Genomic DNA, 57,671 nt, shown 5'->3' on the forward strand with positions numbered 1-57,671 from the left:
CCCTGTGGGAGCGAGCCTGCTCGCGAAGGGGCCAGACCTGGCAGCGCTAATGCCGGATCAATTTGTTGTGCAGTTCGGCAGTCGATTGCTGATCCAGCTCCAACCAGAAATGCTGCTTGCCCGCAATTTCGGCAGCGGCCGGCAACCCATCGCGATACACCAATCGATTACTCGCCAATGCCGGTACTTTTGCACCCGGTAAAAGCGTCCCGGCGAGGTTCAGCGGATCAACTCCGCACACGGCAATCAAACTCCCGTCATGCGGCCGTCGCCGCACCTCGCGCAGCAAGGGTATGGCCTCGGGCAGCGCAAACTGTTCACCGGCCAAGCCACTGACAAACCTTCCGCCGCGAATCTCGCCCCGAGCTTCCAGCCGATGGAACGTGCGCAGCAATTCCCGCCAGCTCGGCAACCAATCCGCTTCACGTTCCAGCAAGCGCCAGAACACCACGCCGTAGCGTCGGAGCAAGGTCATGGCGATATGTTCAAGGGTGTCGGTCGGCGTCGGTGCCGGACGTTTGTCATCCACAACCGGAGCTTGCGCGCCGCGTCGCAGCAAGGCCCAGCGCCCGGCATCGTCCATCCCGCCGACAAACGCTCCGCGCCCGCGTCGGCTGCTGCGATTCTGGCGCTTGCTGGCCGGGGTGATCAGCGCTCGCAGACCGGCAAAGCTGTCGGCATTCACCAACCCGGCGCCGACCAATTCCTGCAAGGCGATTTCCAGTTCCGAGCGCAGCAGATGAGCCTCGTGAGTCAGCTCATCGAAAAACAGCGCGCCGTGTTGGCTCAAAGCTTCATAAACTTTTTGCGTCTTGGGTGACAGTTCGCTGACCGGCGTCTGCTCGGTCAATCCGCTCCACAATCCGACCTGACTGCGCGGCAGCAGCAGAATCGGTGTGCTGCGCAGCGCCGTGCTGGCGCTTTTGTTGCGTGCGGTCAGCCGCGTCCAGACCAGTTTGCCGCTGCGACACAGGTCATCCAGCCAACTCGCTGAATAGTCTTTTATTCGCGCCGGCAGAATATCGCTGTCCCAGGCTGAAGCGGCGGCGGGGTAGCCTTCGAACTGACCGACTATCGCGGGCAATACTGCGTTGCCCTGACCCTGAGTTGCAGCGGACAGATGCTGCCAGTCGAACAGGAAACGCATGAAATCCTGCAACGCCACGGGCTCGATTTCCCGCCGCAGACGCTTGACGGTGTAGCGGTGAATCCGCGCCAGCAGGTGGCGCTCGCACCATTCTTCCTCAGCCGTGCCAGGGGTGAATTGACCGCGCAACACATAGCCTTCGCGTTCCAGTTGCGCCAACGCCTGGGTGACTTGAGTTGCCGGTAGTCCGAGCGGTTCGGCAATCGCGTTCAGCGGTAGCGGACCGAATGCGCTGAGTCGCGCACGGATCACTTCGAGCACCGCTTCGTCCGTCGTCCAGACTTCATCGAACCCGGGCAACGCCTGCAACGGTGGCTGCAAAATCGCGTGTGGATACATCGCGTTCAGGCAAGTCAGCCGCTCCAGTGCCAACCACAGAACTTGCCCGGTATTGACTTGCAAGCGGCTGGCGCGACCGCTGTCGGCCAGGGCGTTCAGCCAATCGAGCCAGTCTGGATTAGCCTGGGCCTCGGCGGCGGCGATGCATGCGAGGCTCATCAACGCCTCATGCATTTCATCGACGCCAGTGGGCGTTGGCCAGGCTTCCTCGCGCACCGCTTCAATCGCCTCAGCATCCAGCGCCCCGAGGTCGTCGGTGGACTGTGGATCGCTCCAGCGGCGGTTGAGCACTGCCTGAGTGCGGCGCTCTTCCAGCGGCGCATCGTCGAGAAAGGTGTAGGGCCGGGCGCTGAGAATTTCCGCTGCCAGCGGTGAAGGCGCTGGCAGGTCGCGGCTGATCAGGCGGATGTCACCGCGTTCCATGCGCCGCAACAACGCCAGCCAGCCTTCGCTGTCCATGGCTTCGTGCAGGCAATCGTCGAGGGTTTGTTCCACCAGTGGATGGTCGGGAATTTCCCGTTCGCCGGCGAGGTTTTCCACGCAGGCCATCTGATCGGGAAATACGCTGGCGATCAGGTCTTCGCTTTTCATCCGCTGGATCTGCGGCGGGACTTTGCGCCCGCCACTGTAGCGTGGCAGCGCCAGCGCGACCCCGGCATTCCAACGCCAGCGCACACCGAACAGTGGGGCCTCGATCACGGCTTGGATCAGGGTGTGCTCGGCGCTGTTGCTGTGCAGATAGCGCCAGACATCGTCGAGTTCAAAACTGTGGCCGGTGGACAGCGACAGCACGATGGCGTCTTCGCTGGCGGCGGCCTGCAATTCGAAGTTGAAGGTGCGGCAAAAACGCTTGCGCAAGGCCAGGCCCCAGGCGCGGTTGATGCGGCTGCCGAACGGCGTGTGAATGATCAATTGCGTGCCGCCGGACTCGTCGAAAAACCGCTCCATCAGCAACGTGTCTTGTGACGGCAGGGCGCCCAATGTCAGGCGCGCACGGGCCAGGTAATCGACCAATTGTTCGGCACTGGCCAAGTTCAGACCGAGGGTGTCGGTCAGCCAGTCGGTCGCGGGCTGCAAGTGACCGGGTGTGGCGCCGAGCAGCGCATCGAGTTGCGCTTGCAGGCGGGCCACGGCGAACGACAGTTCCGCGCTGCGTCCTGGGGCTTCGCCGAGCCAGAATGGAATGGTCGGCGGTTGGCCTTGAGCGTCTTCGACCCGGACCTTGCCGGTTTCAACGCGCAGAATCCGGTAGGAGGTGTTGCCCAATTGGAAGATATCGCCGGCAATGCTTTCCACCGCAAAGTCTTCGTTGACGCTGCCGATGTTCAACCCTTGGGGTTCGAGTAAAACGCTGTAATCGGCGTTGTCCGGGATCGTCCCGCCGCTGGTCACGGCCGTCAGCTTGGCGCCCCGGCGACCGCGCAGGGTCCGGGTTACAGCGTCGCGATGCAGGTAAGCGCTGCGGATGCCCAGGCGACCGTTGTAGCCTTCGGCGAGCATCTGCAGCAGCGCTTGATAATGTTTTTCGTCGAGTTCGCTGTAGGGCGAGGCGTTGCGAAACATCTCCAGCAGCGCCTGCTCCTGCCATTCCTGGCAACTGACCTCGGCGATGATTTGTTGCGCGAGTACATCCAGCGGCGCCTTGGGGATCAGCAAGGTGTCGAGTTCGCCACGCCGCACGCAGTCGAGCAGGGCGGCGCACTCGATCAGGTCGTCGCGGGTGGTGGCGAACAAACGGCCCTTGGGCGTGCCGCCGACCTGGTGCCCGGAGCGGCCGACCCGTTGCAGAAACCCGGCAATCGAACGCGGCGAGGCAATCTGGCAGACCAAGTCGACATCGCCGATATCGATCCCCAGTTCCAGGGACGCCGTGGCGATCAACACTTGCAGCTCGCCGCGCTTGAGGCGCTGTTCGGCGTCGAGACGAAACTCCTTGGCCAGACTGCCGTGGTGGGCGGCCACCGCGTCCTTGCCGAGGCGTTCGCTCAAGTGACGGCTCAGGCGTTCGGCGAGGCGTCGGGTGTTGACGAAAATCAGCGTGGTGCGGTGTTCGCGGGCGAGGGCGGCGAGGCGGTCGTAGACCAGTTCCCAGATGTCATTGGCCATCACCGCCGACAACGGCACGGGCGGCACCTCGATGTCCAGATCCCGCGGGCGGGCGTGGCCGATGTCGATGATTTCGCACTCACGATCACGGCCAACCAGAAATTGCGAGACGGCTTCAATGGGTTTTTGCGTGGCAGACAGGCCGATCCGCATCAGCGGTTGCGCGCACAACGCTTGCAGTCGTTCGAGGCTCAGGGCCAGGTGGCTGCCGCGCTTGCTGGCGGCGATCGCGTGAATTTCGTCGACGATCACCGTGCGCGTGGTGCTGAGCATTTGTCGACCGGAGTCGGAGCCGAGCAATACGTAAAGGGATTCCGGGGTGGTCACCAGAATGTGCGGCGCGGTCTTGCGCATCGCCGAGCGGTCTTTTTGCGGTGTATCGCCAGTGCGCACGGCAGTGTTGATCTGCAATTGCGGCAGGCCCATCTCGCGTAACTGCTCGGTGATGCCGGCCAGCGGGTTTTGCAGGTTGATCTGAATGTCGTTGGACAAGGCCTTTAGCGGTGAAACGTAGACCACCAGGGTTTCATCCGGCAATCCGCCTTCAGTTTCCAGGCCGCGGTGGACCAGATCGTCGATGACGGCGAGGAACGCGGTGAGGGTCTTGCCGGAGCCCGTGGGTGCGGCGACCAGGGTCGAACGGTGCTGGCGGATCAACGGCCACGCCCGGGCCTGGGCGGCGGTGACCGTCGGGAAGGTGCTGCTGAACCAGGCGCTGACGGCGGGGTGGAAGCCTGCCAGGGCGCTGTCCGTCGGGATTGGCAGATTCATGTCCTGATTTATGCGGGTGAGGCGGGGAAGTTGCAAGTACCACTCGGGATCTGCGTCGATCCTTATGGCCTCATCGCGAGCAGGCTCGCTCCCACATTGGATTTGTATGCGCCACACATCCCTTGTGGGAGCGGGCTTGCTCGCGAAAGGGCCTGAACAGGCGGCGCATATCTCAGGGATCTACACTTTACGGATGACGGTTGCGCACTAAACCCGCAAAATGCAACGATTCCGGCAACTATCGACGGCATCGCCCCCGAGCGGTGTCGATAAAGCCATTGTTTCAATCAGACTGGGCCTGCTGACTCTATGCGAATGCGCCTTATGTTACTGGGCGGCGGAAATGCCCTTGGGCAGGCGCTGATTCGCCTCGGTGCGGAGGAAGATATCGGCTTCCTCGCCCCCCGCCCACCGCAAGACGGCTGGGACGCCGCGAGCCTGACGCAACTGCTCGACGACACTCGTCCAGACGCGTTGATCAACCTCGCCTATTACTTCGACTGGTTTCAGGCGGAGACGGTCAGCGAACAGCGTCTGGCCGGGCAGGAACGGGCGATCGAGCGTCTGGCCGAACTGTGCCAGCATCACAACATCGTGCTGCTGCAACCGTCGAGCTATCGGGTGTTCGATGGTTCCCGGGCGACGGCCTACAGCGAAAAAGACGAGCCGGTACCCTTGGGCCTGCGCGGTCAGGCCTTGTGGCGGATCGAACAAAGCGTTCGCGCCACCTGCCCGCAACACGTGTTGCTGCGATTCGGCTGGTTGCTGGATGACAGCCCCGACGGCACCCTCGGGCGTTTCCTCGGTCGCGCCGAACTACCGGAAGAATTGCTGATGGCCGATGACCGCCGGGGCAATCCGACGCCGGTGGATGACGCCGCCCGAGTGATCATCTCGGTCCTCAAGCAACTCGATTGCTCGGCGCCGCTGTGGGGCACCTATCATTACGCCGGGCATGAGGCGACCACGCCGCTGGCGCTTGGGCAGGCGATCCTCACCGAAGCACGCGCCCTGCATCCGCTGGCCATCGAAGCGCCGACCGCCCAGGCTCACGCCGCCCGGCCCGACGCCGCCGAAGAACCGCAACACGCGGTGCTGGCCTGCAAGAAAATTCTGCACACTTTCGGGATCAAGCCCCGCGCCTGGCGTGCGGCACTCCCGGGCTTACTGGATAGGTTTTATCGCCATGGCTGACGGCCCTGTTTTAATCACCGGCGGCGCCGGTTTCATCGGCTCGCACCTCACCGATGCGTTACTCGCCAAGGGCCATTCGGTGCGCATCCTCGATGACCTCTCCACAGGCAAACGCAGCAACTTGCCACTGGACAATCCCGACGTCGAACTGATCGTGGGGGATGTCGCCGATGCCGCGCTGGTCGCGCGGGCGATGGTCGGTTGCAGCGCGGTGGCGCACCTTGCTGCCGTGGCGTCGGTGCAGGCGTCGGTGGATGATCCGGTGAAGACTCACCAGAGCAATTTCATTGGTTCGCTGAATGTCTGCGAAGCCATGCGCCAGGCCGGCGTCAAGCGGGTGCTGTATGCGTCCAGTGCAGCGGTCTACGGCAACAATGGCGAAGGCGAGTCGATCGACGAAGACACGCCCAAGGCACCGTTGACGCCCTACGCGTCGGACAAGTTGGCGAGCGAGCATTACTTCGATTTTTACCGTCGTCAGCATGGTCTGGAGCCGGTGATTTTCCGCTTCTTCAACATCTTCGGCCCGCGCCAGGATCCGTCCTCGCCGTACTCCGGGGTGATCAGCATTTTCAGCGAACGTGCACAGAAGGGCCTGCCGATCACTGTGTTCGGTGACGGTGAGCAGACTCGCGATTTCGTCTATGTCGAAGACCTTGTCGACTTGCTGGTGCAAGCGATCGAGAAGCCGCAGGTCGAAGTCGGTGCGGTCAATGTCGGCTGGAACCAGGCCACGACCCTCAAGCAAATGCTTGAAGCCCTTGAAGCGGTGGTCGGTCCATTGCCGCCGGTGAGTTATAGCCCGGCGCGCTCCGGTGACATCCGCCACTCGCGAGCGAACAATCAGCGTTTGCTGGAGCGCTTTACCTACCCCGAGCAGACACCGATGCGTGTCGGCCTGGCGCGGTTGTTGGGACGCTGAGGTTGATAGATCGTTCCCACGCTCTGCGTGGGAATGCCTCAATGGACGCTCTGCGTCCGCTTCGGCATAGGACGCGGAGCGTCCCGGGCTGCATTCCCACGCGGAGCGTGGGAACGATCAAGGCGCCTTTCGAGGCGCCTTTTTTTGTGTGGCGGGTTTAGAACTTGTAACCCAGGCCAACCATGTAGATGAACGGGTCTACGTCCACATCGACCTTGGCGCGAGTGCCTTGTGCCACTGCGTTGTTTTCTACGGTCGCGGTGGTGTCGATGTCGATGTAGCGCACCTGGGCGTTGATCATGATGGTGTCGGTCAGCATGTAATCGGCGCCGACCTGGAACGCCATGCCCCAGGAGTTATCCGCCTTGAAATTGCTGAAGCCGTTGGCGCTGGCTTCGCTGCCAACGTGCTCGTCGTAGATCCAGGTGTAGTTGATACCGGCACCGACATACGGCTGGAACGCCGACTTCGAGTCCAGTGGGTAGTACACAACGCTCAGCGTCGGTGGCAGGTGTTTCAGCGAACCGAGTTTGCCGTTGGCTGCGCCCAGGGCGGTGCCTTTGAGCTTCACGTCATGCTCGAACGGCGAGGCCGCCAGCAGCTCGATCCCCCAGTGGCTGTCGAGCATGTAAGCGAAGTTCAGACCCAGCTGCGTGTCGCTGCTCATGGTGGCCTTGCCACCCAGGTTCGTACCGGCCAGCGGACCTTGATCAACCTTGACGCTGGAGCTGTCGGCTTTCGGGTTGACGGTGATTGCACCGGCACGAACGATGATATCGCCGGCTTCGTGGGCGTAGGCTAACGGTGCTGCGAGCGCGAGGGCAAACAGCGAAGCGCTGAGCAAGGACTTGTGCATGGAGGGCTCCAAAGGACGTTAAAAATGTTTGATGTCCAATGGTACGGAGGCGTCTGATACGGTCTTTTGACTCAGCTCAATGAAACAGTGATGGCCCTGGTTTTTGTGGAACCTTTGAGGGCCTCATCGCGAGCAGGCTCGCTCCCACAGGGGATTTGTGTTGATGCACAGATCAAATGTGGGAGCGAGCCTGCTCGCGATGGCTATCTAACAAACACCCCATAACTACCGGTTTCACTCCTGCAATTCATACACATAAATCTTGTCGGCCTCCATCTGATACCCGGCATCCGCCAATTCGCTGGTGGACGCTTTAACCTGCAATGCCCCCTCGATCCAGTACGGCTGATACAACTCGTCGAGCTTCACACCCACCTCGCTTTTGACATGCACGATCTGATTCGAAGGCGGTGGCGGCACGTGGATGCAGGCGCCGAAGTAAGGCACCAGCAGAAACTCGGTAGTGCGACCTTCTTCACTCACTTCCAGCGGCACGATGTAGCCCGGCAGCCGAATGTTCTGACCGTCGAGACTCTTCACCACCGGCGCATTGGGCATGTCTTGCTTGGCCGCGGGCGCCGACTCGGCGGCCAACGCGTTGCCCATCTGTGACAGGTCGTGCAGCGGCGTCATGTTCGGCACTTCCGGCGCGGCGTCCGGTGGGATCATTTCTGACCAGGTCAGGTCTTTCGGCTCGGCCGCCCACAGGGGCAAGGCGACCAGCATCAACAGCGCAAGCACAACGCGGGGCATGTTCAACGTCCTCATAAACGGATCGACAGGCCATCGGCCAGGGATTGGCGATACGCACGCCAGGCCGGCACGCTGCCCATCAGCAACGCGGCGATCAGGATGCCACCGAGCAGCGTCCATTCATATTCGCTCGGCCAGGCCAGCGGCAGGTACAAGCCGTAATTGGCTTGCACATAACCTTGGGCCAAGGCGATGCCCACATACAACAGCGCCACACCGGCAATCACGCCCGACAGCGCCAAGGCAAACGCTTCCAGCACCAGCAACGTCGCAATGTGCCACGGTCGAGCGCCCACCGAACGCAGAATCGCCATCTCCCGACGGCGTTCGTTGAGGCTGGTGAGGATCGCCGTGAGCATGCCAATCAGTCCGGTCAGCACCACGAACAGCGACACCACAAACAAGGCTTTTTCCGCCGTGCTCATCAAACTCCACAGTTCTTGCAGCGCCACGCCCGGCAGGATCGCCAGCATCGGTTCACCCCGGAATTCGTTGATCTCACGCTGTAGTGCGAAGGTCGAAATCTTGCTGTTGAGGCCGAGCATGAACGCGGTGATCGCTTGCGGCGTCAGGTCCATGTTGCGTGTCTGATCGGCACTGATCCGACCATTGCCGCGCGCCGGCACACCGTTATGCCAGTCGATGTGAATCGCTTCCATACCGCCGAGGCTGATGTGCAACGTGCGGTCCACCGGGGTGCCGGTGCGTTTGAGGATACCGACCACGGTGAACGGCTTGTCGTCGTGCTTGACCAGGCTGATCACCGCCACACCGTGGGCCAGCACCAGTTTGTCGCCGAGTTTGTAATGCAGCGCATCGGCCACTTCGGCACCGAGTACCACTTCGAACGGGTCGGCGGCGAAGGCGCGGCCGTCGGCCAGTTCCAGGTGTTGCTGATGACCGTATTGGTAATGCTCGAAATACGCCTCGGTGGTGCCCATCACGCGGTAACCGCGATGGGAGTCGCCGAGGGACATCGGGATCGCCCACTTCACTTTCGGGTTGTTGGCAAAGTGTTCGAAGCTGTCCCAGCGGATGTTGTTGGTGGCGTTACCGATGCGGAACACCGAGTACAGCAACAGGTTCACCGAGCCGGAACGGGCGCCGACGATCAGGTCGGTGCCACTGATGGTGCTGGCGAAACTGGCCTTGGCCTCGGTGCGCACCCGCTCCACCGCGAGCAGCAGGCAGACCGACAGGGCGATGGCGAACGCGGTGAGGATCGCGGTGAAGCGGCGGTTAGCCAGGCTGGCCATGGCTAGACGAAACAAATACATCTCAGACCTCGGACGGGGTGACGGCGCGATTGAGATCGGCCAGCGACAGGTGGCGATCGAACAGCGGTGCCAGGCTTTGGTCATGGCTGACGAACAGCAGGCTCGACCCGGCTTCGCGGCATTCGGCGAACAGCAAGCGAATGAAATTCTCGCGAGCGTCGTAGTCCAGGGCCGAAGTCGGTTCGTCGGCGATCACCAATTCAGGCTGACCGATCAACGCGCGTGCAGCGGCCACCCGTTGCTGCTGGCCGATGGACAGCGAATCGGCGCGACGGCTTAGGATGCTCTCGTCCTTCAGACCCAAGTGGGCGAGGAGGGTGGCCGCCGCCTGATCGACGCTGCCGTGACGCTGGATCGCCCGTTCGGCGCGCAGTTTGGAAAAGTGGCAGGGCAACTCAACGTTCTCGCGCACAGAAAGAAACGGCAGCAAGTTGAACTGCTGGAAGATGTAGCCAGTGTGATTGACCCGGAAGCGGTCACGAGCGCCGGCTGAGAGTTCGCTCAGCTTCTGGCCCAGCAATCGGATGCTGCCGCGATTGGGCTTCTGCACACCGCCGAGCAGGCCGAGCAGGGTGGTCTTGCCGCTGCCGCTGGGGCCTTTGAGGAACAGGGTTTCGCCGGGTTCCAGGCGAAACGCCGGGATATCCAGCAGCGGCGGATGACCGGGCCAACTGAAGCCCAGGTCGGACAGTTCGATGAGTGCTTGGGTCATAGCGCCGATTTCATGGGTTTTGGGGTACTTGTCTCAATATCACATCCAACACCAACCCCTGTGGGAGTGAGCTTTGTGGCGAGGGGATTTAGCGAAACGTCGCACCGCCCCGTTGGGTCGCGAAGCGGCCCTAAAAAATGGGACTGCTGCGCAGTCCAACGGGGATAAATCCCCTCGCCACAAAGCTCGCTCCCACATTGGTTCTGCGGTGAATTTAGAATTTCAGGGCGGCAGCCTTGGCCGTCACTTCTACGCCTTGTTGGCCGCTCGGGCTGATCAGTTGTACCTGAATCTTCTGGGTCGCCGGGAAGGTGTTGAAGATGTTCGCCAGGTCCAGGGTTTTCAGCGCACCCGGTGCCGAGCAGCTGAATTGATAATGAGCGTGGATTTCGCTGTGGTCGTGGTGATGTTCGCCCTTGGCCTCTTCGTCGGCATCTGGCTTGTCGCCGAACAGCGGACTTTCCAGTTCCTGAGTCGCAACCACGCAACCAGCGGCTTTCGGCAGGTTGAACAGAACCTGCGGTTTCTCCAGTTGCGCACGAACCGCGGCGACTTTGGCTTTGTCGGCGTCGGTGGTGGCGGCGTGTTCGAAACCCACCAGGTTCATCGCCGGGCTTTCCAGCTCCAGCTCCAGGGTCTGTCCGTCCAGCGCTGCGTTCAGGCGACCGACACCATGTTCGTGGGCGCCAAGGCTGCCGTGTTCATGATCATGTTCATCGCCAGCGTGGGCGATGGCCAGCGGCAACAGGGCAAACGGCAGAGCGAGAAGCAGACGGCGCATGGCGGGTCTCCGAAAAGTAAAATGAAGAATTTGTTATGTAATCTTATAACGTAAGCGCAGAGAGTTTGACCGCCTGCTTGGCGTTGCACAAGTCCCATGGGAGCATGCAAACCAGAAATGTGCAGGAGCAGACTTATGTTGCGTATACGCGGAAGCATCGGCGACTGGCCGGTGGATTTGACGCTGGAGATGGATGACGGCGACTGGGCACGGCTCGGTGCGCAGTTGCAGGTGGTGAAACCGGAGGCCGGTGCAGCGCCGGCAAAACCGGTCAATCAGGATGATGCGCTGTGGCAGATCGCCAAGGATTTGCTGCGCAAGGCCGGGCAATTGAGCGGGCCGGATTTGCTGGATCAGTTGGAAGGTTTGACCGGTAGCGCGGCGTCGGGCAAACGCTTGCTGGTGCGTTTGCGTCATTGCGCTGATGTGAAAGTGACGAGCGGCGGCGATACGCCGCTCTACAGCTGGCAAGAGCCAGCGTAGGAGCACAGCTTGCTGCCGGCGGCGATCCGACGATGGCGTACCTGAGATCGCCATCGCCGGCAAGCCGTGCTCCTACGGAACGGGTTAATACAGCGCGGCAAACAACTTGCGACGGTACGTGGTCACCAGCGGGTGATCGTTGCCCAGCAGTTCGAACACCTGCAGCAAGGTCTTGTGCGGCAGGCCTTCGCTGTAGCTGCGATTGCGCACGAACAGCTTGAGCAACCCATCCAGCGCCGCGTCGTACTGCTGACGGGCCAGTTGCTGGATCGCCAGCTGATAAACCGCTTCATCGTCCTGTGGGTTTTTTGCCAGACGCGCTTTCAGGTCTGCCGCATCCGGCAAATCCTTGGCCTGGCCGAGAAACTGGATCTGCGCCTTGGCGCCGGCCAGCGCGGCCTTGTGTTCATCGGTCTTGACCGCGTCGAGCACGATTTGCGCTTCGCCCAGCTCACCACGTTCGGTGAGGCAGCGAGCGTAGAGAATCAGCGCCTTGGCATTGGTGTTGTCTTCGCCCAACAGCACTTTGAGGATGGCTTCGGCATCGGCAAAGCGGTTGTCATCGAACAGCGCCTGAGCTTGCTCAAACGGATCGGCAGCCGTCGGCGGTGGCATTTGCACGTGAGGTTCGAGCATTGTGCGCACGGCGGATTCCGGCTGTGCACCGGCAAAACCATCCACCGGCTGACCGTCCTTGAACAGCACCACCGTCGGCAAGCTACGAATACCGAAGCGCGAAACGATGTCCGGCTCGACGTCGCAGTTGACCTTGGCCAGCAGCAACTCGCCCTGATAGCTCTCGGCGATGGTTTGCAGCATCGGCATCAACGCCTTGCACGGCGCACACCATTCGGCCCAGAAGTCCACCAGCACCGGTTTGTGGAAAGAGTTCTCGATCACCGACTGCTCGAAATCGGCAGTCGTGGCGTCGAAGATGTACGGCGTTTCCTGACTCATGGGGGATCTCTTGAAAGCGTGAATGGGGCAACTATACGACTTGGCGGGGGTGGCCGGAAGCCAGAGTACCGATCGTTCCCACGCTCTGCGTGGGAATGCCTCAATGGACGCCCTGCGTCCGCTTTGTGACGCGGAGCGTCCCGGGCTGCATTCCCACGCGGAGCGTGGGAATGGTCAGGCTCGGGTGGCGTGGTAGAGGCTCACATGCCGAAACTCTTCGGGCTCGGCCAGATCGGGCAGGGTCATCGCTTCCAGCATCTCGATGCGTTCATACAACGGGTGGCGAAAATCCCTCACCCGTGAATCCGCCACCAGGGCTTGCTGCCCGCGACTGAGGAATTCATCGAGCAACGGCAGATTTGCCCGGTCGTACAGCACATCGGCCACCAGAATCAGATCAAACCGATCCGCTTCGGTGAAAAAATCCGTCGAGTAATCAAGGTGTACGTCATTGAGTTCGGCATTCGCCCGACACGCGGCAATCGCCAGCGGGTCCAGGTCACAAGCCACCACTTCCAGCGCTCCGGCTTTTACCGCCGCAATCCCCGCCACCCCGGAACCGGCGCCGAAATCCAGCACCCGTTTGCCCTCGACCCAGTGCGGGTTCTGGGCGAGATAACGGGCGACCGCCAGCCCACTGGCCCAGCAAAAACTCCAATAAGGCGGCTCATGGAGAATTCGCCGGGTTTCTTCCGGGCTGAACGCGCGGTCCATGTTGTCGCCGTCGATCAGCCAAAGCTTCAGATCGGTGTCCGGCAATTCACAGGCAACCAGCTGTGCGTCACCGAGCAGTTCACCTAGCGCCTGTTGCAGGTTGAGCGGTGCAATCATGGGGCTTTGACGAATTGCAGCTGACCCAGTACTTGCGTCGTTGGCTGCGTGATGATCTGCGGCGGCAGGTGCAAAATTAGCTGGCCGGACTGGCTGGCGCGGCCGCGCAGTTCAACGCGGGCACCGACCGGAAAGGATTCCGGATTGAATCGCAGATGAAACGGCAGAACCTGATTGGTGCCGATCAGGCTGGAGCTGGCCAACAATTGTTGCGGGCGGCCCTTGTCATCGATCACCAGCAACGCCAGTTCGACTTCGGCGTCGGCCGGCACGCCTTGCAGGGTGCCGCTCAATTCACGCTGATACGCGGGCAATGGGCCGAGGTTGGCCGATTCCCTGGCTTTCTTCTGCGCGGCCTGTGGCGCGGGGCCTGGCGTCGGCGGCTGGGGCTTGGGCGCATCGCTGCTGCAGGCCACCAGCAGGCTGAAAAGACTGAGCAAAACGAGCGGTCTTAGGGACATTTTCGGCTCCAGCAAGGTGAAATCCATGGATCTAGCTCTATAGCCCGTCTGTATACCGCAAACCCTATGGCTTGTCTTGCCACGGGGATGCGCTACCATGGCCCTCCCTTTTTTTGTTGCCTGCCACCATGCACTGTCCCTTCTGCGGTGCCAACGACACCAAGGTCATCGACTCGCGTCTGGTCGCCGAGGGCGAACAGGTACGCCGCCGGCGTGAATGCCTGGCCTGCGGCGAGCGTTTCACGACGTTCGAGACGGCCGAACTGGTGTTGCCGCGCCTGATCAAAACCGACGGCAGCCGCCAGCCGTTCGACGAAGAAAAACTCCGCGCCGGCATGCAGCGTGCGCTGGAGAAGCGCCCGGTGAGTGTCGAGCGCCTGGAATCGTCGTTGGTGCACATCAAACACAAACTGCGCGCCACCGGTGAGCGAGAGGTTAAATCCCTTGTCGTCGGTGAACTGGTGATGGCCGAGCTGCAAAAGCTCGACGAAGTCGCCTACATTCGTTTCGCCTCCGTGTATCGGCGCTTCCAGGACCTCAACGAGTTCCGCGAAGAGATCGATCGCCTGGCCAGAGAGCCGGTGAAAGAATGACCCCCACTTCCGAACAAGCCATCCTCGACGCCCATTACATGGCCCGCGCGCTGGAACTGGCGCGCAAAGGTCATTACACGACACACCCCAACCCTCGGGTGGGCTGCGTGATCGTGCGTGACGGGCAAATTGTCGGCGAAGGCTGGCACGTGCGCACCGGCGAACCCCACGCCGAAGTCCACGCCCTGCGTGCCGCCGGTGATAAGGCTCGAGGCGCCACCGCTTACGTGACCCTCGAACCTTGCAGCCACCATGGACGGACGCCGCCTTGTGCCGATGCGCTGGTACATGCCGGTGTGGCTCGGGTCGTCGCGGCGATGCAAGATCCGAACCCGTCGGTTGCCGGTCGTGGCATGCAGCGCCTGGCCCAGGCTGGCATCGCTACCGAAAGCGGCGTGCTGGAAGGCGACGCGCGCAAGCTCAATGAAGGTTTCCTCAAGCGCATGGAACACGGCTTGCCGTTCGTGCGGGTCAAGTTGGCCATGAGCCTCGACGGTCGCACGGCGATGGAAAGCGGCGAAAGCCAATGGATCACCGGCCCTGCGGCGCGTTCGGCGGTACAACGCCTGCGCGCTCAGGCCAGCGTGGTGCTGACCGGCGCCGACACGGTGCTGGCGGACAATGCCCGTCTCACCGTGCGTGCCGATGAACTAGGCCTGGATCCTGAGCAAACGGCCCTGGCCATGAGCCGTCCGCCGCTGCGTGTGTTGATCGACGGCCGTCTGCGAGTGCCGTTGGATGCCCCGTTCTTCAAGGCTGGCCCGGCGCTGGTCGCCACGTGCATGGCGATCGAGGAGCAATACGCCCATGGTCCTGAGTGCTTGATTGTGGCGGGCGAGGATGGCTTGGTCGACCTGCGCAAATTGTTGGTCGAACTGGCCAATCGCGGAGTCAACGAAGTGTTGGTCGAAGCGGGGCCGCGTCTGGCCGGGGCTTTCGCTCAGCAAGGGCTGGTGGACGAGTTTCAGATTTTCATCGCTGGCAAGTTTTTAGGTTCGTCTGCGCGCCCGTTGCTGGATTGGCCGCTCGCGCAAATGAAGGATGCGCCTGAACTCAAAATCATCGAAATCCGCGCGGTTGGCGATGACTGGCGAGTCATCGCCATTCCTTCGCCAGCAGCGAGCGTATAATTCCGGGCCTGCGCCACGCGACGGCCCTGTTCTCGAGGAGGACTCCATGTTTACCGGCATCATCGAATCCATCGGCAGTATTCGTGCATTGACCCCAAAAGGCGGAGATGTGCGGGTACACGTAGAAACCGGCAAGCTCGACCTGAGCGACGTCAAACTGGGCGATAGCATTGCGGTCAACGGCGTGTGCCTGACAGCAGTTGAGTTGCCAGGCAACGGCTTTGCGGCGGACGTCAGTCGCGAAACCCTCGACTGCACCGCCATGAATGATCTGAAAAGCGGCAGCCCGGTGAACCTGGAAAAAGCCCTGACCCCGACCACCCGCCTCGGCGGGCATCTGGTCAGCGGCCATGTCGATGGCGTGGGCGAAGTGGTTGCTCGTACCGAAAATGCTCGCGCTGTGGAGTTCCGCATCCGCGCGCCCAAAGAGCTGGCCAAGTACATCGCCCATAAAGGCTCGATCACCGTCGACGGCACCAGCCTGACCGTGAACGCGGTCGATGGCGCCGAGTTCATGCTGACCATCATTCCGCACACCCTGAGCGAAACCATCATGGCGTCTTACCAGCCAGGTCGCCGGGTGAATCTTGAAGTTGACTTGCTTGCCCGTTATCTGGAACGCCTGTTGTTGGGCGACAAGGCCGCAGAGCCAGCAAAGTCCGGGAACATTACTGAAAGCTTTCTGGCCGAGAACGGCTACCTCAATTCCTGAAACTCAATTTTGAAAGAAGGGGGGTGCCTTGTGGCGCTCAATAGCATCGAAGAACTGGTTGAAGACATCCGCCAAGGCAAGATGGTCATCCTCATGGATGACGAAGACCGCGAGAATGAAGGCGACCTGATCATGGCCGCCGAGTGCTGCCAGCCTGAACACATCAACTTCATGGCCAAGCACGCCCGTGGCTTGATCTGCATGCCGATGAGCCGCGAGCGCTGCGAACTGCTGAAGCTGCCTTTGATGGCGCCGCGCAACGGTTCCGGCTTCGGCACCAAGTTCACTGTGTCCATCGAAGCAGCCACCGGCGTGACCACCGGCATCTCTGCTGCTGACCGTGCGCGCACCGTGCAAGCGGCCGCCGCGAAAGAAGCCAAGGCTGAAGACATCGTCAGCCCCGGCCACATCTTCCCGCTGATGGCCCAGGCCGGCGGCACCCTCGCTCGCGCCGGCCACACCGAAGCGGCGTGCGACCTGGCGCGCATGGCCGGTTTCGAGCCGAGCGGCGTGATCTGCGAAGTGATGAACGACGACGGCACCATGTCCCGCCGCGCGGAACTGGAAGCGTTTGCTGCCGAACACAACATCAAGATCGGCACCATCGCCGACCTGATTCACTACCGGATGATCCACGAACGTACCGTTCAGCGGATTGCCGAGCAGCCGCTGGACAGCGAACTGGGCCAATTCAACCTGGTGACCTATCGTGATTCCGTGGAAGGCGACGTGCACATGGCCCTGACTTTGGGCACCGTGTGCGCCGAAGAGCCGACCCTGGTTCGGGTGCACAACATGGACCCGCTGCGCGATCTGTTGATGGTCAAGCAACCTGGCCGCTGGAGCCTGCGCGCCGCGATGGCCGCGGTTGCCGAGGCTGGCAGTGGCGTGGTGCTGTTGCTCGGTCACCCGCTCGATGGCGATGTGTTGCTGGCGCATATCCGCGAAACCGTGGAGCACGTTCCGGCGAAAAAACCGACCACCTACAGCATCGTGGGTGCCGGTTCGCAGATCCTTCGGGATCTGGGCGTACGCAAAATGCGCCTGATGAGTGCGCCGATGAAATTTAATGCGATATCCGGTTTCGATCTGGAAGTTGTAGAATACGTGCCCTCCGAATAATGACCCGGAGATTCGTATTGCTGGTGTTCACCCATTGTGGGGAGGGGATTTATCCTCCGTTGGACTGTGTAGCAGTCCAAAAATAGGGGCCGCTACGCAGCCCAACGGGGATAAATCCCCTCGCCACTGGGGTGTAGTCGAGCAGCAATGCGGTTTTTTCCGGCCGTGTATTCGTGGCTAATATCACTGAGGGACGCGTACGAGACGCGTCCCGGCTCTTTAAGAGATCTAACGAATGACCCTGAAGACCATCGAAGGTACCTTCATCGCCCCTAAAGGCCGCTACGCTTTGGTAGTAGGCCGTTTCAACAGCTTCGTCGTTGAAAGTCTGGTCAGCGGTGCAGTTGATGCCCTGGTTCGCCACGGCGTGAGCGAAAGCGACATCACCATCATCCGCGCACCTGGCGCCTTCGAAATTCCGCTGGTTGCGCAGAAAGTCGCTCAGAAGGGCGAATACGCGGCAATCATCGCCCTGGGCGCGGTCATTCGTGGCGGTACTCCGCACTTCGAATACGTGGCTGGCGAATGCACCAAGGGCCTGTCCCAGGTGTCCATGGAGTTCGGCGTTCCAGTCGCATTCGGCGTGCTGACCGTTGATTCCATCGAGCAAGCCATCGAACGTTCCGGCACCAAGGCCGGTAACAAAGGTGCTGAAGCTGCCCTGTCCGCTCTGGAAATGGTCAGCCTGCTGGCGCAGTTGGAGGCCAAGTGATTAGCGACGAAAGCGATCGTTTCAACCCGCGCGATCCAAAGCCTGCGGATGCCGGCAAGCCATCGAAAAGCGTCAAGCGTCGCGAAGCCCGTCAGCTTGCGACTCAGGCGCTGTACCAATGGCACATGGCCAAGCAATCTTTGAACGAGATCGAAGCGCAGTTTCGGGTCGATAACGATTTCAGCGATGTCGATGCCGCTTACTTTCACGACATCCTGCATGGCGTTCCGGCCCACAAGCCTGAGATCGACGCTGCACTGACGCCGTGCCTGGACATCACCATCGAAGAGCTGGACCCGGTTGAACTGGCCGTCCTGCGCCTGTCGACCTGGGAACTGCTCAAGCGCGTCGACGTGCCGTACCGCGTTGTGATCAACGAAGGTATCGAGCTGGCGAAAGTCTTCGGTTCCACCGACGGCCACAAGTTCGTCAACGGTGTACTCGACAAGCTGGCCCCGCGTCTGCGTGAAGCTGAAGTGAAGGCGTTCAAGCGCTAACCTGCGCTTGGAGATGCCATGGGCGAGTTTGAGCTGATCCGCAATTTCTTCGCCGCCGCGCCCTGTGCGCAGGGCGGCGAAGGCGTTGCCCTCGGGATCGGCGATGACTGCGCCTTGCTGGCTGTTCCCCCCGGGGAGCAGTTGGCCATTTCTACCGACACACTGGTTGCCGGTGTGCATTTCGCAGATCCTTGCGACCCGTTTCTGCTCGGTCAGCGCTCGCTGGCTGTGGCCGTCAGCGATCTGGCTGCCATGGGCGCCACTCCCGTTGCCTTTACCCTTGCCCTGACCTTGCCGACGGTGACCGCCGATTGGCTGGACGCCTACGCCCGTGGTTTGAACATCATGGCGCAGCGCTGCGGTGTGGCGCTGGTGGGCGGTGATACCACCCGAGGGCCGTTGAGCCTGACCATGACCGTGTTCGGTCGTGTGCCGGCGGGTCTGGCGTTGACCCGCAGTGGTGCGCAGCCAGGCGACTTGCTGTGCGTTGGCGGTGAGCTTGGTAACGCGGCGGGGGCATTGCCGCTGGTGCTCGGTCAGCGTACGGCTGAAGCCACCATCGCCGATCCGCTGCTGGCACATTACTGGTCGCCGCAGCCGCAACTCGCGTTGGGTCAGGCGCTACGCGGCAAAGCCACCTCGGCGCTGGACATCTCCGACGGGCTGCTCGCGGACTGCGGACATATTGCCCTGGCATCGAAGGTCGGCATTCAGATTGAACGGCACACGCTGCCATTGTCGAACGCTTTGGTCGCCTTCCTCGGTCAATCAGGTGCAGAAGTCGCGGCCCTGAGCGGTGGTGATGATTACGTGCTGGCCTTTACCTTGCCCCCTGTCGAGTTACCGAAACTGGTGGCCGATGGCTGGCCGATCCATGTGGTCGGCCGTGTTGTGACGGGGCAGGGCGTAGTGCTGCTTGACGCCGACGGACAAGACATCACCCCGCAGAACCGGGGCTATCAACATTTTCGGGAGACACCGTGACAGATCATCCCAAACAGGTCCCGGCGGAATTCGTACCGCCGTCGGTCTGGCGCAATCCGTGGCACTTCCTGGCGTTCGGCTTCGGCTCGGGCACCTTGCCAAAAGCACCGGGCACCTGGGGGTCGTTAGTTGCGCTACCCTTTATTCCGTTGTGGCAGATGCTGCCCGATTGGGGTTACTGGCTGATGCTCGGCATCACCATGCTGTTTGGCTTCTGGCTGTGCGGCAAGGTCGCCGACGATTTGCGGGTGCACGACCACGAAGGCATCGTCTGGGACGAAATGGTCGGGATGTGGATCACCCTGTGGCTGGTGCCGGAAGGTTGGTACTGGTTGCTGGCGGGTTTTTTGATGTTCCGCTTCTTCGACATCCTCAAGCCGTGGCCGATTCGCTGGATCGACCGGCATGTGCATGGCGGCGTCGGGATCATGCTCGATGATGTATTGGCCGGGGTGTTTGCGTGGCTGGGAATGCAGGGATTGGTTTGGTTTTTCGCCTGAGTGGCGAAACAGGGGACTAGGGATGGCTCGGCGCTGGTTGGTGGCGATGGTTTTTGCGGTGTTCAGTTCGCTCGTTCAGGCGGACGATGCCGTGACAACGCCGTCGGTGATTCATCTGGCCAGCGAAGACTGGGAAGACTACACCGCCGCCGATGGCCACGGTCTGGGCTGGGATGTATTGCGCGAAGTCTTCGAGCCAGCGGGGGTCAAGCTGGACATCCGCAGCGAACCTTACGTGCGCTCCATGGGCCTGGCCCAGCGCGGCGAAGTGGATGCCTGTGTCGGCTCCTATCTTGATGAGTCCAGCGATCTGCTCTATCCGCGCTGGAACTTCGATACCGATCACATCTATGCCCTGGGGCTGGCCAGCAACCCCGCGCCGACCCCGGAAACCCTGGGCAACTATCGACTGGCCTGGGTCCGCGGCTACGACTATCAGGATTACCTGCCCAACGTACGCCGCTATAACGAAGTACTGCGGCGTACCGGGATTTTGTCGATGTTGACCCGCAACCGCGCCGACTTTTACATCGACGCGCTGACCGAAGTCGACTATGTCCTCAAGCGGGCCAAGGATCCGTCGCAGTTCCGTCGCACTCACATTGCGGAATTGCCGTTGTATCTGTGCTTTGCCAAGACCCCCAAGGCCCGGACACTGATGGCGCTGTTCGACCAACGCATGGAGCAACTGGTGAAAAGCGGCCAGCTGAAACCGATCTTCGAGCGCTGGAAACAACCCTATCCGTTCGACTCGAACTAAGCGCGAACCCTGCAGCGCTTGATTAACCCTGTGGGAGCGAGCCTGCTCGCGATGACGGTGTATCAGTCGACATCAATGGTGAAAGACAGACCGCAATCGCGAGCAGGCTCACTCCCGCAGGGGGGCTGTGATGGCTTGAGATCTAACTTTTTGATTGTTATGCCCCATAATTCAGCCTAAGCGTCTGTCGGAACGTGCTGTTACAATGCCGCGTCTGCGAATCTCCAGTACTTATTGATCAGGAGCACACCGGTGCCTGTCGTTTTTGTCGCCGCTTCCAAGCTGCCAACGCCTTTTGCGCAATTCACCATGCACGGCTTTCTCGATGAAGAAAACGGGCGCGAGCACGTTGTGCTGAGCCTGGGTGAGTTTGCCGATGGTGCCCCGGTACTCGGCCGGTTGCATTCTGAATGCCTGACCGGCGATGCCTTGTTCAGCCAGCGTTGCGACTGCGGCTCGCAACTCGAGGCCGCCTTGCAGGCCATCGCCCGTGAGGGCCGTGGCGTATTGCTGTACTTGCGTCAGGAAGGTCGCGGCATTGGCCTGCTGAACAAGATCCGCGCCTATGAATTGCAGGATGGCGGCGCCGATACTGTTGAAGCCAACGAACAGTTGGGTTTTGCCGCCGATCAGCGCGACTACGCCATGTGCCTGCCGATGCTGGAGCACCTGGGCGTGAAATCCCTGCGTCTGATGACCAACAACCCACGCAAGGTCAAAGCCTTGACCGACATGGGCATCGTGGTCGCCGAGCGCGTGCCGCTGCACACCGGCCATAACCCGCACAACAAACTCTACCTGGCCACCAAGGCCAGCAAGCTCGACCACATGATGGGCAACGAGCACCAGGGTGAGGCTGACCGGGCGTGACCCGCGGTCAGGTCAGGCGGCGACTGTCCGTCAATTGGTGGCAATACCTGGCGCTGGCCTTGGTGCCGCTGTTCGTGATCAATGGTGTATTTGGCCAGAGCGAGGCGATCCTGCCGGTGCTGGCGATGCCGTTGTTCATCGCCGGTGTGGCGTCGATGTTTGTCAGCCTGAAATTCTTTGGCGGCTACAAACACGCGCTGATCGCCACTCAAAAAGCCCTCGATACCCCAGAAGAACCTGCTGCCTGGATCGCCTTGGCTGCCAAGCGTCGCACGGCGTTCCTGGCTGCCGGCCTGCCGGCCTGGATCGGCGCGCTGGCGGTGTTCGTCGGCCTCGAAGCCGTGCCGTTGATGCTGCTGGCGCTGTCGACCCTGGTGCTGTTTTACCTCTACCGTATTCCGCGTCAACTCGGCTGATGCGGCCCGTCTGGCTGGCGGTTTTGCTGCTGGCCGTCAGTGGACCGGCGGCTGCGGTCGAACGCGTTGTCAGCCTCGCGCCATCGCTCTCTGAAATCGTTGTTGAGCTGGGTTCAGCCGACCTGCTGGTGGGTGTGCTGGATGCCGGTGAGCGTCCTGCCGAGCTCAAACACCTGCCTTCGGTTGGCCGCTATGGTCAGCTGGACATGGAGCAGTTGCTCAGCCTCCGGCCCGATCTGCTGTTGCTCTGGCCCGGCAGCGTTGGCCCGGCCCAGCGTGAGCAACTCAAGCGGTTAAACATCCCGACCTACGTTGCTGAACCTCACAACCTCGAACAACTCACTGCGCAGATTGAGGCCATTGCCTCACAACTCGGCCGTCCGGAACGTGGTGTTTCATTGGCCGAGAAGTTGCGTCAGCGGCTGGATTCGTTGCGCCAGCGTTATCGTCGAGAGCTGCCATTGCGGGTGTTTTATCAGGTCTGGGATCGGCCGCTGTACACCGTTGGCGGCGGGCAGATCATCAGCGATGCGCTTGAAGTGTGCGGGGCTCGTAACGTCTTTGCCGACCTGACCCTGCCGGCGCCGCAGGTCAGTATTGAAGCGGTTTTGCAGCGCAATCCCGAGGTGATTCTGGCCAGTGATCAGGCGCAACTCGATGCGTGGAAAGCCTGGCCGCAGGTGGCAGCGGTGGTGCAGGGGCAATTGTTGTTGGTAGCGGATAAGGGGCTGGAGCGGCCGAGCGGGCAGATGATCGATGCGACGGCTAAGTTATGTCAGGTGATTGCGCCCGACCGGTGACCTGTGGTGAGGGGATTTACGTGGCGAGGGGATTTATCCCCGTTGGGCTGCGAAGCGGCCCCCAATGGCTGCAGTCACACCGCATCCACAGGTTTACGACTGCTTCGCAGCCGAACGGGGATAAATCCCCTCGCCACAGGTGACTGCGCCAGTCTTTAGAATTCCGGTGTCCAGGTCACCCCAAACATCCACGCCCGACCTTCCTCTCGATACCCATTCTGACTGTCGTCATGGCTGTACAGCGCCCGGCTGTAACCCTTGTCCAGCAAGTTATCGACCTTCAGCTCAAGCTTGATCTCCCGATTCAACTCCCAACTGCTGCGCAACCCCAGCAACGCGTACCCGCCCAACGGCTGCTGATTGTTCTCATCGTCATAGCTGCTGCTCACAGCCTGCCAGCTGGCGCCGAGCCCTAGCCGGTCGAACTGCCGATCCAGATCCAGGCTCATGGTCCGCCGCGCGCGCCGAGCCAGGGTGTGCCCGCTGTCGCGATCCCGCGGGTCGATGATCGCCACGCCGAGGTTGCTCTGCCAGCCGAACAGTTCCTGTTTCAACGCCGCTTCGAAACCGTTGATGCGTGCCTGCGCGACGTTCTGCGGCTGGTTGTTACTGCCGAAAATAATCGCGTCTTCCAGGTCCGTACGGTAAAGCGAGGCTTCCAGGCGAGCGGTGTCGGTCAATTGACTGCGCCATTGCAGCTCATAGCTTTTCGAGGTTTCGGGTTTCAGGTCCGCATTACTGAAGTCGGGGTAATACAGATCGTTGAACGTCGGCGCGCGGAAGCCTTCGCTGTAAGTCAGCAGCACATCGTTGTCCGGATTCAGCGGCAGGGTGAAGGTGCCGCTCCAGCTGTTCTGGCCGCCGAACTGCTGGTTCTGATCGCGGCGCAGGCCCAATTCGGTGGAGAAGCTGTCCGCCTGGTAATGATGCTGAATGAACGCGGCACGGTTCCAGCGGCTGTCCTCGTCGAATGGCGTGCTGCTGTTGACCCGGTCCTCGTACCAGTCGCCGCCGAGGATCAGGCTGTTGCGCTCGTCGAGGGTCAGGTCGTTCTGCCAGTTCACCGAATCACGGTAAGTGTTGAACACGCTGTGTTCGTCACTGAGCTTGTCCAAAGTCTTCTCGCGGTTTTCGCTGTGGCCGAACTCGACGCGGGTTTTCCACAGGTCATTGATCCGCGCATCGACGTAACTGCTGACGCTGCTCACCGCGAAGTCGCTGTAGGGCTGTTGCTGGACTGACTCGAACGTGTCCATGTCGAAGCGGCCGAACGGATTGTCGAACTCACTTTTGCCACGGTTATCCAGCAGGTTGGCGCCGATTTCGATGTCGTCGGTGAGGGCGTGACTCAGGCTCAAACTCATCGATTGGTTGCGGTACTCGTCGTGATCGCCATCGCTGGGATACGACTCGCGGGTGCGATTGATGCCGGCGGTTTCATCGAGGCTGGCGCCGAGGTTGAATCGGGTCTGCTCGTCGCCGCCGGACAGCCCGAGGCTGCGTTCCCAGGTCTGGTGGCTGCCAAAGCTCACGTGCATTCGCGGTTGCAGGCCTTGCTCGCCGCCGCGCCGGGTGAAGATCTGGATCACCCCGCCAATCGCATCGCTGCCATAAATCACCGAGCGGGAGCCGCGCAACACTTCCACGCGCTCGACCTGTTCGATGTTGATGTGTTGCAGGTTGCTGTCGCCCGAGGTGGCGTTGCCGATGCGCTGGCCGTCGACCAGCACCAGGCTTTGGGCCGACTTGGTGCCGCGAATGTAAATCCCCGGCAGACTGCCGCGCCCGCCGGTTTGCCCGACTTGCACACCCGGTACACGACGCAGCAAGTCAGTCACGCTGCTTGGTTGCAGACGATCAATGTCTTCGCGGGTGAACACGGTGTTGGCGGCGCTGCTGTCATTGCGTGCTTCGACCTGACGGTTGGCGCTGATCAGCACGTCGGGAAGCTTCAGGGCTTGATCGCGTTCGAAGGTGTCGGCCAGCAGTTGGCCGGCCGGCAGGAGCGTCAGCGTCAGGGCGAGGGGGGAGAGTTTCATGGGGCAATCCGTTGGCGCGTTGTAGCGAACAAAATTTGAAGATCACAAAAAACCAATGTGGGAGCGAGCCTGCTCGCGATGACGGTGTGTCAGTCAAAGAATTGTTGACTGTCAGTCCGCTATCGCGAGCAGGCTCGCTCCCACAGGGTATTGCGTGTATCCAGTAGGTCAGATGTTCAGCAGTTGCAAACGCTCACGCACCGACGCTTCGATCCCGGCCTCATCCAGTCCGCATTCGGCCAGCATTTGCGCAGGCTTGGCGTGCTCGACGTAACTGTCCGGCAAGCCCAGGTGCAGCATCGACTTGAGGATGTTTTCACGGGCGAGAAACTCGCTGACGGCGCCACCGGCACCGCCCATGATCGCGTTCTCTTCGATGGTCACCAGCAATTCATGGCTACCAGCGATGTCGCGAACCAGTGCTTCATCGAGCGGTTTGACGAAACGCATGTCGACCACGGTGGCATCCAGCGTCTCGGCGACTTTCAGCGCCTCGGCCAGTTGCACGCCGAACACCAGCAGGGCGACTTTGCTGCCCTGACGACGAACCACACCCTTGCCGATTTCGATCGGCTCAAGGTTTTTCTCGATCATCGCGTTCGGGCCAGAGCCGCGCGGATAACGCACCGCCGCCGGGCCGTTGAACAGGTGACCGGTGGTAAGCATTTTGCGCAGTTCGTTTTCGTCGCTCGGGGTCATCACCAGCATGCCGGGGATGCAGCGCAGGAACGACAGGTCGAAGCTGCCCGCGTGAGTCGGGCCGTCTTCGCCCACCAGACCGGCGCGGTCGATGGCGAACAGGACGTCGAGGTTTTGCACCGCGACGTCATGAATCAATTGGTCGTAGCCACGTTGCAGGAACGTCGAATAAATCGCCACCACCGGTTTCGCGCCTTCGCAAGCCATGCCGGCAGCGAGGGTCACAGCGTGTTGTTCGGCAATCGCCACATCGAAGTAGCGCAGCGGGAAACGCTCGCTGAAGGCCACCAGATCGGAGCCTTCCTTCATCGCGGGAGTGATGCCCACCAAACGCGGATCAGACGCGGCCATGTCGCATAGCCATTCACCAAATACGCCGGAATACTTCGGTCCGCCCGCTTTCTTCGGCGCGGCGGCCGGAGCGTCCAGCGGTTCGAGTTTGGTGATCGCGTGGTAACCGATCGGGTCGACTTCCGCCGGGGCGAAGCCTTTGCCTTTCTTGGTGACGACGTGCAGGAACTGCGGGCCTTTCAGATCGCGCATGTTGCGCAGGGTAGCGATCAGGGTCGGCAGGTCGTGGCCATCGATCGGGCCGATGTAGTTCCAGCCCAGCTCTTCAAACAGCGTGCCGGGAACCAGCATGCCTTTGGCGTATTCTTCGGTGCGACGGGCGATTTCCCAGGCGCCGGGCAGGCGCGACAGGACCTTTTTGCTGCCTTCACGCATGCTCGCGTAAGTGCGGCTGGAAAGGATTTTCGCCAGATAGTTCGACAGCCCGCCGACGTTGCGCGAGATCGACATGTCGTTATCGTTGAGGATCACCAGCATATTGGCGTCCACTTCCGGCGCATGGTTCAGCGCCTCGAAGGCCATGCCAGCGGTCAATGCGCCGTCGCCGATCACCGCGATTGCCTTGCGATCACTGTTTTGCAGGCGGGCGGCTATGGCCATGCCCAGCGCTGCGCTGATCGAGGTGCTGGAGTGGCCGACGCCAAAGGTGTCGTACTCGCTCTCTGAACGACGCGGGAAAGCCGCAATGCCGTCCTTCTGGCGCAGGGTGCCCATGCGCTCGCGACGGCCGGTGAGGATTTTGTGCGGATAGGCCTGATGACCCACGTCCCACACCAGCCGGTCGTCCGGGGTGTCGAAGACGTAATGCAGCGCGATAGTCAGCTCGATGACGCCCAGGCCAGCACCGAAATGCCCGCCGGTCTGACCGACCGTGTAGAGCAATTCCAGGCGCAACTCATTAGCCAGGGTTTCCAGCTCGGCCTCGCCTAACCGGCGCAGGCCGTCCGGCGTGTTGGCACGGTCGAGCAGGGGCGTGGTCGGGCGCTTGCGGGGAATCTCATGAAACGTCGTGGGCATCAGGCGAATCGTTATAGGTATAAAAGATGCGGCAGTTTACCTGATGCATCGCCCCCTGCCCACGCGTTGGTTTTTTTTGGCAGATACGCCGTCAGCTGCGGCGATCGACGATGTACCGGGCCAGATCGCGCAAAGGCTCGGCCGCCGCGTCAAACGGTCGCAGCGCGTGCAGGGCCTGATCACGCAGTTCCAGAGCGTAAGCCTTGGCGGCGTCGAGGCCGAGCAGAGCCGGATAAGTCGGCTTGTCGCGAGCAATGTCGGCGCCTTGGCGCTTGCCGAGGGTTTCGGTATCGCTTTCGACGTCGAGAATGTCGTCCTGCACCTGGAACGCCAGGCCGATGGCCTGTGCATAAGTCTGCAAAGACTTCAGTTCGTCCTTCTCCGCGCGGCCACTGGCCAGGGCGCCGAGTTTGACGCTGACCTCGATCAGCGCGCCGGTCTTGTGCCGGTGCATGTATTCGAGGGCTTGTTGATCGAGCTTCAGACCGACCGAACCAAGGTCGATGGCTTGACCGCCGACCATACCGGCCGGGCCTGCGGCCAATGCCAGAGCACTGACCATTTGCAGGCGGAGGTGATCGGAGATGAGAGCAGCGTCAGAGTTGCTCAGGCGTGGATCGAGCAGGGCGCTGAAGGCCAGGCTCTGCAAGCCGTCACCGGCCAGAATCGCGCAGGCTTCATCGAATTTTTTGTGAGTGGTCGGCTGGCCACGACGCAGATCGTCGTCGTCCATGGCCGGCAAATCGTCATGCACCAGGGAATAAGCGTGAATCAGCTCCACCGCGCACGCTGCGCCGTTGGCGTGCTCAGCCTGGCCGCCCAGCGCTTCGCACGCGGCGTAGGCCAGCAGCGGGCGGACCCGTTTGCCGCCATTCATCACGCTGTAGCGCATGGCCTCGTACAGACGCGCGAGCTCCGGGCTCGGCGCGTTGAACAGGGTTTCCAGTGCTGCGTTGACGCGGGCCTGGCTGGTCGCCGAATACGCTGCAATCATTCTGGCTGATCCGCGTCGAAGGGTTCCTCGGCCAGCTCGCCATCACGCTCGAGCAGCACTTGAACCTTTTGCTCGGCCTGGGCCAGCGCCGCCTGGCAATCGCGGGTCAGACCGATGCCTTGCTCGAAAGCCGTCAGCGAGTCTTCCAGCGACAATTCGCCGTTCTCCAGACGCTCTACCAGCGTTTGCAGGTCGGCGAGAGATTGTTCGAAATCCAGTGCAGCTTTTTTGCGGGCCATGGCGGCTATTTCCGGTTGACGTTAAACCGGCGCGACACTAGCAGACATGGGGGTTATGGGCAAATGAGCGGGGGACTCAACCGCTGTATTTCCCCAGTAAACCAACCCTGTGGCGAGGGGATTTATCCCCGTTGGGTCGCGAAGCAGTCGTCAATCCGGACAACTCGGTCTGTTTGGCCGGACGCTGGGGGCCGCTTCGCGACCCAACGGGGATAAATCCCCTCGCCACAGTTGTGTGTTGCAGCAGGTTACTGTGTTGAGTCATCGGGATAGCTGATTTGATAGCGGGTACTGCGCCCACCACCGGGCAGACGTATGAGGCATCCTTTCTCCAACAAATCGGTCAGATGACGGGTTGCGGTAGCTTTGGATACCTTCGCCACGGCCTGATACTGCGCCGCACTGATGCCCTCCGAGAAACCTCGTTCCCCACCATCGAGCAAGCGGTTCAGCACCTTGGTTTGCTCGGTTGAAAGCTCTGATTCCCGGTGCGCCTGCCAGAAACGCGCCTTGCCCAGCACACTTTCGATCCGCGCCATGGCCTGTTGCAAGCTGCGCAGCAGGGTTTGCAGAAACCATTCCAGCCACTCGGTGATATCCAGCGTGGCTTTCTGGCAGGCTTCGAGCACTCGATAATAGCCGGACCGGTCTTCGAGAATGCTTGCGGACATGGCATAGAAACGGATGGCTTGGTCTTCACCCTGAGCCAATGCCAGATCGGTGATCGTTCGCGTCAGGCGACCGTTGCCATCGTCGAAAGGGTGCAGTGTGACAAACCAGAAGTGCGCAATGCCGGCCCGCAGCAATGGATCAAGTCCCGCCTGATTTCGGCTGGCGGTAAACCAGGTGAGGAAGGTGTCGAGCTGTCGCTCAAGGCCCTGACGAGGCGGGGCTTCGAAGTGAACGGTTGGTCTGTCGAGGCGGCCGGACACCACTTGCATCGGATCATCGCCGCGTAGCGCACCGACACGGATCGGCCGGGCGGCGAGATCGGTCTCTTGCTCGGGAAACAGCCATTCGTGCCAATCCAGTAATCGCTCCAGCGTCAGCGGTTCAGCGAAATGCTTAGTGGCGTCGAGCATCAACTGCGCCAGCCCTTCACTGCGCTGGCTGACATTATTGCCATCGACCAGCTCCAGGCCCAGCCGCCGCGCCAAAGAGGAGCGAACCGAGCCGACATTGAGCTGCTCACCCTCAATGGCGGATGAGGTCACGATGTTCTGCAACAGTGCATCCAGTTCGCTCTGAGCGCTCAGCGAACTGCCCACTGAACTCGCCATGCCCATCAATCGCCCTTGGGCTTGGACACACTCGCGCAAAAACGGCCCCAACCGCTCTGCTCGCCAGTTGAAATTGGGCCAATCGGGCTGCTGCCAGATCCAGTGAGATGCCATGAGCTCGGTACTCTTGGAGTGGGTGAGCCGAATAGGCGTCATATTCGGCTCATATAGTGAGCCGAATATGACGCCTATTCGGCTCATCGTCCACCTGACAGCGTGAATTCCACCGCAAAAATAGATGTATCTGATTGTTAAAAAACCGCCGAATGGCTAATCTTCGCGCCTTCTACGACCCGATAGTCATGGGTCTTTCTGACGAAACGCAGTTTTTGGATCTGTAACGCGCCGAGGATCGGGCGCAAGGTTTCGTTATGCATGGCAGGAGGCGTCACATGCGTTCATTTCTTCTATTGCTGATGGGGCTCGTCTGCGCGACCGCTGCCTGGGCCGAGCCGACGGCCGAGTTGTCGGAGCCGGTCGGGGGCTGGCGCTACAACGGCCTTCTCGATCGCAGCGAATATCCTCAAGTCGCCTATCCAACGCCACCGATCGATCGCGGTGTGCAGCGCAATCGCACCATGATCCAGGGCCAACTCAAGGCCATCGGCACTCAGCGAGGGCCGCACACCCTGGCCGTCAACGGCAATCCGCTGAATCTGTACACCGACGACCAGGGGCGTTTCGCCCGGCCGTATGCGTTCGGCGCCGGCTCCAACAGCGTTGAAGTACGCAGCGCTGAAGGCCAATCCCTCAAGCGCGTTCAATTCTATGAAGCCAACAACCTGCGCACCCCGGCGCGGATTCGCGTGGTGTTGGGCTGGGATGACCCGAAAGCCGAACTCGACCTGCACATCATTACCCCCGACGGCCAGCATGCGTTCTGGGCTCGCCCGGCGATGAGCAACGGCGGCGGTCTGGACCCGGACGGTGTCGATGGTCCCGGCCCGGAAATGTTCACCATGACCGCGCCGATGCATGGCACTTATCTGGTTTACGTGAACTATTGGGGCAACTTTGGCAGTGGCGGCTATAACTTCGATGAGACCAGCAACCAGAACGAGGTGATCACCTCGCAGATCAACCTGGTGCTCAACGAAAACACCGTCGACGAAAAACGCGAGACCTTCATCGTGCCCCTGCGGGCCATCGGTGACCTGCTGCTGGTCAAGACTTTCAACTATTAAACATCCCGCTCCACGGATGACATCGGGTTTTGTGAACATGAGCGATAACACTGTTTCTCCGGCCGCCGAAACGCCTGCAGCCAAAACTCCTCGCCGCTGGCCGGCTCTGGTAGTAGGGCTGGTCCTGGTGGCCGGCGTCGCGGCCGGGTTGGGCTGGTTCATGCACAAACCCAAGGCGCCCCCGGCGCAGTTGGCCAGCGACAAACTGGGCATGAGCCGCCCGGACGGTCTGCTCGAAACCCACTCCTTGAGCCAGTTGCCCAAGGATTTGCTGGCGGTGCCGTTCCTCAAGGAAACCCTGACCGAAGATTTCGTCTTCTATTACGAAGCGCACGCCGATCGCCTCGGCTTGATCGGCAGTCTGCGGCGGATCATTTACGAACATGACCTGAAGTTGCAGGACAGCCTGATCGAGCAGCTCTTCGATCAACCGGCAGACGTGGCGTTGTGGCGTGGGGCGGATGGTCGGCTGAAAGACTTTTTGTTGGTGATGGATCGCGGTGGTCTGGCCAAGGTGCTGGAGCCGCTGGCGAAAGTAGCGCTGGATGATTCGCAGCTGACCCAACTGGCTGAAATCAAGGTTGCCGGCGATGTGGTGCCGCTTTATCAACTCACCTACAACCACAGCAAAGCGCTGCTGTTCGCCTCTCATGGCGACAAACTGGTGGTGCTGTCCAATCCGGCCAAGTTGTATGAGGCCGGCCACGGTCCGGTCGAAGAACCCGGCATGGTGTCGACTGAATCCCTGGAAGCATTGCTCGGCGGCCAGAAACTGTTCCCCGAAGCTTTCGGCCTGCCACCACGCGCGCCTGAAGTGAAACAACGCCTGTCGGTCAATTCCAGCGTCCTGGCCATGGGTTACCAGCGTTTCATCCCGAACTTCGCCGGGCTGCGTTTCGACATGGACGACAAGGGCTGGCACAGCTTCCTGGCCATGGATGAACTGGAGGACCAGCCGGACTTCGATTTCAAGCCGATCTGGCAAGCCATGCCGATGGGCGCCAGCGCCTGTGTCGCCTTGCCGCTCGCCGCCGAACAACAAAAACCGCTGCTGGTGAAACTCGGTGCCGAAGAGTCGGTGGCTCAGGCCCTGACCGAACACATGGCCGGTGCCGCTGGCCTGTGCTGGTACGCTGATTCGCGGTTGTACACGCCGCTGCTGGTGGCCAGTTTGAACGATGACGACAGCGCCAAACTGGACGGCGATCTGGGCAATCTGTTCGGCTCGATGGTCGGCGCCTACGAAGGCAACGTCGAAGAGCACGCGTTCCCGGTGATCGAGAAACAGCAAGGCCCAACCCACCAATGGCAGCGTCAGGTCAGCTCCAGTTTCGGTCCTTACAAGGCCAAGGATGCCGAGAACCCGGACGCGATCACCGGCAAGGCGTTCATGAAAGTCAGCCTGGCGCGCCACGGTTCGACGCTGCTGTTTTCCCTCGACGACAAGCTCGTGGACAAAGCCCTCGGCACCCTCGACAAACGCTTCCCGCCGATGGCCGACGTGGTACCGAAAGACCTGCTGATGCCGGTCTACTTCGGCCCGGATTCGATGGCGCAACTGATGCAACAGGAAACCCTCGACAGCCTGCCGCAGGACATGGAACCGGTGTTTTACAACGCCGCGCAAACCTACCTGATCCCGAAACTGCGCAAGCTCGGCGGCTACGGCAAATACGCCCTGACCTTGCCCAAAGGCAGCGAGCCCGACGGCCACTGGCAGTGGCTGCCGCTGGAATGGAAAGCGCTGTGACAGCACTTATCCGAGGCCTCGGCTTGCTGGCGATGTTGCTGGGCAGTCGCGCATTTGCCGGTGAAGCCACACCGCTGGATCCGCAGCAATCCCAGGTCTTCCGTGCCTGGTTCGTGCGCATCGCCCAGGAACAACTGACCCAAGGCCCGAGCCCGCGCTGGTATCAGCAGGACTGCGCCGGCCTGGTCCGTTTCGCGGCCAACGAAGCGCTGAAAGTCCATGACGACAAATGGCTGCGCAGCAATGGCCTGTCCAACCGTTATCTGCCGCCAGAGCTGCAACTGAGCGAGGCCCAGCGCGGCCTCGCCCAGCAATGGCAGCAGGGCGACGGCAAGGTCGGCCCGTACGTCAACGCGATCAAACTGATTCAGTTCAACAGCCATTTGATCGGCCGCGATCTGGCGCAAGCCCGGCCCGGCGACCTGATGTTTTTCGATCAGGGCGACGACCAGCACCTGATGATCTGGATGGGCCGCTACATCGCCTATCACACCGGCACCACCACCCCGACTGACAACGGCATGCGCTCCGCAAGCCTGCAGCAACTCATGACATGGAAGGACACCCGATGGATACCCGACGCAGCCAACCCCAACTTCATCGGCGTCTATCGACTGAACTTTCTCTCCCAATGATCGGTGCCCGCATGCTGCGTTTCCTGTCCCTGCTGTTGGTCTTGGTGCTGCCGTTTTCGGCGGTCAACGCCGAAGACACCGTCGAGCCGAGCGGCTACACGCCGGTGGCCGGTGAAAGCTTTTTCCTGCTGGCCGACAGCAGTTTTGCCAGCGACGAACAGGCGATGGTTCGCCTCGAAGCGCCGGGTCGCGATTATCGCCGGTTCCGCATGGAGCCTTACGGTGGCGCCGACATTCGCGTGTACCGCATCGACAAGCCGCTGGATTTCCTCAAGCGTCAGAAGAACCTGCACCGCGTGGTCAGCGACGGTCAGTTCAAGGGTGAAGGCCTGTCGAACACCCTCGCGTACCTGTGGGACAACTGGTACCGCAAATCCCGTCGGGTGATGCAGCGCGCGTTCTCCTACGAATCGCGCAAGCAAGTCACCGAGGAAGTGCCGGAGCTGAAGATGGGCGCCGCCATGGCCGCGCCCACGCCCTACGATGCTCAGCCGCAATTCGCGCTGATTCCGGGCCTGCCGGTGGTCAGCCAATTCCGCTATCCGCTGTGGCAAGCCAAACCGATCCAGCCGCCTGAAGGCGTGAACCTGGCCGGTTCTTCCAGCGAGTTCGTCAGCGTTGCACCGGGCAACGTGTACATCCCGTTGGGCAATCTGAAACCGGGCCTGTACCTGGTGGAAGCGCTGATCGGCAAGTACCGTGCGACCACCATGGTCTTCGTCTCCAACACCGTGGCTGTGAGCAAGATTGCCGGTGATGAATTGCTGGTGTGGGCCGCGCGCAAACACCAAGGCAGTTCGGTGCCGAAGGTGAATGTGCTGTGGACCGATGGCCTCGGCGTGATGAGCAGTGGCGCTACCGATGCCGATGGTTTGCTGCGTCTGAAACACGTCAGCCCGGAGCGTTCCTTCGTGATTGGCGAGGACGAAGAGGGCGGGGTGTTTGTCTCCGAAAACTTCTATTACGACAGCGAAATCTACGACACCAAACTCTATGCCTTCACCGACCGGCCGCTGTATCGGCCGGGGGATTGGGTGTCGCTGAAGATTGTCGGTCGCGAGTTCAAGAACGCCCGCGACTCTGTACTGCCGACTGCTGCCGATGTCAACGTGACCGTGCTCGATGCCACCGGCACGGCGCTGCAATCGCTGGCGCTGAAACTCGATTCCAAGGCGGGCACTCAAGGCCGTTTCCAGTTGCCGGATAACGCGGTAGCGGGCGGTTACGAACTGCGTTTCAGCTACAAGGATCAGGCCTACAGCAGCGCCTTCCGTGTCGCCGAATACATCAAGCCGCACTTCGAGATTTCCCTGAACCTGGCCAAGCAGGATTACCGCACCGGCGAACCCGTGAAGGGCAGCCTCGTGCTGCTGTACCCGGACGGTAAACCGGTGGCCAACGCCAAGTTGAGCCTGAGCCTGCGCGCCCAACAACTGTCGATGGTCGACAACGAACTGCAATACCTCGGGCAATTCCCGGTTGAGCTGACCAGCACCGAACTGACCACCGACGCCAAGGGCAACGCGACGCTGGATCTGCCGGCGGCCGAGAAGCCGAGTCGCTACATGCTCACCGTGTTCGCCAGCGATGGCGCGGCGTATCGGGTCAAGACCACCAAGGAAATCCTCATCGACCGCGGCGCGGCGAGTTTCAGCCTGCGTGCGCCCCAGCGTTTTAGCGCGGTGGGCGACAAGGTTGCGTTCAGCTACTTGAACGAAGGCGGCAGCGAGCAAAGCAAAGCGGTCACGCCGAGCAGCTACAGCTGGGTGCGCCTGGAAGACCAGAGCACCGGTGAAGGCAAACTTGCCGCGAAAGACAAAGGCTTCACCCTGGCCTTCGACCGTCCGGGTACTTACAACCTGACGTTGAAGGATGACCATGGCCGCGTGGTGGGCGCCACCGGTCATTCGGTCACGGGCGACGGCGTCAAAGCCGTGCCGGGCACCGTGGAAATTGTCCTCGATAAACCCGAGTACAAGGCTGGCGACGAAGCCCTGGCATTGATCACGTTCCCTGAGCCGATCAGCGATGCACTGCTGTCGCTGGAGCGTGACAAGGTCGAGGCCACAGCGCTGCTGTCCAAGGGCGGCGACTGGCTGAAGATGGAAAAACTCAGCGAGACCCAATACCGCGCGCGGATCCCGGTGAAGGACAACTTTGCGCCGAACCTGACGTTCTCCGTGCTTTACACCAAGGGCGGTCAGTACAGCTTCCAGAACGCCGGCATCAAGGTGATCGCGCCGCAGATTGACGTGGCCATCGTCACCGATAAAGAGGCGTATCAGCCGGGCGATACCGTGTCGGTGGACTTGACCACGCAGTTCGCTGGCAAGCCTGTTCCAGCGCACCTGACGGTCAGCGTGGTGGACGAAATGGTCTACGCGTTGCAACCGGAAGTCGCGCCGACCATCGACCAGTTTTTCTACCACCCGCGCCGCAACAACGTGCGCACCAGCGCCAGCCTGTCGTTCATCAGCTACGACGTGGCATTGCCGGGCAGCCCTGGCGCGCCGGGTAAAGCCAATCGTAGCGAGCGCGGCGTGAAAGTGCTGGAGCGGCCGCGTCGTGAAGACGTCGACACTGCCGCGTGGCAGCCGGAATTGATCACTGACGCCAACGGCAAAACCCGTTTCACCTTCAAGATGCCGGACTCGCTGACCCGCTGGCGCATCACCGCCCGGGCCATCGCCGATGACGGTCAGGTCGGGCAGAAAAAGCAATTCGTACGCTCGGAAAAACCGCTGTACCTGAAGTGGAGCGGCCCGACCAAATTCCGCAATGGCGACAAACCGGATCTCGGCGTGTTCGCGTTCAGTCAGGCCGAGAAACCGGTCAAGGCTGAGCTGGTGAGTCATTTCGCTGGCGCCGAACAACGCGTCCCCGTGACGCTGAACAACGGCATCAACTACATCGCGCTGCCGGCGTTCGCGTTGGCCAGTGGCGAGTGGACGGCTGAGCTGGTGCAGGATGGCAAAACGGCCGATGCCTTGGCTGTGCGGCTGACCGCGACCGGCGAAGGTTGGCAGGTGACTCAGAACCAAAGCCTGGACGCGGCCAGCGGTGAGACGCCGCTGATCTTGCCAGCAGACGCGACGGATATTCGCCTGCGTCTGGATGACAGCCCGCAAGCGCTGTTCCGCTCGGCACTCGACGATCTGTTGAGTTATCCGTACGGCGGCGTCGAACAAACGGCCAGTCGTTTGCTGCCGCTGAGCATCGCGTATCCGACCTTGTCGTCGGATCCGCAAATCCGCGATCGCTTGCGCCTGATCATGCAGAACAGCCGTCTGCGCCTGGTGCAAATGGCCGGGCCTTCGGCGAGCTTCACCTGGTGGGGCATGGACGGTGAGCCGGATGCGTTCCTCACCGCTTACGCTTACTACGCCGACTGGCACGCTAGCAAAGCCTTGGAATTGAGCCTGCCGCCGGAGCATTGGCAGCGGGTGCTGGAGGTCTATTCGAAACAGGCCAAGAACACGCCGCTGTTGCAGCGCGCGCTGATTCTATCGTTCGCCAAACAGATGCAATTGCCGGTGAACACCTTGCTCAGCGGTTTGATGGATGACCTGTCGAAAGCGGGCGAAGGCAATGCGGCGAACTTGATGGACGATGGCGAAGACAGCATCGTCATGAGCGATCCGGATTCGGCGCTCGGTCTGGCAGCTGCTCGTGCGCTGACGGCTTCGTTGGCTAAGCAATCGAAGGTGACTCTACCGGACGCCTTCAGTCGTCAATTGCCAGACGCGCAACAACGATTGGCGGTCAGTTCGCAGCCGTTTGCCGAAGCGTTGAACCTGTCGCTGCAAGCCTTCGATCAGGCTCACGCGCAAGCGTTGTTACAACGTTTGCTGCCACAACAATCAACTCTGGAACGCGCATTGGCACTGACCTGGTTGCAACGCAGCATCGAGCAGGCTTCGCCCACCATCGCACTGGCACCGGGTGAAGGCTGGAAGAAAAAGTACGGTGATACCGGGGAGATTTATTGGACGTGGCAGGGTGCTGCGCCGGTGCCCGCAGTGCTGTCGCTGACCGGTGCGCAAGAGCGTCCGCTGCGAGCGGCGTTGAGCTTCCAGACCCAACAACCGCTGGTTGATCCGATGGCCGTGACCATCACCCGTCGCCTGTCGCGTCTGGTGCCGGGCGACGAAGCCTTCACCTTCAAACTGGAAGCGGTGGGTGCCAAGCCGTTGTCCAGCGACAGCCTGTATCTGGACGAAGTGATCATCACCAGCAAAGCCGCGAAACCGCTGCGCTACGGCTTGCTCGAAGTGCCGTTGCCACCGGGCGCCGATGTCGAGCGCACCACGTGGGGCATCAAACTCATGGGCAAGACTGGCACCGAACCGTCCGCGTTGGAGAAGGCGCGTTTCGAGCCGGGGCAGATGGCCTATGCCATTCCGGTCGATGCCTTGAGTGGTGAATTGCGTCTGCGTCATTTGGTGCGCTTCTCGCAGAAGGGCCAGTTCAACCTGCCGCCGGTGCGTTTCACTCAGGTCTACGCGCCACAGCATCAGGCCCAGGAACAGAAACCGGCCCTCGGTCAGGTCACGGTCAACTGACATGACCCGACCTCTGGTCTGGTGGCTGCTGTGCTTGATCCCTGCGCTGGCAACCGCGCAGGAGCCGCCGCTGCGGCTGGCCTTTAAGGGGGAGTTGCTGTCCTTGAGCCAGACTCAGGTGATCGCGCGCGAGCCGTTGCCTGCTGATCTGCAGACGCCGTTGGGCAGTTTGTGGAAGTTGTTTGTGTACGGCTGGCTGGTGGATACCAATGCCCATGAGCCGGCTTACGAATGTCGCGGTCAGGCGAAAGAGGAAGTTTACTGCTGCACGGCGGGCGGCAAGATTGAGCGCGATCAGGCCTTGGTGAAGTCGTGCGGTTTGTATTTTGAGCCTGCGCGGTTGGGTATTTCTGATGCTGGTTGGCGGGAGTATTGGCAGGCACGTAAGGCGCCGGAGTGGTTGCTGAACTTGCCTTCGTTGCAGCCTGCTACGCGAGTATCGGTGGCTGAATTGCTTAAGGTGCTGGCCGGGATGCCCGCGCAGGATCAAGCGCGGCGGGTGTTGCTGGATGTGGTGTTGAATGCGGCTGACGGCAATGTCGTGGGCGAACTCGGTGGCCGGCTGCGGGTGAAAACCTGGAGCTGGCTGGGGGAACAGGACCCTTCGTCGCGTCAGGGCGGTTTTGCCGGGTGGACGGCGGATGGCACGCCGGTTTGGGCGGGTGGGCGTGGGACCAGTCAAATGGTCTTGCGTCACTACGGTGGGGCGTTGGCTTCGGTGTTGCCGGTGGATTGGCCTTCGGATGCTGGGCGGTGTGTCGAGGTGGGGCTGTTTTCACGCTATCCCATCGGGCGCGTTCTGACGGGGGATCGTGTGGTTGAGTCCGGCCCCTTGCTGGGCGATTACCGCGTCGAATTCACCAATGGCAACCAACTCGATATCCACAGCGACGGCGAACTGTTTTTGCTGAAAGACCAACTGATCGCCCGTCTGGATCGCGAAGAATACGTCGCCCGCGTCCTCCAGCGCGAAGCCAGACCCGAACCCGCCGAAGCCGCAAAAGCTTTGGCCATCGCCATCCGCACGTACCTGCTGCAAAACGCCACCCGCCACGGCGACTGCCTGAGCATCGACGACAGCAGCAGCCGGCAACGCGTCGCCCCACGTCCAGCCACCACCGAATCACGCGACATCGCCGCCTGGACCAGCGACCTGGTCCTCGCCGGCAGCACCGTCACCTACCACTCCGACCAGCCCGGCCCGGACAAACTCTCCTGGCAGCAAGCCGTCGAACAAGCCAACGCCGGCCAACGCTACGACGCCATCCTGCTCCACGCCTATCCCCGCGCCAGCCTCAGCCGCTGGGACAATCCAGTCGCTTCCTGCGAAGCACTCCCCAGCGCGCAAGACTGGCTGCAGAGCCAACGCCGCGGCTGGCGTCCGCGATTGGAAAACGAGGTTGGCTACAACGAAGTCAGCACCTTCGCCGTCTGCCGCCTGGCCTTCGGCCGCCCCTATGTCGACCGCGAACGTCAGCGCATTTATGCGCGCGGCGTGTTGTCGCTGCAAGACCGCCTCGACCTGACCCACGAATACCTGCACCTGGCCTTCGAAGCACACCCCAACGGCCAGGATGAAACCTACATCGAAGGGCTCGCCCGCCACCTCTTGCTGGAATAGGCCATGAAACTCCGTTATCCACAGGTCCTCCTGTTCCTCTGCTCCTTTTGCGTATGGCCGACGGCATTCGCCATCGAAAGCACCGCCAAACTCGACACCCCCGTTGGCGGCTGGCGCACTGGCGCGTCTGAAGGCGAAGGCGAAAACTTTCGCCAGATCGTCAACTACCCGGCCTCCTCGGTGAACACCCCGGTGGGGCAGGCCAATACTGCGCGCATCACCGGGCAAATCAACGCGACGCCCAAGTCCGGTGAGCCGGGCCGGTTGATCGTCAACGGCGTCAGCATGCCGCTGAAGATCGATCCTGCCGGCCGCTTTGATCGCCCGTTCTCATTCCCCAATGGCAGCAACAGCGTCGAAGTCCGCAGCCCCGATGGCCAGCAACGGCATCGCACGCAATTCCTCAACGCCAGCGGCGGGGCCACTCCGGCGAAATTGCGGGTGCTACTGGCTTGGGACAGTGACGGTACGGACCTCGACCTGCATTTGATTACGCCGGATGGGGCGCATATCTGGTACGGCGATCGAGTTGCGCCCAATGGCGCGGCGCTGGATGTTGACGTGACGACGGGTTACGGCCCGGAAATCTTTGCTATGCCGGCACCGATCAAAGGCCAATACCTCGTCTATGTGAACTACTTCGGGGGCGGGTATCGCAGTGATGATGAGGGGCAAGAGGAGGCGGTTCAGCCGCTGACGACGGCGCAGGTGACGGTGATTACGGAGGAGGGGACGCCGAGCGAGAAGATGGAGACGTTCCTGGTGCCGATGCGGGCGGTGGGGGAGTTGACGTTGGTTAAGGGGTTTAGTTATCCGTGAGGGGTGATTGTGCAAGTAGCTCTTGCACAATTGAATTGGGCAGCAGCTTGCAGCCCAATTGCTTGAAAGCGATCAGACAGAATTAGTCAGCAGGCTGCTGACCAATTTCGGAGTGTTCAGGCGTCGTCTAATTTGGCAGCTGAACAGTCGAGATGATCCAGACAGACCTTTGCTCGCTGAGGTGCTACAAGCCGTTCCCTAACTGTCCAACGGTTGTTGGACAATCATCGACGGTAGTGAGGTTATCAGGCAGCCATTTCAGGCCTAAAACTACTGGATGTCAGGCGTTTGAGAGCGATATCAAGCGCCGAATCTTCGAACAGTCTGCTCTTGCGAGCGGCAGCACCAGCTCCGCCATCCCAATGCTTCAACGCTTCACGCACAGCAGGAACGGTCGGAGATACCCCCTCCTGACTCAGTAGCCAATCGACCGTCGCCAGCAATTCCATGCCGAAGGGCGACTCAAAGCCGTCGATTAACTCAGCAGTGCGCTCCAAGGCTTCGGAATACTCCTTGGCCTCTGTTTTTAGATAGGTTTGCAAAAAGGCTTTGCGCTCTTGGTCAAACCAGATCACATCGCTGATACCCGCATCACTGATGCGCTTGTCACAATGCAAATAGCTGCCATCCAGGTTATTGAGCAGATGCTCCAGCCGATTGGCATATGGCCCATATTTATGAGCAACAAACTTAAGATTCAGTGGGTTTTCAGTGTCTGGTAGCTTCTCAATGGCACGCTCCAGGAACCAGGCCAGTTTCTGAATCTCAAGCAGGCTGCATTCCATACCCAAGACCCAATATCGTCGAACCAGTTCGGCAATGAGTGCGCGAGCAGGCGTGAGCTTTTCCACGCCGCTACGCTTGGCGACATTCAGATACTGGTTGGAAGGTTCGAATACCAACACATCGACATCCAGATCACTCAGGACATCAACAATCTGTTCGCGAACTTCTGGCCATTTCAAACCACCGTTGCCTGCACCTAGCGGTGGAACTGCCACGGACTTCACGTCGTTTTCAATCAGGAAGCGACGCAGGTCGTGCAAGCCTTCGGTTATCCATGCCATCTGCGACGGCGATCGCCAGTGACGTTTGGTAGGGAAGTTTACGATCCAGCGAGGACCGTCGAGCTCGTTGACTGCCGTTACATGAACCTTGCCTGTCACAACCTCATTAGCCTTGCAGGCCGCCGAATACAGACGGTAATTCTCCGCGAAGCGTTCTTTGAACATCAGCGCGATACCTTTGCCCATCACGCCCACGGTGTTCACCGTATTGACGAGGGCTTCGGTTTTGGCTTCCAGAAGGTTGCCTTGGGTAAATCTGATCATTGGAAATACCATCCCGGACGCGCATGAACGGACAATGTCAGGCCTCTAGCGGCGACGTCTTGCTCTATGCGTTCTTTCATTGCATCGGTGTAGCACATGATGCCAAGGAGTCCTGTAATCGGTAGGTGATGGTGAATCAGTGCTTCGGCCTGATAACGCTCCATTTTTCGAGGGTCATCAGGGTCACGTTTGAAGTCGCGTCGTTGAAGGATAGACCAATCGATCTCGCCGAGATTCGCCAGATCGCTGTAATAGTCTGTCCAATCCGGGTAAGCATGTGCGTTTGTGAAGACAAACGGTAGGCCAAGCTGTTCAACGCGGTACAGGCTGGAGACCAGAATCACGATCTCGTCATTGCTGCGGCGCGCCGGTGAGTACATTAACACCGGCCGCTCGCATTTTAGCCACGCAGAGTGCTTCGACCTCCTCGTTAGGAGTGAAGATTTTGAAGAAGGCGTTTGGTTTCACAACGCCAGGCGCCAAGCATTCCGCCATGCAGATGCTTTTGCAGTGCGCGTCATGATACTCCCGACTGTTCATGACCTCCCACTCGATGGCTTCGAAACCCTCGTCGTAATCGAGTAACTGGATTGAATCGTTTGCCAGAGGGTGGCGAGGAATGACTTTCCAACCGTTTTGTTTCGCAATAGTCCTGTAAACGGAGATCAGGACGAATTTCACATCAGGGTTGTTACGTTGCACACTTCCGTCAAATGGATTTGCAGCGAACCAGTGAAAGGGCACATAGCTGTCAAGCTCAAGGGCTTTACGCTTTTTCAGAATCTCACCGTCAGCTACATCTTTAAAGTCGGTGAGTTCAGCGCGAAGCTTCAGGCCTCCCTGAAAAATGCCATCCAGGTTTTCAACCGAAGTGAGGTGGTATAGAAGTTTTTGTTCCTTGATATTTCTGACGTCTGGCATCGTGGTCTCCTTGACCTGCACAACTATCTAAACCCGCTTTAGCCCTATCTTTTCTGCGCGTTAACCGCGACCTTCCAAGTCGGGCTCACTTCGTGATTCTAGTGTGCCATCACTTTAAGCTACAAGCGTTGCAGGGGAAGTGGCCGGTTTGCCCAAAACCGATCTCTCACTCCTCATCAAAATAATCACGATCCAACGCCGGCAGCCGCAACAATCGCGACGTAACCCCCACCTCATGATCCATCATCAGATGCACCAGTCGCGTGCCATCAACCAACACAATCCCATCCACCGATTTAGCAAAGTCGACAGCGTGTGCCGTGAAACCAGAGGTTGTGATGAACACCCCGCGCTTAGCCTTTTGCCCGGCGAGTGCCCCGTAGAATGCCTGCAGCTCAGGACGCCCCACTGTGTTCTGCCAACGCTTGGCTTGGACATAAACCTTCTCGAGCCCCAGCTTATCGAGCGAAATGATTCCATCAATACCGGCATCCGCAGACCCACCGACACGCTGCAGGTCATTGCGGCTAGCACCGTATCCCAGGCGATGAAGCACATCCAGTACGATCACTTCGAAGCGGTTGGGGCTGACCTGTAACAAGTTATCCAATAGATCGGCCGCTGTGGCATCACGCAATTCCTGGAGGGCTTGTTCAAGCCGATCATCCGGGCTGGCGGTCGCGGAGGTGGCGTCAGGTTCAACAGGTGTTTCGTCATCAAGCGGTGCCGCGTCCGGTGCAACCTTCAGCTTCACATTCATATAGCCAATGGCTAAATGTTCCACTTCATCTGCTGGCATGGGGGCTGGATGTACCTTGGCATAGGCCATACCGGCATCAGTCAATTTCCAATACCCGCGTTTGGCACTGCTGGAAAGGCCGGCACGCTTCAGCCGATCGTGTGCCCAGCCCGCTCTGTTTTTATAGGTCGTCTGCCCACTGGTGATCAGTTCTTCACGCTGCTCTAAAGTCAGTTGCAACATTTTTGCTGCAGCTTCATAGGCATCCCGAGCGGGTGCCCCATCGGGTTTTGTGGCGAGAAACCGCAGGATGGGCTCGATGAACTGATCGTAAGTTGGAACGGACATGGACGCTTCCCTGTGATGGCTACGGTTTTGTGCTGATTGGCGGGCGAGTATAAGTTAACGTCCATTCAGGTATCCCGCGCGAGGGAGGCGTTGGCGCTGATAAAACGTAAGCCACTGTGTATAGAAAGGCTTTCGTCCTACAGAACATCCCTGCGCAATAAATTCCGCCGTCTGGCATAGAAAGCTTTACCCAAGCGCTATCATCCCCCCCTCACTTTTTAGCGCCTGCTCAGCGGGCGCGTGAGCTGTGGAGCAACACACGGTAGTCACCGGCGAACTCAAGAGCAAAATCGACTGAGCGAATTTAACAGGTCTTGCCGATTAGGCAGCGCAGGTACCATCAGGTACTAAATGGAAATGTGCTTCAGCTGGATTCATGCATGAGAACAACCTGCTTCAGTCTGATTTGCCAACGGCTGACGAGCTGGATCAGCGCGGGATGTCGATCTAGCTCGCTAATCGTTGAGGCTCACTTTTTCGCAGGCATTAAAAAGCCGGCTTGTGGCCGGCTTCTCGGGGACTGGCTTGGATCATTTTTGGTAAACCGCGCCAGCCTTCAAAACGTACACCCGGATCTTGCGTCCGGCTGTGGGACTTGGCGAGAAAGTCATCTGCCTTGTCGGTGCGATCTGACGCCGCGAGGCGGGTCGATGCGCAAATGTGGGGCGCAGCATACTGATTTTTTGGGGGAATTCCCAGCGTGGTGTGCGACCTAGAGCTATTCCCTGACTGGTAGCAGCTTCGCCAGCTGCTACACAGTCATGGGTTTACAGAAAAGGTATGGGTGGCCTGCGTTTATTCAGGGTCGACCACCAGAACACCCATCCCAGCACCCTTATTTGTTGTTCTTCGATTTGCGGGGGTCTGAAGACTTCATCCGGGTAATCGGAGCTGTTGTGGCTGCGCATGCGTATCGCGTTGCCTGGTACCCGGCTCAGGTATTTGATGCGCAACATGCCGTCGTGCTCGATTGCGTAAATCTCTCCGTCGACAATTTGCGTGAGCCCGCGGTCGATGGCCACTATGGAGCCATCTTCAATTCTTTCGGCCATGCTGTTGCCGACCATGCGGGCGCAGATGGCATCGGTGTGGTTGATTTCCAGGGAATCGAGATCGCTGCGCGGGAAGCGGATCGATTCGCTGGGGTCTTTGATGACATGGGTTTTGTCGGAGCCGGGGGCGGTGGCCGCTTCTTTGTAAAAGGGTAGTTCGATGTCGACTGGGTCGATGACCCGATAGGTGCCCCGGATTGACTGTGCGTCGAAGGTATTGCCTGATGCGTCGATCAGGTGCAATGCCCTGGCGTCTTGCGGTCCTTCGCCGGTTTTCAGCCATTCAGTGTTCACGGACAGTCTTCTGGCGACATCTTCCATGCGGTAGTCGGGAACGCCGCGGGTATACCAGTTATGGACAGTTTGAGGGTCGGGAATACCCAGGAATTCGGCAAATCTCGTTGTCGTGATTTGTAGCTCTCTCAGGAGCATTCTGAATCGTGGGCCGCAGGTTTTGTTCTTTTTCATAAACACGAGTCTAGCCGTGCGGCATAAGGCTTTGATTCAACAAAACGTTCAAATATGGCGTGAAATTTAAGTCCTGATGTAAGACGTCTTTTGTAAAAATTAAACAAGAAAAAACCGGTTTGCCCGCCCGTTAAATGTGCTGTTGAACATGATTTTCAAACGCCCACAAAAAACCCCGGATCAACCGGGGTTCTTCGTTATAGCCGTTCGTGAGAGACGGCTATCAGCCTTTATAGGCAGCAACCGACTTCATGATCTCGGTGCGAGCGGCTTCTGAGTCGCCCCAACCTTCGATCTTCACCCATTTGCCTTTTTCGAGGTCTTTGTAGTTCGCGAAGAAGTGCTCGATCTGCTGAATCAGCAGCGGTGGCAGGTCGCTGCATTCTTTCACGTCGACGTACAGCTGGGACAGCTTGTCGTGTGGGACTGCGATGACTTTGGCATCGCCGCCGCCATCGTCGGTCATGTGCAGGATGCCGATTGGGCGAGCGCGGATAACCGAACCTGGAGCAACCGGGTAAGGGGTCACGACCAGCACGTCGAGGGGGTCACCGTCGTCAGCCAGGGTGTTCGGGATGAAGCCGTAGTTGGCCGGGTAGAACATCGGGGTGGCCATGAAACGGTCAACGAACAGGCAATCGCTGTCTTTGTCGATTTCGTATTTGATCGGCGCGTGGTTGGCCGGAATCTCGATCGCGACGTAGATGTCGTTCGGCAGGTCTTTGCCAGCCGGAATCTTGCTGTAGCTCATTGGGCGGTGCCCCCGTTAGTTGACCAAAAACACTTGGCCGGATTGACCAAAAAGTGGCGGCGATTATAGGCATATTCCGCCGCCGATGCTATGTACCAGAGGTCGTAGAGACCCGGGTGTCCTGTCTCACCGATACTGTCGCTTTTTGACGGCGTCCGTTGTGGTCATGCTGCGTTGCCACTCCTCGCCATAGCCAGCTATGACTCGTCGCGGCGCCTTGCCTGGCCACAACGGCCACTCGTCAAAAGAGCAACGTATCGGTGAGACAGGACACTAGTCGCGTGCCTGATAGACCGGGTCTTCGGCCAGAAGTTGCCGCAGCCGGGCCAGAGGGTCCTGACGATAAAACAGCTTCAGCTGCTTATAGACCTGAGGATACGCCTCGTGCAGCAAATCCGGGGCACTGAAGAAGTATTCGCTGGTGACCGCGAAGAACTCGGCGGGGTTTTCCGCCGCGTACGGGTCGATAGCGGTGTCAGCGTCGGGATTGCGCTCCAGTTGCCGATCTAGATCGTCGTAGGCCTCTTGCATGACCTTGGCCCAATCGCTGACCCGCATGTCGGTGTGCAGCGGCGGCAGGCCGTTGGCGGCGCCGTTGAGCATGTCGAGTTTATGCGCGAGTTCGTGGATCACCAAGTTGTAGCCTTCCCAGCCACCACTGGCCATCACGCCGGGCCAGGCGAGGATGATTGGGCCTTGCTGCCAGGCTTCACCGCTGTGTTCGCCGTCCCATTCGTGTTCGACGCCGCTGGCATCGCGATGGCGCTGGGGGCTGAGGAAGTCGTCAGGATAGAGGACGATTTCATGGAAGCCCTGATACCAGTTCAGATCGCCCAAGTGTAGCAGCGGCAGTTGCGCCTGAGCGGCGAGCAGCAGGCGTTGCTCCTGGTGGAGCTCGACGCCGGGCAGGGTGGTCAGGTGTTTGTCCTGGAGGAACAGCACGCTGGCTTCGCGCAGCCACTGGTCTTCGGCGACGCTGATGCCATCGAGAAAACTCAGGTGATGGCGCACCCGCTGCCACATGTCGTCGGCAACCGGATGCTTGGCCAGGATGCGCCGGCGACGCCAGGCGCTAAGGGACCACATGGTGAATCAGTGCGATTGAGTTTTGGATGCGGCGTTAGCAAGGCGACTGCGGATCATGCCGATGATCATCGGTAGCAGCGACACCAGGATGATGCCCACGACCAGCAGCGACAGGTTCTTTTTGATGAACGGTACGTTGCCGAAGAAGTAACCGAGGGTCACCAGACCGCCCACCCAGAGGATCGTGCCCAAAACACTGAAACCGAAGAAGCGCGGGTAAGGCATTTTGCCCACGCCGGCGACAAACGGTGCAAAGGTGCGAATGATCGGCATGAAGCGCGCCAACGTCACCGTTTTACCGCCGTGCTTGTCGTAGAAGTCGTGGGTTTGTTGCAGGTAGTCGCGGCGGAAGATTTTCGAGTTCGGGTTCCTGAATAAACGCTCGCCGGCCGTTCGTCCGATCAGGTAGTTGGTGCTGTCGCCAAGGATTGCCGCCAGCATCAGCAGGCCACCCAGCAGCACCGGGTCCATGCCGCCGCCGGCGGCTACTGCGCCAGCGATGAACAGCAGGGAATCGCCCGGCAGGAACGGCATCACCACCAGACCGGTTTCGCAGAAGATCACCAGGAATAAAATGGCGTAAATCCATGTCCCGTAGTTGTTTACCAGCAAATCGAGGTACACATCGAGATGCAGGATAATGTCGAGCGGGTTGAAATCCATGGAGAGCACCTGTGGTGACGGCCCGACTCTGCAGGCCTGTGCGGATGACTTCGCGAAAGCCTACAGACGGGTGTAGTTTTTCTTACGAGCCGGAAAGGTCGGCATTATACGATTTGAGAAGTGAAAAGCGCGTTGAGTTTGTAGCGGGGAATTTCGGAGCGCAGCGATAAGACGATCGCAGCCACAGGGCCTTACCCATAAGGGCTGCGATCTTTTCGGCTTACAGCTCGTCGCTGATCGGCAACACGTAGTTCTTGAACTCGGTGTCTTCCTTGAATCCGATGGATTCGTAGGTTTTGCGCGCGACTTCGTTATTGCTGCTGGTGGAAACGCGCATGCGTACAGCGTTGGTTTCCTTGGCCATTTTTTTCGCGGTGCGGATGAGGTTGTCGGCCACCAACTGGCGGCGAGCCTCTTCGGCGACGTAGATGTCGTTGAGGATCCACACGCGCTTCAGCGAAAGGGACGAAAAGCTCGGATACAACTGACAGAAACCCATCAGTTTGTTGCTGTCGTCATCGGCCAGGGCCAGGTAGATCACCGACTCCTTGCGACGCAGGCGCTTTTCAAGGAACGCCCGGGACGAGTCCGGATAAGCCAGGGAGCCATAAAACTCGCGATATTTGACGAATAACGGCGTCAACAGGTCCAGGTGTTCGAGGGTCGCTTGAATAATCCGCATGGTAGGTCTCGTCTTCAAGTGGCTGTCTTACGTGGTGACGGCGACGGGAAACCCTGGCGGCCGTGCATCGATCCTGCCTGAAACTGAATCAGAAACGCAATGCGGAAACGGTTCAGGCATCCGACGGGCTCAGTAGGAAATTACCTTTCTTGTCCGCTCCGGCGTCCGACTCCAGTGTCAGAACCTGGGCTTCGTCCTTCAGATTGACCCCTGACAACTGCCGCCGACAGGCCTCGCGCATCAAATACAGCAAACGGTGTGCCGCCATGCCGTAACTCAGGCCTTCGAGTCGGACGTTGGAGATGCAGTTGCGATAGGCATCCGTCAGCCCGACCTTTGGATTGTAGGTGAAATACAGCCCCAGGCTGTCCGGGGAACTGAGGCCAGGGCGTTCGCCGATCAGGATGACCACCATTTTCGCACCCAGCAGTTCGCCGATCTCGTCGGCTACGGCGACCCGACCCTGCTCCACCAGAATGACCGGTGAGACGGACCAGCCGTCATTCACAATCTGATCTTCCATCCGCGCCAGAAACGGCAGGGTATGGCGATGAACTGCCAGTGCCGACAACCCATCGGCAACGACAATGGCCAGATCGACCCCGCCGGGATTGGCCAATGCGTAATCGCGCAGTGTCTGAGCCGACTCATCACTGAGCTTTCGCCCCAGATCGGGGCGTTGTAAATAACTGTTCCGGTCGGTAGCGGCGCTGTGTAGCCGCAAACTGGCACGCCCGCGTTCAGCCAGTTGTGCGCTGAGCCCCGCAGAATCGAACGGCAAGTGCACCGCATCCCGTGCCTGAGCGTGGGCGTACTGGAAATCCAGCTGCGCACTGGTCGGCATGCTGGTGCCGGTTCGACCCAAGGCAATCCGTGCCGGTGTCAGGCGGCGCAGTTCCAGTAACGGGTTTTCTGGATCGGCAGGTGGTTTGTCCATTTCAACACTCATCCCAGTTGCCCCATTGCTTGGCGGAAGGCCGGCGGCAGGCTGTCGCCGAAGTGAATCTTGCCGTCTGCCTGGGTGAAAATGCCCATTCTCGCCAGCCATTGTTCGAATTCCGGCGCAGGTTTCAGGCCCAGCGTCTGGCGGGCGTAAAGCGCGTCGTGGAACGACGTGGTCTGGTAGTTGAGCATGATGTCGTCGGAGCCGGGAATGCCCATGATGAAGTTGATCCCGGCCACGCCCAACAGGGTCAGCAGGGTGTCCATGTCGTCCTGGTCGGCTTCGGCGTGGTTGGTGTAACAGATGTCGCAGCCCATAGGCACGCCCAGAAGCTTGCCGCAGAAGTGGTCTTCGAGACCGGCGCGGATGATCTGTTTACCGTTGTAGAGGTATTCCGGGCCGATGAATCCTACGACGGTGTTCACCAGGAACGGTTTGAAATGTCGCGCAACGGCGTAGGCGCGGGTTTCGCAGGTCTGTTGATCGATGCCGTGGTGGGCGTTGGCTGACAGGGCGCTGCCTTGGCCGGTTTCGAAATACATCAGGTTCTGCCCCAACGTGCCGCGATTCAGGCTCAAACCGGCGTCGTAACCTTCCTGCAGCACGTTCAGGTTGATCCCGAAACTGGCGTTGGCCGCCTCGGTGCCGGCGATCGACTGGAACACCAGATCCAGCGGAACACCGCGATTTATGGCCTCAATGGACGTGGTGACATGCGTCAGCACGCAGGCTTGTGTAGGAATTTCGTAGCGCTGGATGATCGCGTCGAGCATTTCCAGCATGGCGCAGATGGAGGCGATGCTATCGGTGGCCGGGTTGATGCCGATCATCGCGTCCCCGTTGCCGTACAGCAGGCCGTCGAGAATGCTCGCGGCGATACCGGCGGGTTCGTCGGTGGGGTGGTTGGGTTGCAGGCGAGTGGATAGCCGACCGCGCAGGCCCATCGTGCCGCGGAACCGGGTGACCACGCGGATTTTCTGCGCGACCAGCACCAGATCCTGCACGCGCATGATTTTCGACACAGCGGCAGCCATTTCCGGAGTCAGGCCTGGCGCGAGGGCGCGCAGGCTCTGTTCGTCGGCGGCATCGCTGAGCAGCCAGTCGCGAAAGCCGCCGACGGTGAGGTGGCTGACGGCGGCGAAGGCTTGTTTGTCGTGAGTGTCGATGATCAGTCGGGTGACTTCATCGGCCTCGTACGGAATGAGTACTTCTTGCAGGAAGTGGCTGAGCGGGATGTTGGCGAGGGCCATTTGCGCGGCCACCCGCTCGCCATCGTTGAGGGCGGCGACGCCGGCCAGAAAGTCCCCGGAACGCGCCGGACTGGCCTTGGCCATGACGTCCTTGAGGCTGTCGAAGCGATAGGTCTGGGCGCCGACGGAATGGGAAAATGCGGCCATGGGACGGGGTCCTCCTGATTCTATAAACAACTCAAATACACCGCCGAACCCCGGTGGGAGCGGACTTGCTCGCGAAGGCAGTCTGACATTCAACATGTGTGGTGAATGACACTCCGCCTTCGCGAGCAAGCCCGCTCCCACATGGAAACTGCGTGCACTTCAATAGGGCAGGCGCCGGGAATCAGCCCGGCGCCGGTGCAACTCAGACGCCTTCGAGCATCGCGTCCGCCGGCGCATCGAAGCGCTGCTTGGCGGTCAATTGGAAATACAGGTAACCGGCAGCCATAAACCCGAGGAACACACACCCGATCAGTGTGTTGAACCAGGCCATCGCCACCAGGCACACCACCGCCAGGAACAGCGCAATCCCCGGCACGATCGGATAGCCCGGCGCACGGAAGGTGCGTTCAAGGTTTGGCTCGGTTTTACGCAGTTTGAACAGGCTCAGCATACTGATGATGTACATCACGATGGCACCGAATACCGACATGGTGATCATTGCTGCCGTCAGGGTCATGCCTTGCAGATTGACCAGGCCGTCGCTGTAGATCGCCGCGATGCCGATCACGCCGCCGACCAGGATCGCCCGGTGCGGGGTCTGGAAGCGCGAGAGCTTGGCCAGGCCGCGTGGCAGGTAACCGGCCCGGGCCAGCGCAAAGAACTGCCGCGAGTAGCCAAGAATGATCCCGTGGAAACTCGCCACCAGACCGAACAGGCCGATCCACACCAGCATGTGCATCCAGCTCGAATTGTTGCCGACCACGGCTTTCATTGCCTGAGGCAACGGATCGTTGATGTTCGCCAGTTGACGCCAGTCGCCAACGCCGCCTGCCATCACCATCACGCCGATGGCCAGGAACACCAGGGTCAGAATGCCACTGACATACGCCCTGGGAATCGTACGTTTCGGGTCCTTGGCTTCTTCAGCCGCCATCGCCGCGCCTTCAATCGCAAGGAAAAACCAGATCGCGAAGGGGATCGCCGCAAAGATGCCGGGAATCGAGCCCATGGTGAACTCGTTGGCGCCCGACCAGCCGTTAAGCGCGAAATTACTGAAGCTGAAGCCCGGCGCAACGACGCCCATGAACACCAGCAATTCGGCGACCGCCAGCACGGTGACGACCAGTTCAAACGTCGCGGCGATGCTGACGCCGAGGATATTCAAGCCCATGAACACGAAATAGGCGCCAACGGCGGCGATCTTGGGGTCAAGTTCCGGGTATTGCACGTTGAGGTAGGCGCCGATGGCCATGGCTATCGCCGGGGGGGCAAAGACGAATTCGATCAGCGTGGCGATGCCGGCGATCAGTCCGCCTTTCTCACCGAAGGCCCGTCGGCTGTAGGCAAACGGCCCGCCCGCGTGGGGAATCGCGGTAGTCAATTCGGTGAAACTGAAGATGAAGCAGGTGTACATCGTCGCCACCATGAGTGCGGTGACGAGGAAACCCAGGGTCCCTGCGGTGCCCCAGCCGTAACTCCAGCCGAAGTACTCGCCGGAAATCACCAGGCCGACGGCAATGCCCCATAAATGCAGGGTGCCGAGTGTGGGTTTGAGCTGTGTAGTAGAAGTCATAAGTCCTCGCTGTCTTTTTTATTTTTTGATTTGTTGGACTTTCAGGTACGAAATTTTCGTGTAGAGCGGGCACGCAAAGCCCGTGCCAGAGCGGCAGGGCAATGTTTGGTGTGTCATTGAGGACGCCATCGCTGGCAAGCCATGCTCCTACAGGTACAACACAGTCCTGTAGGAGCCGAGCTTGCTCGCGATAGCCGTTACGCGGTATCGCGCCGGATTAGAAGAAGCCCAACGGATTGATGTCGTAGCTCACCAGCAGGTTTTTGGTCTGCTGATAGTGATCGAGCATCATCTTGTGGGTTTCACGACCGACGCCGGACTTCTTGTAACCGCCGAACGCAGCATGTGCCGGGTACAGGTGGTAGCAGTTGGTCCACACGCGACCGGCCTTGATGGCGCGGCCCATGCGATAGGCGCGGTTGATGTCGCGGGTCCAGAGGCCGGCACCCAGGCCGAACTCGGTGTCGTTGGCGATGGCCAGGGCTTCGGCTTCGTCCTTGAAGGTGGTGATGCTCACCACCGGGCCAAAGATTTCTTCCTGGAACACGCGCATTTTGTTGGTGCCCTTGAGCAGGGTCGGCTGGATGTAATACCCGGTCGCCAGGTTGCCCTCGAGTTTTTCCACCTTGCCGCCGGTCAGCAGCTCGGCGCCTTCGCCCTTGGCGATTTCCAGGTACGAAAGGATTTTGTCGAATTGCTGCTCGGACGCCTGGGCGCCGACCATGGTGTCGGTGTCCAGCGGGTCGCCACGTTTGATCGACAACACTTTCTTCATCACGACTTTCATGAAGTCGTCGTAGATCGACTCTTGCACCAAGGCGCGGGAAGGGCAGGTGCAGACTTCGCCCTGGTTGAAGAACGCCAGCACCAGGCCTTCGGCGGCTTTTTCGATGAAGGTTTCTTCGGCTTGCATGATGTCGGCGAAGAAGATGTTCGGCGACTTGCCACCCAGCTCCACGGTGGACGGAATGATGTTTTCGGCGGCGCATTTCATGATGTGCGAGCCGACCGGGGTCGAGCCGGTGAAGGCGATCTTGGCGATGCGTTTGCTGGTGGCCAGTGCTTCGCCGGCTTCTTTACCGAAGCCTTGCACCACGTTCAGCACGCCCGGTGGCAGCAGGTCGCCGATCAGCTCCATCAGCACGGTAATGCCCAGCGGCGTTTGCTCGGCAGGCTTGAGTACCACGCAGTTACCGGCGGCCAGGGCCGGGGCGAGTTTCCAGGCGGCCATCAGGATCGGGAAGTTCCACGGGATGATCTGCCCGACCACGCCCAGCGGTTCATGGATGTGATAGGCCACGGTGTTGCCGTCGATTTCGGCAGCGCTGCCTTCCTGGGCGCGGATGCAACCGGCGAAATAGCGGAAATGGTCCGCCGCCAGAGGGATGTCGGCGTTGAGGGTTTCACGCACGGCTTTGCCGTTGTCCCAAGATTCGGTGATTGCCAGAACTTCGAGGTTCTGTTCGATGCGGTCGGCGATTTTCAGCAGCACCAGCGAGCGAGCCTGGGCGGACGTGGCGCCCCAGGCATCAGCGGCCGCGTGGGCAGCGTCCAGGGCTTTTTCGATGTCTTCAGCCGTGGAACGCGGGAATTCGGCAATCGGTTGGCCATTCACTGGCGAGGTGTTGGTGAAGTACTGACCTTTGACAGGCGCGACGAACTCGCCGCCGATGTAGTTACCGTATTTGCTCTTGAACGAAACGATAGCGCCTTCAGTACCGGGGTGAGCGTAACGCATGGTGATTTCTCCTTGGCTTTTGTGCTTATAAGGGAGAGCGCATGTGCGCCTGCTATAAGCGTAGAGCAAAGGTCGGGCCACTGCGTTGCAGGTCAGGTAAATCAAGGCTTTACGCGGTTTTTGTCGGACCGGCGGACTCCGTCTGTGACGGTTTCGGTACGGCCCCCGTGACACTTTGTATCGCTTCTGGCGCAACGTGTGACGGGTCGGTCTCGCCAGCATTGCAATGCACGTCGCGCTGGAGGATGCTCGGAGCCCATATGACTCAGTCATAGCGAACTATGCACCTGCTGCATAACCTGTAGGAGCTGAGCTTGCTCGCGATGGCGTCCTGACATTCAATGTTGATGTTGGTTGTACAGACGCCATCGCGAGCAAGCTCAGCTCCTACAGGGGGTAAGCCGCTCGGGAGAACAATAAGAAATGCACGACAACCATTTGAGTCGCCATGCCCAGCAGGTCCTGACCGTCACTCAGGGCAAATCCCACCTGCACGGTCCCGGCAGCGACCCGTCGATTGCCCGTTCCTGGCTGCGCTGTCTTGAGGATTATCACCTCGACCCCGCCCTGACGATGGCACCGACAGTGCTGGAACATGGCCGCGTACTCGAAAGCCGCGAGCGCTTGCAGCAAGTGCTGCACATCGCCGGCAGCGAAATGACCAGCCTTCATCAGCAGCTCTCCGGCGCTGGCCACGCGGTTCTGCTGACCGACGCCCGCGGGGTGATCCTCAATTGCGTCACCGCGCCTGCCGAGCGGAAGATTTTCGAGCGCGCCGGCCTGTGGCTCGGCGCTGACTGGAGCGAAGCCTGCGAAGGCACCAACGGTATTGGCACCTGTCTGGTGGAGCGTCAGTCCCTGACCATCCATCAGGACGAGCACTTTCGCGGCCGTCACACCGGCCTGACCTGCTCGGCGAGCCCGGTGTTCGACCCTCACGGCGAATTGCTGGCGGTGCTCGACGTGTCCTCGGCGCGCCATGAGGTCTCTCGTCAAAGTCAGTTCCACACCATGGCCCTGGTCAATCTGTCGGCGAAGATGATCGAGAGCTGCTATTTCCTGCGCTACTTCGACAATCAATGGCTGCTGCGTTTTCACCTTCAGGCCGAATCCGTCGGACTGTTCAGCGAAGGGCTGCTGGCGTTCGACGGGGAAGGGCGGATCAGTGCGGTCAACCAGAGTGCGTTGAACCTGCTGGGGCATATTCGCGGTGGGTTGCTGGGCAAACCGGTGGAGGCGTTTTTCGATTGTTCGCTGGATGACTTGCTCGGCCGCGCAAGTGTCAACGCCAGCGCCAGTTGGCCATTGCGTACCCGAGACGGGCGGAGTCTGTTTGCGGTGTTGCGCGGGCAGCCACGCAGCATTCCGGTGCCGGTGCCGGTGGTGCAAAGTGCGGTGATCGCCGAACCTTCGCGCTTATCGGGCATTTGTTTGAGCGACACGGGGTTGCAAGAAGATTTCCGCAAATCCTTGCGCGTGTTCGAGCGGGACGTTCCGCTTCTGATCAACGGCGAAACCGGATCCGGCAAAGAAGCGTTTGCCAAAGCCGTCCATCAGGCCAGCCAGCGAGCAGAAAAAGCCTTCGTCGCCCTTAACTGCGCGGCGATCCCCGAAAGCCTGATCGAGAGCGAACTGTTTGGCTATCGCGGCGGCAGCTTTACCGGTGCGCGCAAGGAAGGTATGCGCGGCAAGTTGCAACAGGCCGATGGCGGGACTCTGTTCCTCGATGAAATCGGCGACATGCCCCTGGCGTTGCAGACCCGGCTATTAAGGGTGCTGGAAGATCGTCAGGTAGTGCCGATCGGCGGCGAGCCGGAGTCGGTCAACGTACGAATCATCAGCGCCACTCACCGTAATTTACTGGAGCGGGTGCAGGACGGCAGCTTCCGCGAGGATTTGTATTACCGGCTCAACGGGCTGGAAGTTGCGCTGCCGGCGCTGCGTGATCGCAGTGACAAGTCTCAGTTGCTCGACTTTTTGCTGGCCGAAGAGGCGGGCGGGGAAACCGTATTGATCGACGGTCCGGCACGCCAGGCGTTGCTGGCCTTCGCCTGGCCGGGGAATGTGCGGCAGTTGCGCAATGTGCTGCGCACGTTAGCGGCGTTGTGCGACGGTGGGCGGATCGGGCTGGAGGATTTGCCGGTGATGATTCGTCAGGCTCGACCGGTTCCGCTTGTTGCTGTTGAAGCGCCGTCGGACCATCCGCTGGATGACGCTGAGCGGTTGGCGTTGCTGAATGCGCTGGAACAGACGCGTTGGCACATGACTAATACAGCGGAACAGTTGGGCGTCAGCCGCAATACCCTCTACAGAAAACTGCGTAAGCACGGTATTGAGCGTTAGCCAGTTAGATCCACCCCTCACCCCAACCCTCTCCCCAAGGGGTAGAGGGGGCTGACCGAGGTGTCTGGTCGGAATACGGCGACCTGAAAATTCAGAGTCGAACTTAAGTTTTGAAAACGATATAGATCTGCTCCCTTTCCTCCTCTCCCCTCTGGGGCGGTCCGACGTTTCGGGAGGGCTTCACCTAAAGAGTGCGAATTTTCCCACCCTAAGCTAACCTGCGGCCATGTTTTACGAGGTCGACTAATGCACATTCATATTCTTGGTATCTGCGGCACTTTCATGGGTTCGATGGCGGTTCTGGCCAAAGAGCTGGGCCATCACGTGACGGGCTCCGATGCCAACGTCTATCCGCCGATGAGCACTCAGCTTGAGGCTCAGGGCATTGAGTTGACCCAAGGCTATGACCCGGCGCAGCTTGATCCAGCGCCGGATCTAGTGGTGATCGGTAATGCCATGTCCCGCGGCAACCCGACTATCGAATACGTGCTGAACAAAGGCCTGCCGTACGTCTCCGGCCCGCAATGGCTGGCGGATCACGTGCTGCAAGGTCGCTGGGTGCTGGCCGTCGCCGGTACCCATGGCAAAACCACCACCAGCAGCATGCTCGCCTGGGTACTGGAACACGCAGGCATGAGCCCGGGTTTCCTGATCGGCGGCGTGCCGCAAAACTTCTCGGTGTCCGCTCGTCTGGGTGATACGCCATTCTTCGTGATCGAAGCCGACGAGTACGACAGCGCGTTCTTCGACAAGCGCTCCAAGTTTGTTCACTACCGCCCGCGCACGGCGATCCTGAACAACCTCGAATACGATCACGCCGACATCTTCCCCGATCTGCCAGCCATCGAGCGGCAATTCCACCATTTGGTGCGGACTATCCCGAGCGAAGGCCTGGTGATCCACCCGACCACCGAGCCTGCGTTGCTGCGCGTCATCGAAATGGGCTGCTGGACCCCGGTGCAAACCACCGGCGCCGGTGGTCAGTGGCAGGTCAAACTGCTCAGCGAAGACGGTTCGAAATTTGAAGTGATGTTCGAAGGTGTCGCCCAAGGTGTGGTCGAGTGGGACATGACCGGCCAACACAACGTCGCCAACGCCCTGGCCACATTGGCTGCGGCGCGCCACGTCGGTGTTGTACCGTCCATGGGCATCGCTGCACTGAGCGCATTCAAAAGCGTCAAGCGCCGGATGGAGAAAGTCGCGGAAGTACGTGGCATCACCATCTATGACGACTTCGCGCACCATCCGACGGCAATTGCGACGACCCTCGACGGTCTGCGCAAGCGCATCGGCGATGCACCGCTGATCGCGATCATCGAGCCGCGCTCCAATTCCATGAAACTCGGCGCTCACCGCGACGGCTTGCCGGAAAGCGTGGTCGATGCCGATCAGGTGATCTGGTATGCGCCGGCCAACCTCGGTTGGGACCTGGGGGCTACTGCTGCGTTGTGCACGGTGCCGTCGATCGTCAGCGATTCGCTGGAAGGCATCATCGAGCGCGTGAAGAGCCAGGCCCAGCCTGGCACTCACGTGGTGATCATGAGCAACGGCGGCTTCGGCGGCCTGCACGGCAAACTCGCCGAGGCGCTGCAATGAACAACGGCCCGGAACGCATCACGCTGGCGATGACCGGGGCTTCCGGCGCCCAGTATGGTTTGCGTCTGCTGGACTGCCTGATTCGTGAAGACCGCGAGGTGCACTTCCTGATTTCCAAGGCGGCGCAACTGGTGATGGCCACCGAGACTGACGTTACGTTGCCG

Annotated in this window: 50 protein-coding genes and 1 pseudogene (1 of these 51 cut by a window edge); 24 read left to right on the forward strand and 27 right to left on the reverse strand. The window is 60.3% G+C overall.

Features of this window, described 5'->3' with window-relative positions:
• Positions 1–46: 46 nt before the first annotated feature.
• A complete protein-coding gene (locus IB252_RS26365; protein WP_192410778.1) occupies positions 47–4,363 on the reverse strand; it encodes a DEAD/DEAH box helicase in 4,317 nt (1,438 codons plus the stop codon).
• A 309-nt stretch (positions 4,364–4,672) separates the two neighbouring features.
• Between IB252_RS26365 and IB252_RS26370 the strand changes: the two genes are divergently transcribed.
• Both IB252_RS26370 and IB252_RS26375 read left to right on the forward strand, forming a co-directional pair.
• A complete protein-coding gene (locus IB252_RS26370) occupies positions 4,673–5,557 on the forward strand; it encodes a sugar nucleotide-binding protein (RefSeq protein ID WP_046047341.1) in 885 nt (294 codons plus the stop codon).
• Positions 5,550–6,479, forward strand: coding sequence for an NAD-dependent epimerase/dehydratase family protein (locus tag IB252_RS26375; protein ID WP_192410779.1), 930 nt, complete (start codon positions 5,550–5,552; stop codon positions 6,477–6,479). Before IB252_RS26370 ends, IB252_RS26375 begins: the two co-directional genes overlap by 8 nt.
• 157 nt (positions 6,480–6,636) lie before the next feature.
• On the opposite strand, the gene IB252_RS26380 is transcribed toward IB252_RS26375, so the two are convergent.
• The 5 genes from IB252_RS26380 to IB252_RS26400 form a co-directional block, all read right to left on the reverse strand.
• Entirely contained in the window at positions 6,637–7,335 is a 699-nt protein-coding gene (locus tag IB252_RS26380) for an OmpW/AlkL family protein (RefSeq protein ID WP_111451213.1), read from the reverse strand.
• Between the two features lie 234 nt (positions 7,336–7,569).
• Positions 7,570–8,088, reverse strand: a complete 519-nt coding sequence (locus IB252_RS26385; protein ID WP_192410780.1) for a DUF3299 domain-containing protein — start codon at positions 8,086–8,088, stop codon at positions 7,570–7,572.
• Positions 8,089–8,099: 11 nt separating this feature from the next.
• A complete protein-coding gene (locus tag IB252_RS26390) occupies positions 8,100–9,365 on the reverse strand; it encodes an ABC transporter permease (protein WP_192410781.1) in 1,266 nt (421 codons plus the stop codon).
• Position 9,366: 1 nt separating this feature from the next.
• On the reverse strand, positions 9,367–10,077 hold the full coding sequence (locus tag IB252_RS26395) for an ABC transporter ATP-binding protein (RefSeq protein WP_192410782.1): 711 nt from the start codon (positions 10,075–10,077) through the stop codon (positions 9,367–9,369).
• 214 nt (positions 10,078–10,291) lie between these two features.
• A complete protein-coding gene (locus tag IB252_RS26400; protein WP_192410783.1) occupies positions 10,292–10,858 on the reverse strand; it encodes a DUF2796 domain-containing protein in 567 nt (188 codons plus the stop codon).
• 135 nt (positions 10,859–10,993) lie between these two features.
• On the opposite strand from IB252_RS26400, the gene IB252_RS26405 reads away from it, so the two are divergent.
• A complete protein-coding gene (locus IB252_RS26405) occupies positions 10,994–11,341 on the forward strand; it encodes a hypothetical protein (RefSeq protein ID WP_192410784.1) in 348 nt (115 codons plus the stop codon).
• A gap of 84 nt (positions 11,342–11,425) precedes the next feature.
• On the opposite strand, the gene trxA is transcribed toward IB252_RS26405, so the two are convergent.
• The 3 genes from trxA to IB252_RS26420 form a co-directional block, all read right to left on the reverse strand.
• Positions 11,426–12,298, reverse strand: a complete 873-nt coding sequence (trxA, locus tag IB252_RS26410; protein ID WP_192410785.1) for a thioredoxin — start codon at positions 12,296–12,298, stop codon at positions 11,426–11,428.
• A 174-nt stretch (positions 12,299–12,472) separates the two neighbouring features.
• Entirely contained in the window at positions 12,473–13,129 is a 657-nt protein-coding gene (locus IB252_RS26415; RefSeq protein ID WP_192410786.1) for a class I SAM-dependent methyltransferase, read from the reverse strand.
• On the reverse strand, positions 13,126–13,590 hold the full coding sequence (locus IB252_RS26420; protein ID WP_111451242.1) for a hypothetical protein: 465 nt from the start codon (positions 13,588–13,590) through the stop codon (positions 13,126–13,128). Before IB252_RS26420 ends, IB252_RS26415 begins: the two co-directional genes overlap by 4 nt.
• Before the next feature lie 128 nt (positions 13,591–13,718).
• On the opposite strand from IB252_RS26420, the gene nrdR reads away from it, so the two are divergent.
• The 12 genes from nrdR to IB252_RS26480 all read left to right on the forward strand — a co-directional run bounded on the left by nrdR (position 13,719) and on the right by IB252_RS26480 (position 22,686).
• Entirely contained in the window at positions 13,719–14,183 is a 465-nt protein-coding gene (nrdR, locus tag IB252_RS26425; RefSeq protein WP_003228656.1) for a transcriptional regulator NrdR, read from the forward strand.
• Positions 14,180–15,313 carry a bifunctional diaminohydroxyphosphoribosylaminopyrimidine deaminase/5-amino-6-(5-phosphoribosylamino)uracil reductase RibD gene (gene ribD, locus IB252_RS26430; RefSeq protein WP_192410787.1) on the forward strand — a complete coding sequence of 378 codons (1,134 nt, stop codon included), beginning with the start codon at positions 14,180–14,182 and terminating at the stop codon, positions 15,311–15,313. The genes nrdR and ribD overlap by 4 nt, the downstream gene beginning before the upstream one ends.
• 46 nt (positions 15,314–15,359) lie before the next feature.
• Complete coding sequence (locus tag IB252_RS26435; protein WP_192410788.1) at positions 15,360–16,025, forward strand: riboflavin synthase; 666 nt, start codon at positions 15,360–15,362, stop codon at positions 16,023–16,025.
• Positions 16,026–16,055: 30 nt separating this feature from the next.
• Positions 16,056–17,147 carry a bifunctional 3,4-dihydroxy-2-butanone-4-phosphate synthase/GTP cyclohydrolase II gene (ribBA, locus tag IB252_RS26440; RefSeq protein ID WP_192410789.1) on the forward strand — a complete coding sequence of 364 codons (1,092 nt, stop codon included), beginning with the start codon at positions 16,056–16,058 and terminating at the stop codon, positions 17,145–17,147.
• Between the two features lie 235 nt (positions 17,148–17,382).
• Positions 17,383–17,859 carry a 6,7-dimethyl-8-ribityllumazine synthase gene (gene ribE / locus IB252_RS26445; protein WP_074871273.1) on the forward strand — a complete coding sequence of 159 codons (477 nt, stop codon included), beginning with the start codon at positions 17,383–17,385 and terminating at the stop codon, positions 17,857–17,859.
• Positions 17,856–18,356 (forward strand): transcription antitermination factor NusB, encoded by a 501-nt coding sequence (gene nusB / locus IB252_RS26450; protein ID WP_008153530.1) that lies wholly within the window; start codon positions 17,856–17,858, stop codon positions 18,354–18,356. Before ribE ends, nusB begins: the two co-directional genes overlap by 4 nt.
• Positions 18,357–18,374: 18 nt before the next feature.
• Positions 18,375–19,340, forward strand: a complete 966-nt coding sequence (gene thiL / locus IB252_RS26455; protein ID WP_192410790.1) for a thiamine-phosphate kinase — start codon at positions 18,375–18,377, stop codon at positions 19,338–19,340.
• A complete protein-coding gene (locus tag IB252_RS26460) occupies positions 19,337–19,840 on the forward strand; it encodes a phosphatidylglycerophosphatase A (protein ID WP_008153532.1) in 504 nt (167 codons plus the stop codon). The genes thiL and IB252_RS26460 overlap by 4 nt, the downstream gene beginning before the upstream one ends.
• 22 nt (positions 19,841–19,862) lie before the next feature.
• On the forward strand, positions 19,863–20,600 hold the full coding sequence (locus tag IB252_RS26465) for a substrate-binding periplasmic protein (protein WP_111451203.1): 738 nt from the start codon (positions 19,863–19,865) through the stop codon (positions 20,598–20,600).
• Positions 20,601–20,852: 252 nt separating this feature from the next.
• A complete protein-coding gene (gene ribA, locus IB252_RS26470; protein WP_111451202.1) occupies positions 20,853–21,470 on the forward strand; it encodes a GTP cyclohydrolase II in 618 nt (205 codons plus the stop codon).
• Positions 21,467–21,886: a hypothetical protein gene (locus IB252_RS26475; RefSeq protein ID WP_033059418.1), complete on the forward strand. Its 420-nt coding sequence runs from the start codon at positions 21,467–21,469 to the stop codon at positions 21,884–21,886. The genes ribA and IB252_RS26475 overlap by 4 nt, the downstream gene beginning before the upstream one ends.
• Positions 21,886–22,686 carry a cobalamin-binding protein gene (locus IB252_RS26480; protein ID WP_192410791.1) on the forward strand — a complete coding sequence of 267 codons (801 nt, stop codon included), beginning with the start codon at positions 21,886–21,888 and terminating at the stop codon, positions 22,684–22,686. Before IB252_RS26475 ends, IB252_RS26480 begins: the two co-directional genes overlap by 1 nt.
• Before the next feature lie 155 nt (positions 22,687–22,841).
• On the opposite strand, the gene IB252_RS26485 is transcribed toward IB252_RS26480, so the two are convergent.
• From IB252_RS26485 to IB252_RS26505, 5 genes are all read right to left on the reverse strand, one after another.
• Positions 22,842–24,725, reverse strand: a complete 1,884-nt coding sequence (locus tag IB252_RS26485; protein ID WP_192410792.1) for a TonB-dependent receptor domain-containing protein — start codon at positions 24,723–24,725, stop codon at positions 22,842–22,844.
• A 168-nt stretch (positions 24,726–24,893) separates the two neighbouring features.
• Complete coding sequence (gene dxs / locus IB252_RS26490) at positions 24,894–26,792, reverse strand: 1-deoxy-D-xylulose-5-phosphate synthase (protein WP_192410793.1); 1,899 nt, start codon at positions 26,790–26,792, stop codon at positions 24,894–24,896.
• Between the two features lie 91 nt (positions 26,793–26,883).
• A complete protein-coding gene (ispA, locus tag IB252_RS26495) occupies positions 26,884–27,786 on the reverse strand; it encodes a (2E,6E)-farnesyl diphosphate synthase (RefSeq protein WP_111451198.1) in 903 nt (300 codons plus the stop codon).
• Positions 27,783–28,025: an exodeoxyribonuclease VII small subunit gene (locus IB252_RS26500; RefSeq protein ID WP_007894317.1), complete on the reverse strand. Its 243-nt coding sequence runs from the start codon at positions 28,023–28,025 to the stop codon at positions 27,783–27,785. Before IB252_RS26500 ends, ispA begins: the two co-directional genes overlap by 4 nt.
• 248 nt (positions 28,026–28,273) lie before the next feature.
• Positions 28,274–29,419, reverse strand: coding sequence for a Fic family protein (locus IB252_RS26505; protein WP_192410794.1), 1,146 nt, complete (start codon positions 29,417–29,419; stop codon positions 28,274–28,276).
• A gap of 278 nt (positions 29,420–29,697) precedes the next feature.
• Between IB252_RS26505 and IB252_RS26510 the strand changes: the two genes are divergently transcribed.
• From IB252_RS26510 to IB252_RS26535, 6 genes are read left to right on the forward strand one after another with little or no spacing between them, the layout of a single operon-like run.
• On the forward strand, positions 29,698–30,489 hold the full coding sequence (locus IB252_RS26510) for a YfaP family protein (RefSeq protein WP_192410795.1): 792 nt from the start codon (positions 29,698–29,700) through the stop codon (positions 30,487–30,489).
• A 37-nt stretch (positions 30,490–30,526) separates the two neighbouring features.
• A complete protein-coding gene (locus tag IB252_RS26515; RefSeq protein ID WP_111451197.1) occupies positions 30,527–32,239 on the forward strand; it encodes a DUF2138 domain-containing protein in 1,713 nt (570 codons plus the stop codon).
• Positions 32,224–32,874, forward strand: a complete 651-nt coding sequence (locus IB252_RS26520; RefSeq protein WP_192410796.1) for a DUF1175 family protein — start codon at positions 32,224–32,226, stop codon at positions 32,872–32,874. The genes IB252_RS26515 and IB252_RS26520 overlap by 16 nt, the downstream gene beginning before the upstream one ends.
• On the forward strand, positions 32,871–37,436 hold the full coding sequence (locus tag IB252_RS26525; RefSeq protein ID WP_192410903.1) for an alpha-2-macroglobulin family protein: 4,566 nt from the start codon (positions 32,871–32,873) through the stop codon (positions 37,434–37,436). The genes IB252_RS26520 and IB252_RS26525 overlap by 4 nt, the downstream gene beginning before the upstream one ends.
• 1 nt (position 37,437) lies before the next feature.
• Positions 37,438–39,057, forward strand: coding sequence for a DUF2300 domain-containing protein (locus IB252_RS26530; RefSeq protein ID WP_192410797.1), 1,620 nt, complete (start codon positions 37,438–37,440; stop codon positions 39,055–39,057).
• Between the two features lie 3 nt (positions 39,058–39,060).
• Positions 39,061–39,876: a YfaP family protein gene (locus IB252_RS26535; RefSeq protein WP_192410798.1), complete on the forward strand. Its 816-nt coding sequence runs from the start codon at positions 39,061–39,063 to the stop codon at positions 39,874–39,876.
• A 245-nt stretch (positions 39,877–40,121) separates the two neighbouring features.
• On the opposite strand, the gene IB252_RS26540 is transcribed toward IB252_RS26535, so the two are convergent.
• The 13 genes and pseudogenes from IB252_RS26540 to IB252_RS26600 form a co-directional block, all read right to left on the reverse strand.
• Entirely contained in the window at positions 40,122–41,207 is a 1,086-nt protein-coding gene (locus IB252_RS26540) for a macro domain-containing protein (protein WP_111451192.1), read from the reverse strand.
• Positions 41,204–41,584 (reverse strand): annotated as a pseudogene (locus IB252_RS26545) (DUF4433 domain-containing protein); the annotation flags it as partial. The gene IB252_RS26540 and the pseudogene IB252_RS26545, both read right to left, overlap by 4 nt.
• A complete protein-coding gene (locus tag IB252_RS26550) occupies positions 41,559–42,128 on the reverse strand; it encodes a DarT ssDNA thymidine ADP-ribosyltransferase family protein (RefSeq protein WP_192410799.1) in 570 nt (189 codons plus the stop codon). The gene IB252_RS26550 and the pseudogene IB252_RS26545, both read right to left, overlap by 26 nt.
• 166 nt (positions 42,129–42,294) lie before the next feature.
• The gene (locus IB252_RS26555) at positions 42,295–43,215 is read right to left on the reverse strand and encodes a restriction endonuclease (protein WP_192410800.1); all 921 of its coding nucleotides are present in this window, start codon (positions 43,213–43,215) and stop codon (positions 42,295–42,297) included.
• A gap of 767 nt (positions 43,216–43,982) precedes the next feature.
• Positions 43,983–44,735 carry a helix-turn-helix transcriptional regulator gene (locus IB252_RS26560; protein ID WP_192410801.1) on the reverse strand — a complete coding sequence of 251 codons (753 nt, stop codon included), beginning with the start codon at positions 44,733–44,735 and terminating at the stop codon, positions 43,983–43,985.
• 223 nt (positions 44,736–44,958) lie between these two features.
• A complete protein-coding gene (ppa, locus tag IB252_RS26565; protein ID WP_008153565.1) occupies positions 44,959–45,486 on the reverse strand; it encodes an inorganic diphosphatase in 528 nt (175 codons plus the stop codon).
• A 273-nt stretch (positions 45,487–45,759) separates the two neighbouring features.
• Positions 45,760–46,572 carry a zinc-dependent peptidase gene (locus IB252_RS26570; RefSeq protein WP_192410802.1) on the reverse strand — a complete coding sequence of 271 codons (813 nt, stop codon included), beginning with the start codon at positions 46,570–46,572 and terminating at the stop codon, positions 45,760–45,762.
• Positions 46,573–46,578: 6 nt separating this feature from the next.
• Positions 46,579–47,235, reverse strand: coding sequence for a DedA family protein (locus tag IB252_RS26575; protein ID WP_192410803.1), 657 nt, complete (start codon positions 47,233–47,235; stop codon positions 46,579–46,581).
• A gap of 220 nt (positions 47,236–47,455) precedes the next feature.
• On the reverse strand, positions 47,456–47,917 hold the full coding sequence (locus tag IB252_RS26580; RefSeq protein ID WP_008153569.1) for a GNAT family N-acetyltransferase: 462 nt from the start codon (positions 47,915–47,917) through the stop codon (positions 47,456–47,458).
• Positions 47,918–48,029: 112 nt separating this feature from the next.
• On the reverse strand, positions 48,030–48,854 hold the full coding sequence (eutC, locus tag IB252_RS26585) for an ethanolamine ammonia-lyase subunit EutC (protein ID WP_192410804.1): 825 nt from the start codon (positions 48,852–48,854) through the stop codon (positions 48,030–48,032).
• An 8-nt stretch (positions 48,855–48,862) separates the two neighbouring features.
• Positions 48,863–50,257 carry an ethanolamine ammonia-lyase subunit EutB gene (locus tag IB252_RS26590; RefSeq protein WP_111451187.1) on the reverse strand — a complete coding sequence of 465 codons (1,395 nt, stop codon included), beginning with the start codon at positions 50,255–50,257 and terminating at the stop codon, positions 48,863–48,865.
• 202 nt (positions 50,258–50,459) lie between these two features.
• Positions 50,460–51,830, reverse strand: coding sequence for an ethanolamine permease (eat, locus tag IB252_RS26595; protein WP_192410805.1), 1,371 nt, complete (start codon positions 51,828–51,830; stop codon positions 50,460–50,462).
• A 217-nt stretch (positions 51,831–52,047) separates the two neighbouring features.
• Positions 52,048–53,568 carry an aldehyde dehydrogenase family protein gene (locus IB252_RS26600; RefSeq protein WP_033054129.1) on the reverse strand — a complete coding sequence of 507 codons (1,521 nt, stop codon included), beginning with the start codon at positions 53,566–53,568 and terminating at the stop codon, positions 52,048–52,050.
• Between the two features lie 423 nt (positions 53,569–53,991).
• Here IB252_RS26600 and IB252_RS26605 point away from each other — a divergent pair, with 423 nt between their 5' ends.
• The 3 genes from IB252_RS26605 to ubiX form a co-directional block, all read left to right on the forward strand.
• Positions 53,992–55,911, forward strand: a complete 1,920-nt coding sequence (locus IB252_RS26605; RefSeq protein ID WP_192410806.1) for a sigma-54-dependent Fis family transcriptional regulator — start codon at positions 53,992–53,994, stop codon at positions 55,909–55,911.
• A gap of 246 nt (positions 55,912–56,157) precedes the next feature.
• The gene (gene mpl, locus IB252_RS26610) at positions 56,158–57,507 is read left to right on the forward strand and encodes a UDP-N-acetylmuramate:L-alanyl-gamma-D-glutamyl-meso-diaminopimelate ligase (RefSeq protein ID WP_192410807.1); all 1,350 of its coding nucleotides are present in this window, start codon (positions 56,158–56,160) and stop codon (positions 57,505–57,507) included.
• Positions 57,504–57,671: the 5' end (the start) of a flavin prenyltransferase UbiX gene (gene ubiX, locus IB252_RS26615; protein WP_111451183.1), read on the forward strand. The gene runs 465 nt beyond the window's last position; 168 of the gene's 633 nt are visible here — the first part of the coding sequence; its start codon is at positions 57,504–57,506; its stop codon lies off the right edge, out of view. Before mpl ends, ubiX begins: the two co-directional genes overlap by 4 nt.

Origin of the sequence: Pseudomonas sp. PDM10, from assembly GCF_014852295.1 — a bacterium.
Taxonomy (GTDB): Bacteria; Pseudomonadota; Gammaproteobacteria; order Pseudomonadales; family Pseudomonadaceae; genus Aquipseudomonas.

Bases quoted from the DNA above. Each gene is read 5' to 3' on its own strand.
- IB252_RS26365 (WP_192410778.1), bottom strand. From the start codon at position 4,363: ATGAATCTGCCAATCCCGACGGACAGCGCCCTGGCAGGCTTCCACCCC.
- IB252_RS26370 (WP_046047341.1), top strand. From the start codon at position 4,673: ATGCGAATGCGCCTTATGTTACTGGGCGGCGGAAATGCCCTTGGGCAG.
- IB252_RS26375 (WP_192410779.1), top strand. From the start codon at position 5,550: ATGGCTGACGGCCCTGTTTTAATCACCGGCGGCGCCGGTTTCATCGGC.
- IB252_RS26380 (WP_111451213.1), bottom strand. From the start codon at position 7,335: ATGCACAAGTCCTTGCTCAGCGCTTCGCTGTTTGCCCTCGCGCTCGCA.
- IB252_RS26385 (WP_192410780.1), bottom strand. From the start codon at position 8,088: ATGCCCCGCGTTGTGCTTGCGCTGTTGATGCTGGTCGCCTTGCCCCTG.
- IB252_RS26390 (WP_192410781.1), bottom strand. From the start codon at position 9,365: ATGTATTTGTTTCGTCTAGCCATGGCCAGCCTGGCTAACCGCCGCTTC.
- IB252_RS26395 (WP_192410782.1), bottom strand. From the start codon at position 10,077: ATGACCCAAGCACTCATCGAACTGTCCGACCTGGGCTTCAGTTGGCCC.
- IB252_RS26400 (WP_192410783.1), bottom strand. From the start codon at position 10,858: ATGCGCCGTCTGCTTCTCGCTCTGCCGTTTGCCCTGTTGCCGCTGGCC.
- IB252_RS26405 (WP_192410784.1), top strand. From the start codon at position 10,994: ATGTTGCGTATACGCGGAAGCATCGGCGACTGGCCGGTGGATTTGACG.
- trxA (WP_192410785.1), bottom strand. From the start codon at position 12,298: ATGAGTCAGGAAACGCCGTACATCTTCGACGCCACGACTGCCGATTTC.
- IB252_RS26415 (WP_192410786.1), bottom strand. From the start codon at position 13,129: ATGATTGCACCGCTCAACCTGCAACAGGCGCTAGGTGAACTGCTCGGT.
- IB252_RS26420 (WP_111451242.1), bottom strand. From the start codon at position 13,590: ATGTCCCTAAGACCGCTCGTTTTGCTCAGTCTTTTCAGCCTGCTGGTG.
- nrdR (WP_003228656.1), top strand. From the start codon at position 13,719: ATGCACTGTCCCTTCTGCGGTGCCAACGACACCAAGGTCATCGACTCG.
- ribD (WP_192410787.1), top strand. From the start codon at position 14,180: ATGACCCCCACTTCCGAACAAGCCATCCTCGACGCCCATTACATGGCC.
- IB252_RS26435 (WP_192410788.1), top strand. From the start codon at position 15,360: ATGTTTACCGGCATCATCGAATCCATCGGCAGTATTCGTGCATTGACC.
- ribE (WP_074871273.1), top strand. From the start codon at position 17,383: ATGACCCTGAAGACCATCGAAGGTACCTTCATCGCCCCTAAAGGCCGC.
- thiL (WP_192410790.1), top strand. From the start codon at position 18,375: ATGGGCGAGTTTGAGCTGATCCGCAATTTCTTCGCCGCCGCGCCCTGT.
- IB252_RS26465 (WP_111451203.1), top strand. From the start codon at position 19,863: ATGGCTCGGCGCTGGTTGGTGGCGATGGTTTTTGCGGTGTTCAGTTCG.
- IB252_RS26480 (WP_192410791.1), top strand. From the start codon at position 21,886: ATGCGGCCCGTCTGGCTGGCGGTTTTGCTGCTGGCCGTCAGTGGACCG.
- IB252_RS26485 (WP_192410792.1), bottom strand. From the start codon at position 24,725: ATGAAACTCTCCCCCCTCGCCCTGACGCTGACGCTCCTGCCGGCCGGC.
- dxs (WP_192410793.1), bottom strand. From the start codon at position 26,792: ATGCCCACGACGTTTCATGAGATTCCCCGCAAGCGCCCGACCACGCCC.
- ispA (WP_111451198.1), bottom strand. From the start codon at position 27,786: ATGATTGCAGCGTATTCGGCGACCAGCCAGGCCCGCGTCAACGCAGCA.
- IB252_RS26500 (WP_007894317.1), bottom strand. From the start codon at position 28,025: ATGGCCCGCAAAAAAGCTGCACTGGATTTCGAACAATCTCTCGCCGAC.
- IB252_RS26505 (WP_192410794.1), bottom strand. From the start codon at position 29,419: ATGGCATCTCACTGGATCTGGCAGCAGCCCGATTGGCCCAATTTCAAC.
- IB252_RS26510 (WP_192410795.1), top strand. From the start codon at position 29,698: ATGCGTTCATTTCTTCTATTGCTGATGGGGCTCGTCTGCGCGACCGCT.
- IB252_RS26515 (WP_111451197.1), top strand. From the start codon at position 30,527: ATGAGCGATAACACTGTTTCTCCGGCCGCCGAAACGCCTGCAGCCAAA.
- IB252_RS26520 (WP_192410796.1), top strand. From the start codon at position 32,224: ATGGAAAGCGCTGTGACAGCACTTATCCGAGGCCTCGGCTTGCTGGCG.
- IB252_RS26525 (WP_192410903.1), top strand. From the start codon at position 32,871: ATGATCGGTGCCCGCATGCTGCGTTTCCTGTCCCTGCTGTTGGTCTTG.
- IB252_RS26530 (WP_192410797.1), top strand. From the start codon at position 37,438: ATGACCCGACCTCTGGTCTGGTGGCTGCTGTGCTTGATCCCTGCGCTG.
- IB252_RS26535 (WP_192410798.1), top strand. From the start codon at position 39,061: ATGAAACTCCGTTATCCACAGGTCCTCCTGTTCCTCTGCTCCTTTTGC.
- IB252_RS26540 (WP_111451192.1), bottom strand. From the start codon at position 41,207: ATGATCAGATTTACCCAAGGCAACCTTCTGGAAGCCAAAACCGAAGCC.
- IB252_RS26550 (WP_192410799.1), bottom strand. From the start codon at position 42,128: ATGCCAGACGTCAGAAATATCAAGGAACAAAAACTTCTATACCACCTC.
- IB252_RS26555 (WP_192410800.1), bottom strand. From the start codon at position 43,215: ATGTCCGTTCCAACTTACGATCAGTTCATCGAGCCCATCCTGCGGTTT.
- IB252_RS26560 (WP_192410801.1), bottom strand. From the start codon at position 44,735: ATGAAAAAGAACAAAACCTGCGGCCCACGATTCAGAATGCTCCTGAGA.
- ppa (WP_008153565.1), bottom strand. From the start codon at position 45,486: ATGAGCTACAGCAAGATTCCGGCTGGCAAAGACCTGCCGAACGACATC.
- IB252_RS26570 (WP_192410802.1), bottom strand. From the start codon at position 46,572: ATGTGGTCCCTTAGCGCCTGGCGTCGCCGGCGCATCCTGGCCAAGCAT.
- IB252_RS26575 (WP_192410803.1), bottom strand. From the start codon at position 47,235: ATGGATTTCAACCCGCTCGACATTATCCTGCATCTCGATGTGTACCTC.
- IB252_RS26580 (WP_008153569.1), bottom strand. From the start codon at position 47,917: ATGCGGATTATTCAAGCGACCCTCGAACACCTGGACCTGTTGACGCCG.
- eutC (WP_192410804.1), bottom strand. From the start codon at position 48,854: ATGGACAAACCACCTGCCGATCCAGAAAACCCGTTACTGGAACTGCGC.
- IB252_RS26590 (WP_111451187.1), bottom strand. From the start codon at position 50,257: ATGGCCGCATTTTCCCATTCCGTCGGCGCCCAGACCTATCGCTTCGAC.
- eat (WP_192410805.1), bottom strand. From the start codon at position 51,830: ATGACTTCTACTACACAGCTCAAACCCACACTCGGCACCCTGCATTTA.
- IB252_RS26600 (WP_033054129.1), bottom strand. From the start codon at position 53,568: ATGCGTTACGCTCACCCCGGTACTGAAGGCGCTATCGTTTCGTTCAAG.
- IB252_RS26605 (WP_192410806.1), top strand. From the start codon at position 53,992: ATGCACGACAACCATTTGAGTCGCCATGCCCAGCAGGTCCTGACCGTC.
- mpl (WP_192410807.1), top strand. From the start codon at position 56,158: ATGCACATTCATATTCTTGGTATCTGCGGCACTTTCATGGGTTCGATG.